Raw genomic sequence first — 47,126 nt, forward strand, 5'->3', positions numbered from 1 at the left:
CACCGAGTTCTACACCGTCTAATTCGTCGGCAGCGTCAGATGTGTATAAGAGATAGTACCTGCTGTTCCTCGCCCCCATGGTCCTGTCGAACTTCCTGCAATCCATGTCCGGCACGGTCAACAGCATCTACATCGGCCAGATGCTCGGCACCCAGGCCCTGGCGGCGGTGTCGGGGATGTTCCCCATCGTGTTTTTCTTCATCGCCCTGGTGATCGGCCTCGGTGCCGGCGCGGGGGTGTTGATCGGGCAGGCGTGGGGGGCGCGGGAGACGCATCTGGTGAAGGCGATTGCCGGGGCGACGTTGTTGTTGGGGGTGTTGATCGGGTTGGTGGCGGCGGTGGTGGGGAGTGTGTTTGCGCGGTCGGCGCTGGTGGGGTTGGGGACGCCCGCGGATGTGCTGGACGATGCGGTGGCGTATGCCCATGTGATGTTGTGGATCATGCCGTCGCTGTTGGTGTTTGTGTTGTTCACGCAGTTGTTGCGTGGGGTGAGCGATACGTTGTCGCCGCTGTTGGCGCTGGTGGTGTCGACCTGTGTGGGACTGGCGCTGACGCCGGCGTTGATTCGCGGGTGGCTGGGTTTTGCGCCGATGGGGATTCAGAGTGCGGCGATTGCCGGGTTGGTGGGTAACCTGGTGGCGATGGGGTTGCTGGCATGGCGCTTGATCGGCAAGGGCCATCCGTTGGCGCCGGATCGCGAGTTCTTTGCGGCGATGAAGCTGGACGTGGCGATCCTCGGCAAGGTGCTGCGCATCGGTTTGCCCACCGGGTTGCAGATGGTGGTGTTGTCGCTGTCGGAGTTGGTGATTCTGGCGCTGGTGAACCAGCACGGGTCCCAGGCGACGGCGGCGTATGGCGCGGTGACGCAGATCGTCAATTACGTGCAGTTCCCGGCGCTGTCGATTGCGATCACCGCGTCGATTCTTGGCGCCCAGGCGATCGGGGCGGGGCGCATCGAGCGCATCGGGCCGATCCTGAAGACCGGGCTGATGATCAACGTGTGTTTGACCGGTGGTCTGGTGGTGCTCGGGTACTTGTTGTCGAGCTGGTTGCTGGCGTCGTTCCTCACTGAGGAGGCGACACTTGGCATGGCCGAGCACCTGTTGCATATCATGCTCTGGAGCCTGTTGGTGTTTGGTTTCCAGGCGATTATCGGCGGCATCATGCGCGCCAGCGGTACGGTGATGGTGCCGGTGGCGATTTCCATTGTGTGCGTGGTGGGCGTGCAGTTGCCGGCGGCGTATCTGCTGGATGCGAAGTTTGGATTGCAAGGGGTGTGGATGGCGTTTCCGGTGGCGTATCTGGGGATGCTGGTGTTGCAGACGCTGTATTACAAACTGGTGTGGCAGCATCAGAAGATTGAGCGGTTGGTGTAGGCGGAACGCTGCGGGAGGGGCATGCTGTTCACAGGTCCCTTGCCACAAAGCCCCTCGCCACAAAAGGACGGTGTGACTGAAAAAGACAGGCGCTATCGCCTGGGGAGGTTTTCAAATGAGCCCCTTGTCCCATTCCATCCTGCAAGACCGACCAGCAGCCGGGCGGCGTTTGATTGAGCCGTTGCTGCCTTACGCCAATCGCCCCGACGCCATCGTTCTGGCCTTGCCCCGTGGCGGCGTGCCGGTGGCTTATGAGGTGGCCACGGCGCTGAAGGTTCGCCTGGATCTGATGCTGGTGCGCAAGCTCGGCGTGCCGTCCCACCCGGAGTACGCCATGGGCGCGATTGCCAGCGGTGGTATCCAGATTCGTAATGAAGAGGCACTGCGGGTGCACCCGATTGATCGCGCCGCTTTCGACGCCGTGGTCGAACGGGAAAGCCGCGAGTTGCTACGCCGCGAGCAGGTCTACCGTGGCACGCGACCGGCGGTGCAGCTCAAGGATCAGGTGGTGATCCTGATCGATGACGGCCTGGCCACCGGGGCTTCGATGAGGGCGGCGATCCAGGCGCTGCGGACGCAGGCGCCATCGCGCATCGTGGTGGCGGTGCCGGTGGCGCCGATCGAAACGGTGGAGGCGCTGCGCAGCGAGGTGGATGAGTTGATCTGTCCGCTGATGCCCGAGTGGTTCACGTCGATTGGTCATTGGTACATGGATTTTTCCCAAACCTCGGATGCCGAGGTGATCGACCTGTTGCGGCGGGCGTGGCAACGCGGGGAGTGCGGGTAGCGCTGGCGGCCAGCGGCAGGTGGTCGCAAATCAACGGGTGAGGTGGAATAAACGCCGGTTGTTTGCTTTAGTCCATCTGATACCACCCGACTTGTGCGGCACGCCAACTCAGGACGGGATCCCTCCCGGAGAGCGTCATGAACCTTCGATCCGCGCGTTGCGTCGCTCTGGCCGGCACGTTGGTGTTCGGCCTGGTGCCGTTTGCTGGAGCCGTGGAATACAAGGATGTGAACGCCAGGGCCAGCACTTTGAGTTTCACCTATGAGCAGATGGGGTCGAGAGCCTACGGCACCTTTGGCAAGTTCAAGGCCAAACTGGACTTCGACACCGATAACCCCGGCGCCGCCCATGCCGCGCTGACCATCGACCTGAACAGCATCGACGCCGGCAACAGCGACGCCAACACCGAGCTGCAAAAACCGGCGTGGTTCGACACGGCGACTTATCCGGTGGCGACCTTCGAATCCACGTCCATCAAGGCCCTGGGCAATAACCGCTACACCATCACCGGCAAGCTTTCCCTGCGGGGGCTTACTCGGGAAGTGAGTGTACCGGTGCTGCTCAAATCCGAGAGCGCCATCGGCATCTTTGAGGGCCAACTGGTGCTCAAGCGTGACGACTTCAAGATCGGCGAGGGCGAGTGGGCGGACAGTGTGGTGTCCAACGAGATCAATATCCGCTTCCGGATGGTGGCGCCGCAGCGGTGACTGGGGCCCCATCGATAGTTCGTCGGCCAATCATGTGACCATGCTGCTGGGGGGATGGAATGTGGTTTGTCTGATAGACCGAGGTGCCGCCATCGCGGGCAAGCCCGCTCCCACAAGGATCTTCAGCGAGCACATAAATTATGCTCGACGCAGACCCCCTGTGGGAGCGGGCTTGCCCGCGATGGCGGTGTAACAGTCAATACCAAGGCTGAGATCCATCAGGCACTTTGCGGATAGAGCGGACAGTCAACAAAACCCACTTCGGTCCCACCGCACGCTGCACAAAAGAAAAACGCCCGATCCACATTGCATGGGTCGGGCGTCGATCAATCCGCTCTAGTTCGCCTTTATCGGCACCGTCACGGTTTTGCCGAAGGCCGATTTGATGGTCGCCGTCGGGCTAGGCGAGGGCCCGCTGCCGGCGGTCGTCACCGCTATGTTCCAGCGAGCGCCTGTGGCCGTAGGCGTCAGGACGGCGGCGCCAAGGTTCACCGTACCGGTTGTGGTCGTGGCCGTTGCCGTGATGGTATTGCCCGTGCCACGGGAGGTGGTGCCGGACAGGACCCAATACCAGCGGCTGTTGCTGCGGGCGGTGACGGTGGCGCTGGTGACGATCAGGCTCTCGTTGACCGGTGCCGAGACCGCCACGGACACCGTCGCCGGTGCCGACTCGGCGCCCTTGGCATCGGCGGCCCTATAGGTAAAGGTCGCGGTGAACGGCGCGGGGACCGTGGCCGGTGGTGTGTAGGTTACGCGCAGGCCATCGGTGCTGACCACGCCCTTGCCGGAGTCCGGTTGCTCCAGGCCCACCACTTTGAGTGGCACGTTACCGTCAGGGTCGCTGTCGTTGGCCAGCACGTTGATGATCACCGGTTGGCCGGTGTTACTGATGGCGCTGTCGGCGTTGGCGACCGGTTTTTGGTTATCGGGGTCCTCGACACGTTTATCGCCAGTGCGGAAGGTCGGCAGCGCGGCGGAATTGACGTAGGTGACGCCGTCCCAGCCGGGCAGGGGGGTTGGCATCAACTGGAACTGGCCCGGATTCTCGACATCCCAGCGCAGGAGCATGGAGGTATCCTCGTGCTGGGTGTTGTGGCAGTGCTCCATGTAGGTCCCGGCGAATTCGCGGAAGCGGATCGCGATCTCCACGTCCACCGAACTGTCGACTTCTTGACCGATCCGATAGACGTCCTTGCGCGCCCATTTTTCCCATTCCGGCGGTGCCTTGCCGTCGCGCTTGAGGACGATGCCTTCTTCGAAGTGCACGTGCACCGGGTGGCTCCAGCCGTTGCCGCCGTTGATGATTTTCCACACTTCCAGGGTGCCGTCGCCGGAGAACCCGGCAGCGGTCGGGCCGGTAGCCAGTTGCGGAGCGGCGCTGATGATCCGAGGGTCCATCTGGTAGCCGAAACCGCCGTCGGTCTTGATGGTCCAGGGTTCTTCGTCGGTACCGTCGGAGCGGCCGAAAGTGAACTCGCGATGGCGCGCCGCCTTGAGCGTGGCTTGCACCGTCGGATCGTCACGGTTGAGGGTCAGCGGGATCATGCTTTTACCCACCGGCTGGCCTGGCTTGGCGGGTTCGTAGTCGGCGGGGTTCATGCTCACGTCCTGGCCGGCATAAGTCTGCACCACCATCTGCATGAACTTGCCCACCACCGGGTCGCCGGCGTCCCATTCCAGCCCTTTGCTGCCCAGCTTGAGCACCGCCTTGTACCTGCCGGACAAGACATCGGCCAGGCTCTGCGATGCAACCTCCGGCCCCTTGCCGTCGTGGTGCTCCATCAGGTTGACGAAGTACAGCTTGTCGCCGGTCTTGATCCCGTGTTTCGAGAAGTTGACGATGATGTCGTAACGCTCGGCGATGGCCAGGGTGGGCAGGATAGCGTTGTGGTCCTGCACATCGCCGTCGGCGTCCAGGTCCATGCTCCCGTCGAACGGCACCGCGTGTTCCATGAGATTGCCGTCGTTGGCGATCATATGGAACGGCACGCGGGTGTAAGACAGGCCGGAACCCGCCGGGCCGGGGAATTCGCCACCGGTACCGGCGATCTCACGCACCAGCGCGATCTTGAAGTAGCGCGACACCGAGCCATTGAGAATGCGGAAGCGATAGCTGCGCGCCCGCACGTTCAGGCGTGGCTGGTACTGCCAGTTGACGAGGATCTGGTCGCCGAGAAAACCATCGGTGTTGAACGGGTTGAACCACAGCTGGCCATTGGTATCCCAGGCCTTGTCGGCAATCATCAGGTTGACGTCATAGTCGCGGTTGCCCCAGGGCAATGCCGAACCGCTGGGCAGACGCAGGTTGACGCCGTCTTGCAGCGCTTCGTTGCCACGATCCATGGCGCTGTAGTAGTTCATCATCACCGCATTGCCCTTGTAGACGTTCTGCGCGGTGAAATCGAGCATGTGGTCGTGGAACCAGTGGGTGCTCATGGCTTCGCGCCAGTCGCCACGGATCTTGATGCTGCCGTTGTCGCAGGTCTTGAAGCCCGGCGTGGCATCGTTGACGAACAGGGTTTCACCCGGCGCGCAGGGGAACGCCGCGCGCGGATCCTGAGCGCTGGTGTTGATGGAGTCGTAACCGGCCAACTGGATCGGCCAGCGATAGTCGTAGTACTGCCCCGGAAAGAAAAACGCATTGGAATAGCCGTCGCTTTCGGCCGGGGAGTGGCCGTTGTGTTCGTGGGTGCTGAGGGTGTGCAGGCCGAACCCCATGTTGGCCGACGGATCGATCGGCAGGGCGTTGTAGTGGCGCATCAGCACCGGTTGGCCGTACCGCACCATCAGCAGTTTTGGCGGAAAGGTGCCGTCGAAAGTCCAGAGCGCCTTGTGGTTCTGAATCGGCATGTTGGGGTGAAAACGGGTGTCGATGCCTTTGGTGGTGCCCGTAATGACCGGGGTGTCCGAGGTCTGGTTGTAGAGCCCGCCCGGCCCGAACTCACCGACGGCGTAGTTGTGCAACTGGCGGCGGTCGCGCATGCCGCCGTTGAGCTTGGCGCCGGCTTGAGCGGTCTTGAAGGCGACCTGTGGGTAAAACTCGTTCCAGCGCTGGTGCGACCAGCCTTTTCCTGGCGGACGACCTTCGGCCGGCGAGCCGACCGGATGGCGGTTGAGGAAGGCTTCGATCTGCGCTTTCCACGGGTTGCGGTCCAGCACGTTGGAATACTGCGCCGGAAACGGGTACAGCCCCGGCTGGCGCATGAAGGCTTCCAGCGCGGCGGCCGAAGGGCCGCTGCGGGCGATGTTGTTCGGGTCCTGCGTGGGCGCCGGACCGACGATCGGAACCGGGAAAGTCAGGGTGGGCGGCGGCAGTGTCGGGTCGAGTTTCTCCGTGCCGAATTCTTCGAACAGCAGCAGTTGCTGAGTGTACGGCTGAGCCCCGAACAACGGGCTGGGCTTGCCGTTGGTGGGGATTTTGAAGGATGTCTGCAGGCTTGGCGGCAGCACGTTGTCGGTCGTTGGCGTGGTGCGGGTGCCATACACACCATTGGGCAGGGCGTAGGAGCCCTGGTTGGTGGGAGGCATGGTCTCTATGGCATCCAGCGCGGCCTGGGGGTCGGCCGGCGGGTTGGTATACGCCGAAGGATCTGTTGGCGGCGGCGGGCTGACATCGTCAAGCGGTGCTGCGTTGACGATGCCGAGGCTGACGTTGATCAGCATCACAGCGGCGATGCCCGGTTTGCTGAAAAAGCCGAGCGATTTGAGGTCAGTTTTGTTTTTCATCTTTTTTCCTCGGGACGCGTCGGTGTGGCTGACGTTCGCAAAACGCTGGACGCAATAGGTGTGCCAGTCGCGGGGAAATTTGGGGGAAACAAAAAACTGTTTGATATCAAAAGGCTGGCGGTTTGGGTTTTGGTCCTGATGGCGCAGTAGGTGGGAATCCTCAACGTTGGGGGCTTTCACCCACCCGTTCTCCCCCGTTCATACCCGAGGTCGGTGTGGTGGTAACCGCTTTCGCGAGCAGGCGAGCTCCCACAGCAGATTGAGGTGTGGGCAATACCGCTGTCCCCTGAAGGAGCAGGCCTGATCGCGAAGAGGCAAGTTCATCCAGCACAATGTGTGCCGGACTCACTGTTGTCGGCCTTGAAAATGATGCGCATGGCTCAAGGAGGGTGGATGTCTGTCCATCACCTTCGGACCGGACGTGCCGGGCGCGCTATGATAGGCGGCCCTTGCCTCCCGGAGCCTGTCACCGCAATGCCCCTGATCAGCCATTTCAAAACCCCGTGCCCCGAGCACATCAATAGCCAGATCCTGCAGATGGTGGTCGACAACCTGACCGACATCAGCATGGTCGCGATCCCGCCCAGCAACCTGCTGTACAACCTCTATCAATACGCGATCGGCTATGAGGTGCACCTGTATCTGGAAGCGCTGAACGGTGAAAAAGGCATTGCCGTGGAGTTGATCGTCGCCACGGACGAAGACGACCCGCAAAAGGTGACGGGCTTTGTGCTGTACCTGCCGGTGCAGGACGACCCCGAGGCCTGCGGCGTGGCGTACATGGCAGTGCAGGCCGAGTATCGGCGCCAGGGCGTGGCCCGGCGGATGCTGCGGGAAATGGTCGGTCGCTACCCCCATGCCGAGCTGACCTGCTCGGTGGCCAAGGTGCCGTATTTCGAGGCGATGGGCTTTGAGGTGGTGGGCGTGCGTGCGACCCAGGTGTTGATGAACACTCGCGACCACGCTACCGCTGGCTTGATGGCGCTGCTGGATGTGGCGTCGATCTACAGCTCGCTGGAAGTGCGGCAGATTCATACCTACCTGCTGCAAAAGCATGGCAAGCGGGCCATGACCGACGCGGAAAAACAGCGCGACCGGCATCTGGACCAGCTGACGCGCAAGGCCCAGGCGTTTGTGCGGGGGCGGTTGGGTGACGATGCGGTGCCGGCCGCTGGCCCTCGATTGCGCCTGGTCTGATCGCACTCTCCTGAACCCCCACAGATCCCCCTGTGGGAGCAAGCTCGCTCCCACAATGAACAGTGTTGGTTTGCAGAGGTAAAAAAAGAGCCTCAAAGCTCTTGATGGGGAGGAAGTGGAGCCGTGAGGCTCAAGATGCGCATGAAACAAGTGGTGAGCTTGGTAGGGGTTCAGTTCACTCACCACCTACGCAGCGGCTTGCGCAAGCAAGCGGCTGCGTAAGTTCATCCTAAAAAGACCGAGTGTTTCACTCAAGTACCGCTAGTCGCATCCCCCGGCCAGCCGGCGCGGCGCAACGCCTTGAGCAAGGTTTCGGCATCCAGCCCCTGCACCCCATGCCCGTTGCCTTCGGCGGTGTCGGCGGCGAGCAGGGCATTGATGATGGCTTCTTCCACGGCTTCGGTGGCGGCCAGGAACAGCTCGCTGATGTGGTCGTTGTTGACCATGCTCAGGTTGTGGGTGGTCGGAGCTTTCTTGCTCTCGTAGGCAGCCGGTGGCACGTGATCGTTACCGGTGGCGAAGGCGATGAAGATGTCGCCGCTGTGGTCTTCATTGCCGCCGCCGGTGCGGGCCAGGCCGAGGCTGGCGCGCTGGGCCAGGCGTGTGCACTGGTGCGGCAGCAACGGCGCATCGGTGGCCAGGCAGACCACGATCGAACCCATGCCCGGATGGGGCAACGAGGCCTTGAGGAACGGCGAATCGACCTGTTCCATGTAGCGCCCGACCGGGTAGCCATCGACGCGCAACTCATTGCGAATGCCGTGGTTGGCCTGGACAATCGCCCCCACCGTCCAGCCGCCCTGGGCACTGTTCAAGCGGCGCGACGCGGTGCCGATGCCGCCCTTGAATTCGTGGCAGATCATGCCGCTGCCACCGCCGACATTGCCTTCGGCCACCGGGCCGCCCACCGCCGAATGTACAGCCTGTGCCACGTGTTCAGGTTTCACGTGAAAACCGTTGATGTCGTTGAGCAGGCCGTCGAAGGTTTCCAGCACCACTGGCATATTCCAGTAGAGGCGCCCGTCATCCGGCTGCTGCTCGCGGTCGAGCACGATCAGCGCGTCGCGCACCACGCCCAGGCTGTGGGTGTTGGTGAAGGCGATGGGGCTGGTCAGCAAGCCTGCCTCGCGTATCCACTCCAGCCCCGTGGCATCGCCGTTGCCGTTGAGCACATGCACGCCGGCAAAGCAGGGTTGCTGACTGGTGGAACCGGCGCGCGGTTCGATGACGGTGACGCCAGTGAGGATGTCGCGGCCATTGGCCGTGCGGCCTCGTACGTCGCTGTGGCCGACCCGTACGCCGGGGACGTCGGTGATGGCATTGAGCGGACCGGGTTGCAGTTGGCCGATCGGGATATTCAGGTCGCGGGCGCGTGGTTTCATGGTTTTTCTCATCTTCGATTCGTGGCAGAAAAAGGGATGTTCCGGGCACCACAATCCCAATGTGGGAGCGGGCTTGCTCGCGAAGACGTAGTGTCAGTCGCTATCAATTTTTGCTGATCCACCGCTTTCGCGAGCAAGCCCGCTCCCACAGGGACATGCGGTGTGTTTATTGACCGTTTTTGACCTTGCTCCAGATCCGCGTGCGCACGCGCTCGGTAGCGGGTGGCAGTGGCTGGAGGGTGAACAAGGTGGCCATGGCTTCGGCGGGCGGATAGACGGCCGGGTTGCTGCGGGTCGCTTCGGCCACCAGCGTGGTGGCGCTGCGGTTGCCGTTGGGGTAGTTGAGGTGGTCACTGACCGGGGCGATGACTTCGGCGCGCATCAGGTAGTCGATGAAGGCCATGCCTTGTTCCGGGTGCGGAGCGTCCTTGAGCAGCACCAGCGTATCGAACCACACCGGCGCGCCTTCCTTCGGCAAGCTGTAGGCGATCTTCACGCCGTTGCCGGCCTGCTCGGCGGTGGATTTGGCTTCGAGCATCGCGCCGGACCAGCCCACCGCCACGCAGATGTTGCCGTTGGACAGGTCGCTGATGAACTTCGACGAGTTGAAGTAGGCGATGTGCGGACGCAGTTTCAGCAGCAGCGCTTCGGCCTTCTTGTAGTCCTCGGGGTTGGTGCTGTTGGGGGGCAGGCCGAGGTAGTGCAGGGCAACCGGCAGCATCTCCGACGGCGAGTCGAGCATGGCCACGCCGCATTCGCCGAGTTTCGCCAGGTTCTCTTCCCTGAACACCAGGTCCCAGGAATCCACCGGCGCCTTGTCACCCAGCAGCGCGCGCACTTTGTCGATGTTGTAGCCGATACCGTTGGTGCCCCACAGGTAGGGTACGGCGTACTGGTTGCCCGGATCGTTGTTGGCCAGTTTCGCCAGCAGTTCGGTGTCCATGTTCTTGTAGTCCGGCATCTGCGCACGGGGCAGGGGGGCGAGGGCGCCGGCCTTGATCAGCGTGGGCAAACTGAAGTTGCTGGCCACCACCACGTCGTAGCCGCTGCGGCTGGTGAGCAACTTGCCTTCGAGCACTTCGGCGCTGTCGAAGGTGTCGTAGACCGGTGCAATCCCGGTGTCACGCTTGAAGTCCTGCAGGGTGGTGGGGCCGATGTAGTCGTACCAGTTGTACACGTGCACCGTCGGGGCTTCGACCGCAAAAGCCGACAGCGAAACCGCCAGACAGGCGCCCAACCCCAGATTGAAATACAAGCGGTGACGACTCATGATGCGGCACTCCTGGCCTGTTGTGGCCGGTGGTATTCAGGAGTTTGCAGCGTATCGACCGGGGTGGCCTTCACCCATTCCCATCATGGGTTACTCAAAAGGGGTAGTGCGTGGACGCGTTGTTGAAAGAGTTGCCGGTGCATCAGGGGCTGGCGCGGGTCTTTACGGCGGTGGGGCAGGACAGTTTCTGGCGTGCGCTGGTCGATACCCTGCGCTTGCTGGTGCCGCTGGATAACGCGCTGGTGGCGCTGATGCGCCCGGGGCATGTGCCGCGCCTGCTGATTGACTTCGATGCCAAGGGCAACAGTGATGAGCAGGAAGAGCTGGCGGACTACCGCGCCGGCATGTACCTGCTTGATCCGTTCTATCAAGCCGCTTGCGCCGGCATCGCCGACGGCTTGCACAGCCTTGATTCGGTGGCCCCCGACCAGTTCCAGCACAGTGAGTACTACTTGAGTTACTTCAGCACCGTGGTCGGTGGGGACGAATTGCAGTTCATGGTCAACGTCGATGGCGCCGTGCTCGGCCTGTCCCTGGGGCGTTCGACACGCTTCAGCCTCGAGGAGCAGGGCCGTCTGCTGTGCGTGCGTGACTGGGTGCTGGCGGCGATGCGCCGACACCTGGATTTGCTGCCACTGGAAGGGCCGGTCGCCGAACCACCGGCCGGCGATCTGGCGACCTTGCTCGATCGCTTCGACGCACGCCTGACCCTGCGGGAAATCGAAACCGCGCGCCTGATTCTCCAGGGGTTCTCCAGCAAGGCCATCGCCCAGCAAATGGGCATCTCCCCGGAGACGGTGAAAGTGCATCGACGCAACCTCTATCACAAGCTCAACGTGAACGGGCATGGCGAGTTGTTTGCACTGGTGTTGCAGCCGCGTTAATCCGGATTGTCCGGTTGACCAAACCGTTGCCTTCGCGAGCAGGCTCGCTTCCACAGTGAACTGCATTCCATTGTGGGAGCGAGCCTGCTCGCGAAGGGCATGACTCGGTGTTACTGCCGAAACACCAACGCCTTCAACCCACACTCGAGATCGGTATCCGGAAACTCCGGCGGATTCTCCAGCCGTTGCTCGAACCGCAGGCTTGGCGCCTCGTGTGTCACGCCATCGATCAGGAAATCAGCTCCGAAGGCCGGGTCGTTCATGCATGCCAGCACGGTACCCTGGGGGCTGAGCAATTCCGGCAATCGGCGCAACACTCGCTGGTAGTCCTTGGTCAGCAGGAAGCTGCCTTTCTGGAACGATGGGGGGTCGATGATCACCAGGTCGTACGGGCCTTTGCCAATCACCTTGCCCCAGGACTTGAACAGGTCGTGGCCGAGGAAACCGACCTTGCTCATGTCGTGGCCGTTGAGCCGGTGGTTGTCACGGCCACGGTTCAAGGCCGGGCTCGACATGTCGAGGTTGACCACGTGGCTCGCGCCGCCTTCGATGGCCGCCACCGAAAAACCGCAGGTGTAGGCGAACAGGTTCAACACCCGCTTGCCCTCGGCATTGGCCCGCACCCAGTCGCGGCCGTAGCGCATGTCGAGGAACAGCCCGGTGTTCTGTTTGCGGCCCAGGTCCACCCGGTACTTCAGGCCACCCTCGGTGATGGTCATTTCCTCGATGACGTCCCCCAGCAGCCACTCGGTGGTGCTTTGCAGCAGGTAGCGATGTTGCAGCAACAGGGTGTGGGCGCCGGACTGGGCCCATTGCGCTGACTCGGTGATCGCCATCAGCAACTGCTTCAAGCCTTCCAGTTGCTCAGCTTCCGGTTCCTTGAACAGCGCCACCAGCACGACGCCCTGCAACCAGTCCACGGTCACTTGCTCCAGCCCGGGCCAGCAGCGGCCACGGCCGTGGAACAGGCGGCGGGTTTCGGCGGGGGGTGTTGCCAGTGCCGTCAGCAAGTGGTCGTGAAGGGTGGAGAGGGCGTCTGTGTTCATTGGTCTGGGTCGGCAATTTGCGGGGGCGGCATTTAACCATAATTGCACAACCGACGGACCACCACAGAACCCTGTAGGAGCGAGCTTGCTCGCGATAGAGGTGGGTCATTCAACAGTTGTATCGCCTGATACGACGCCATCGCGAGCAAGCTCGCTCCCACAGGTTTTCCGGTGCTCGTCAGGAGCGAGTTATCACGTTTAATTTAACTTTGCGTGAGGATTTGGCGATCTTCCGGCTTCCATACTCGGCTCCAACGAACAACAAACGGGAGCCGGACATGTCGCAGACAACTGCTTCACCCAAGGCCAGCCATCCACGCTGGCTGCGGCTGACCCATTGGCTCAACGCCCTGGCGGTGCTGGTGATGGTCACCAGCGGTTGGCGCATCTATAACGCCTCGCCGCTCTACGATTTCAGCTTTCCCAATTCGATCACCCTCGGCGGCTGGCTGGCAGGCGCGCTGCAATGGCACTTCGCGGCGATGTGGTTCCTGGCGATCAACGGTCTGATTTACCTGGCCTTCAACCTGTTCAGCGGGCGCCTGAAGCGGCGTTTCTTCCCGGTGTCGCCCAAAGGCGTGTTGCACGACCTGTGGGCCGCCTTGCGGGGAAAACTCGGGCACGCCGACCTCAATCATTACAACCAGGTGCAGCGTTTTGCATACCTGTTCGTGATGGTCGACATCCTCCTGCTGGTGCTCTCCGGGCTGGTGTTGTGGAAGTCGGTGCAGTTTCCGCTGTTGCGTGAATTGCTGTTCGGCTACGAGGGCGCACGCCGTGTGCACTTCTTCGCCATGGCATTGCTGGTGGCCTTCGTGGCGGTGCATCTGGTGATGGTCGCACTGGTTCCAAAAACGCTGTGGGCCATGATCGTCGGCCACAAGGAGCAGGTATGAAAAAGCGCATTCAGGTAGCCGGGCTGGACGAGGATTCGATCCTCACCGATGCCCGCAAGATCCTCGCGCCACAGATCGAGGACCGCTCGCGCCGCTCGTTCCTGTTGCGCGGCCTGACCCTTGGCGGCGTGGCGATGCTGTCCGGCTGCAACATCACTGACAACGACAGTGTTGAGACTGCGCTGTCGTCCATGTCGCGCTTCAACGACCGGGTACAGGGCTGGCTGTTCAACCCCAACGCGATGGCGCCGACCTATCCCGAATCGATGATCACCCGGCCGTTTCCCTTCAATGCCTTCTACGGCATCGACGAAGCGCCGACGGTGGAGGAGGAGGGCTATCGCCTGGAAGTCACCGGCTTGGTCGCCGACAAGCGCAGCTGGCTCCTCGAAGAGCTAAGGGCCATGGCCCAGACCGAGCAGATCACCCGGCACATTTGCGTCGAAGGCTGGAGCGCGATCGGGCGTTGGGGCGGCGTGCGTTTCAGCGATTTCCTCAAGCGCATCGGCGCCGACACCGATGCCAAATACGTCGGTTTCAAATGCGCCGACGACTACTACACCAGCATCGACATGGCCACCGCGCTGCATGCGCAAACCCTGTTGGCGCTGACCTGGGACGGCGCGGTGCTGCCGCGCGAATACGGCTTCCCGATGAAGCTGCGCATGCCCACCAAGCTTGGCTACAAGAACCCCAAACACATTCAGGCGATTTTCGTCAGCAACACCTACAGCGGCGGCTACTGGGAAGACCAGGGCTACAACTGGTTCGGTGGCAGCTGATGAACGTGCGAAACATTCACCGTCCGCAAACCCGTGCTCCAAGGAGATCCATCATGAAAAAGTTGACCACTGTTGTTCTGTCCATGTGCCTGGCCGTTGGTGCTGCCTCTGTGTTTGCCGCTACTGCTGTTGATAACGGCAGCATGAGCAAGGACAGCATGAGCAAGGACTCGATGTCCAAAGACGCCATGTCCAAGGATGCGATGAAGAAGACCGATTCGATGTCCAGGGACGCCATGTCCAAAGACGGCATGTCCAAGGATGCAATGTCCAAGGACGCGATGAAGAAAGATGCCATGTCCAAGGACAGCATGAGCAAAGACGCCATGTCGCAATAATCAAAGGCAACACAAAACCTGTGGGAGCGAGCTTGCTCGCGATGAGGGCCTGACAGTCGAATCCCTGTTGACTGGCACGCCGCCATCGCGAGCAAGCTCGCTCCCACAGGTTTTCCTATTGTCGATCTGCTGTATCAAAAATGAATTTCCACCGATTCCGCTGCTCATACCTTTTAGGTGGCGGATCAGAACCCGCGAAATCATCGAGGCAATCAGGGAGCGGCACGGTCATGAGTCGAGTACCGACGGCGGGTGGGGATCTTCCTGGCGGGTTGATTCTGGTGGTTGAGGACGACCCGCTGATCCTGGAGTTTCTCTGTGAAATTCTTCAGGAGGAAGGTTTTGTCGTCGAGCCGCAAATCAGCGCGGATGCGGCAGCGATCTACCTGGAACAGCATGCGCCACAGGTGCACATGCTGCTGACAGACATCACCATGCCCGGCACGCTCAACGGCGCGGACCTGGCCAACCAGTTCGGCGATCGCTGGCCGGACAAGCCGATCATGATCATGTCCGGTTTCGAAACCCCTGAAAGCGCAGGCGTGAGGCACGCGGTCTCGTTCATCAAGAAACCCTGGATGATTGGCGGGCTGCTCGATTGCGTGGACCAGACCTTCAAGTCCAAACGACTCAACTGACCAGCGCGCAGATGCTACATTGCCGGGCAAATCCGTCCGGCACCTGCGAGGTTCTTTTCCTTGTCCGATCACTCTGTATTCAACTCGACTTACCGAGCCTTTCTGTTCGATATGGACGGCACCGTCCTGACGTCCATTGCCGCCGCCGAGCGGGTCTGGACCACTTGGGCCGTGCGCCATGGTGTCGATGTCGACAGCTTCCTGCCGACCATTCACGGTGCCCGCGCCATCGACACCATCAGGCGCCTGGACTTGCCCGGGGTGGATGCCGAGGCCGAAGCCGCGTGGATTACCGAAGCGGAAGTCGTCGACGTCGACGGGGTACTGGAAGTGGCTGGCGCGGCGAAATTCTTGCGGTCCTTGCCAGCCGGCCAATGGGCCATCGTCACTTCCGCCCCGCGGGAACTGGCGTTGCGGCGGATGGCGGCGGCGGGGATACCGGAGCCTGACGTCATGATTACGGCCGAGGACGTCACGGTCGGCAAACCCGATCCGGCGGGGTACAAACTCGCGGCCCGGCGCTTGGGCGTCGAGCCTGAGCAGTGCCTGGTTTTTGAGGACGCCACGGTGGGGATTCTGGCGGCCGAAGCGGCGGGGGCGGACTTGATGATCGTCACGGCGACCCATGAGCAGCCCATTGAAACTGCGCATGCGACGTTGGCAAGTTATGAATCGGTGCGGGTTCTGGTGGATGCCGCAGGTCTGCGCCTGCACGCCGTCTAATGTGGGAGCGGCGGTGCGGCGATCCGACTTGCTCGCGAAAGCGGCGTATCAGTCAACATTGATAGCGACTGACACTATGCCTTCGCGAGCAAGCCCGCTCCCACAGGGGATCAGTGTTCCGGTCAGTAAAGCCCGGGGATCAACCGCCAGGAGCGGGCGCAATAGGCCTCGTATTCGCTGCCGAACTGCGCCCTCAGCAAGGCCTCTTCCGAGTGAATGCGCGCAATCAGCGGGATCAGCGTCAGCGCCACCAATATCAGCCCGACACCAGAACGAAAGGCCAGTGCCCAACCGATGCCGATGACCATCATCCCCAGATAACTGGGGTTGCGCAGGTTGCGGTAGATCCCCTCGGTGACCAGTCGATGGCCCGACTGAATGGCCACCAGCCCACTGAAGCGCTTGCCCAGCACAAACACCGGCCACAACCGCAGCGCACCGCCCACGATGAACAGCAGCGCCCCAAACCAGCGCACGCCTTCACTGCCAAAGGTCCAGAAATCGATGCGGTCGGTATAGGCCGGCAGAAAGCCGCTCAGCACGCCGATTACGCCGAAAGCCGGGAGGACCCAGCGGTTGGCCCGGTCTTCGCGTTCCCCCGAACTCAGGTTGACCTCACTGAACAGTGATACGACGGCCATGACCAGGGTGGCCAGGGCAATGACGAGCAGTGAACCGTGGCTGAAATAAGCCGCGAATCCACCGATTCCCCAGATCGCCAAGCCAAGGTAGGCGAGGGTGCTGACCACGGCGAAAAACGCCAGTCTGGCCGAGATTTTCATAAGTGCCTCACACGCGAAAGTGCCTCCCTTCATTGTAGGGGCTGGCTTGCCAGCGAAGGCGTTTGAAGATACGACACAGACTTCAGAGGCAATCGCCAGCAAGCCGGCGCCTACATAAACTCCTCCGCTCTCGCATTGCGCCGAATCACCTGTGGCGGTTGACCGAACACCCGCAGGAACGTTTCGCGCATGCGACGGCGGTCTGTGAACCCGGTTTCCTGGGCGATCTGGTCGAGGGTCAGGCGTCCGCGCTCAAGCATCTGTCGCGCCGCTTCCAGACGCAGGTTCTCGATGGCCTTGGCCGGGGATTGCCCGGTTTCGGCGCGAAATGCCCGGCTGAACTGCCGGGGGCTGAGGTTGGCCACTTGCGCCAGTTGCTCCACCGAAAGAGGCTGGGCGAGGTGTTCCCGGGCGTAGCCGAGCACGGTTTGAATACGATCGGATTTCGGCGCCAGCTCCAGCAGCGCCGAGTGCTGCGACTGGCCGCCGGCGCGGCGGTGGTACATCACCAGTTTCTGCGCCACGGCCCGGGCCAGCTCGGCGCCGTGGTCCTTTTCCACCATGGCCAGGGCGAGGTCGATGCCCGCCGTCATGCCGGCGGAGGTCCAGATCGAACCGTCGATCACATAGATGCGATCAGGCTCGACCTTGATCGCCGGAAACCGTGCCTGCAGTTCCCGGGCGTAGGCCCAGTGGGTGGTGGCCCGCCGTCCGTCGAGCAAGCCGGCCTGGGCCATGACGAACGCCCCGGAGCAGATCGACGCCGTGCGGCGTGCCGAATTGATACTGGCCCGCAGGTAATCCAGCACGGCTTCGGGCGCCTGTTCGATGATCGAGTCGCCGCCGACCACGATCACCGTGTCGAACACGCGCCCGTCGAATGCCTCGGTGCCGACGCTCAAACCGCCGGAGGCACGCAGGGTGTGACCGTTTTCGGACAGCACGCGCACGTCATACAGCGTCTCTGCGGCACTGAAATTGGCGTACTCGAACACCGGCATGGCGGCCAGCGCCATGGACTGGAAACCCTCGAAAACCACGAACGCCACGTTGATCATGGGGCTGCCCTCAAATGCTCATGTCCGAAAAACGTATTTTAAACGTCATTTGAGACAGTCGTAAGTCCCTTTATAACGGTCTGCACCCGGCGAATCTCTCGCCTCACCGTAGAGGAATTGCACCATGGCGCTCTCATCCAAAGGTACTGCACTGATCACCGGCGCTTCTTCGGGCATTGGCGCGGTGTATGCCGATCGTCTCGCCCGGCAGGGTTACGACCTGATCCTGGTGGCCCGCAGCCGGGCCAGGCTCAATGCCCTGGCCAATCATTTGAGCGACCAGACCGGACGCACCGTGGAAGTGGTTGTCGCGGACCTGAAGAACAAGGCGGATTCGCTGCGGGTCGAACAGATCCTGCGCAGCGATGCCAGCATCACCCTGTTGGTCAACAACGCCGGAGTCGGTGGCGTCATGTCGCTGCTAGGAAGTCCCGTGGACGACATGGAAGCGATGATCAACCTCAACGTGACAGCATTGATGCGCCTGGCGTATGCCGTGGTGCCGGGCTTCGTCGCCCGGGGCACTGGCACCGTGATCAATATCGCCTCCATCGTCGCCATCGCGCCGGAAATCCTCAACGGCGTGTACGGCGGTACCAAGGCGTTCGTCTTGAGCCTGAGCCAGTCGATGCAGCATGAACTGGCGGACAAAGGCGTGCGCATCCAGGCTGTGTTGCCGGGGGCAACCGCCACTGATTTCTGGAGCGAGGCCGGCAACCCGGTGGAAAACCTGCCGCAGGAAATCGTGATGTCGGCCGAAGACATGGTCGATGCCGCGCTCGTTGGCCTGGCGGCCGGCGAAGTGGTGACCATTCCCGGCCTGCACGATGCCAGCCAGTGGGACCGTTACGAAGCCCAGCGGCAGACGCTGTCCGGGTTGTTTGGCAACTCCGTGGCGGCGCCGCGCTATCGCTGAGGCGGTCGCCCCGAGGCCGGGTGAACTAAGCTTGGGAGAGAGGACCGTTCACCACCGACTCGTGCAAGCTCGACGAGCCGGTGGCGTGTAACAGGAGCCCATATGCTTCACATCCGCACGCCTTTGATCCTGCACCCTGGCCTGTCGACCCCGACCCGCCGCATCTGGCTGAAACTGGAAAACCTGCAACCTGGCGGCTCGTTCAAAATACGCGGCATTGGCTTGCTGTGCAGCCGGGCGGCGCAGCAGGGCAAGCGCAAGGTGGTCTGTCCCTCCGGCGGTAACGCGGGACTGGCCACGGCCATGGCCGCTGCATGCCTGGGGCTCAAGGCATGCATCGTGGTGCCGCATACCACCCCTCAGAGCACCCGGGCGCGGATCAGCAATACCGGCGCCGAGGTGATCGTGCACGGCAAGGTCTGGGACGAAGCCAATCAACGGGCGCGGGAACTCGCCCAGGACCCGCGCACTGAATTCGTGCCGGCCTTCGACCACCCGGTGTTGTGGGAAGGGCACAGCACCATGGTCGATGAAATCCTTGAAGACTGCCCGCCGGTGGATGTGCTGGTGACATCGGTGGGCGGCGGTGGCTTGCTGGCGGGGCTGCTCACCGGCCTGATTCGTCATCGGCGCACCGATTGCCGCATCGTTGCCTGCGAAACCGAAGGCGCGGCATCATTCGCCGCGGCGGTGGCGGCCGGGCATCCGGTCAGACTGCCGAAAATCGACACTGTCGCCACGTCCCTGGGCGCCGCACAAGTGGCCACCTGGCCGGTCAAGCACATCGGCGAATTCCCCCATGAGTGCGTGGTGCTCAGTGATGATGAGGCGATCATGGGCGTGGTGCGTTACGCCAATGATTTGCGTCAGCTGGTCGAACCTGCGTGCGGGGTTTCATTGGCGATTGCCTACCTGGATCACCCGGCGATTGCCGACGCCAATGACGTGGTGATCGTGGTGTGCGGCGGGGTGAGTATCAACGCCCAAATCGTGGCCGGGTGGGCACGTTTGTCCACTGGCACGCACGCCAGGTAGGGCTGGAAACGCTATCCCGGTGTCACAAGCCCCACCGCTGGCGATGACGATCTTCAGTGATCGGTGGCAACGCCGTCCTGGACGAGAATGGCGCGGGCCAGGTCTTCGTCGCTTGCATTGTTGAGGGCGGGATTGTCCTGACGGACCTTTTTCAACAGTGCCTCCAGGTAAGCACCACGAATCGCACCGCCGCTGGCGACGAAGCTGGAAGCGTCATCCCGGGCGGGAATCATGAGTTTGTCGTCTTTGAACGTCGAGTACAGCGAGGCGGAAACCCCGGCGGAAGTGGCGACGTCACCCGCATCCACATCGGCCAGAGCCGAGCCGAAGGGTAAACAAAGTACCAGGGAAGAAATGATAAATATGCGGCGCATGACGGTGTCCTCCGACAGCATGAAGCATAAGGTAAGTACCACATAGTTTAGGATGCGTGACGGTCGCCGAGAGTTCCCTGGCATTAGCGAGGAACGGGGTGAGAGGGAGGCAGGGTCGTTGAACGTCGATATTCAAAGCGTGGTGATCGGGGCCGGCGTGGTCGGCCTGGCGGTGGCCAGGGCCCTGGCCAGGAGCGGGCGGGAAGTGCTGGTGGTCGAGGCGAGTGAGGGGATCGGCACGGGCATCAGTTCGCGTAATTCAGAAGTGATTCACGCCGGCATCTATTACCCGGACGGCAGCCTCAAGGCGCGGCTGTGCGTGGAGGGTAAGCAGCGTCTCTACGCCTATTGCGATGAGCACGGCGTCGATTACCGGCGCGTGGGCAAGCTGATAGTGGCCACCGACGAGCAGCAGCACGCGGCTTTGCAGTGCCTGTTGCAGCAGGGGCGTGCCAATGGTGTCGATGACCTGCAATGGCTGGATGGCCCGCAGGCCCGGGAGCTTGAACCGGCGTTGTCCTGCGTCGCGGCGCTGTGGTCGCCGTCTACCGGCATTGTCGACTCCCACGGGCTGATGCTGGCGCTCCAGGGCGATGCCCAGAGGTTCGGCGCCACGCTGGCCTTGCACACGCCGCTGCTGTCTGCCCGTTGCATCGAACAGGGTTTCGAGCTGCACATGGGCGGCAGTCAACCCATGACACTGTGCTGCCGCGAACTGATCAACTGCGCGGGGCTGTCCGCTCCCGAGGTGGCGAGCAGCATCGTCGGACTGCCAGGGGCATTCATTCCCCGGGCGCATTTGTGCAAGGGCAGTTATTTCAGTTTCAGCGGCCGGGCGCCGTTTCGCCACCTGGTGTATCCGGCCCCGCAGAGCGCCGGACTGGGTGTGCACATGACCCTGGACCTGGGCGGGCAGGCGCGCTTCGGGCCGGATGTTGAATGGGTCGAGCACATTGATTACCGCGTCGAGCCCAATCGGGCCGAGGGGTTTTATCAGGCGATCCGCCGTTATTGGCCGGGGTTGCCGGACAACAGCCTGCAACCGGCCTACAGCGGCATTCGCCCGAAAATCAGCGGGCCGACAGAGCCGAGCGCCGACTTTCTCATCAGCGCTCGCGCCGAACATGGCGTGCCGGGGCTGGTGAATCTGTTCGGCATCGAGTCACCGGGGCTGACCAGTTGCCTGGCGCTCGCCGAGTTGGTGGTGAAACACCTGGACGACCGATGATCAGGGCTGGCGCTGCTTTGTGGCCATCGGGTCTATGCTAGAGGGTGCGCTTACTGCCATCGGAGAACTCTGATGATCACCGTACGCACTGCCTGCCTGCTGGCCGATTACAAGCGCTGGGCCAATCAGCGCCTCTTTGACAGCCTCGCGGCGCTCCCTCCGGGCGAAGTCAAAAAAGAACGGGTGTCGGTGTTCAAAAACATGATTGGCACCCTCAATCACGTGTACGTGGTCGATTGCATCTGGCAGGCGCACCTCGAAGGCCGGGGGCCTGGCTTCAAGACTTCACACGACCTGCTGCATGCCGATCTGTCCGAACTGCGCATGGCGCAAAAAAACATCGATCGCTGGTACTGCGACTGGAGTGCCCGGCAAACCGATGCCTCCCTGGACAAGCCCCTGGAATTCACCTTTGTCTCAGGCGAAAGCGGCACCATGAGCGCCGGCGCGATGCTGATGCACGTGGTCAACCACGCCAGCTATCACCGTGGCTGGGTGGTGCAGATGTACTTCGAGATTCCGGCCATGCCACCGGTGACCGACATGCCGGTGTACCTGCGCGAGTCCGAGCCGGTGCTCCTGCAGTCGATCAATGCCCCGATAGTGGCGCCGCCATGTGCTGTGCAATTTTCGAGCGCAACCAGCGTTCTGCCGGATCGTTATCGTTGACCCCGTTCCAGACCATCGACAGTTCGGACAGGTTGATATCAAACGGTGCATCGTCCGCCCGTAACTGACTGCTGCCTTCGATCAACGCATTGGCCGCGTAATCCGGCACGGTGGCGAGCATGTCGGTGCCCGCCAGCAAGGCCCGCAACCCCGCGAACTGTGACACCGCCAGCACCACCCGGCGCGAACGGCCGATCCGCGCCAGGTCATTGTCGATGGCGCCGCTCAGATCCCCGGAAAACGAAACCAGCGCGTGAGGGCGTTCGCAGAACTCGTCCAGGGTCAACGGGCCAGGACGATCATCGCCGCGCAGGATCTTCACGCTCAAGTCGCGCAATTTCTTGCGCTTGGCGTTGGCCGGCAATTCCGTGGTGTAGCTGATGCCGACGGAAATCTCGCCACTGGCCAGCATCGACGGCATCAGCAGGAAATTCACTCGGCGCACCACCACGACCACGTTCTGCGCCTCCTCGCGTATCTGCTTGAGCAGTGGCGGAAACAGTCCGAATTCGGCGTCGTCGGACAGTCCGATACGAAACACATCGCGGCTGGTGGAGGGCTCGAAATCCTTGGCCCGGCTGACCGCCCCGGAAATGGTGTCCATTGCCGGCTGCAATTCCTTGAGAATCTGCAATGCCCGCAGCGTCGGCTCCAGGGTGCGTCCATTGCGCACCAGCAACGGATCGTCGAACAGATCGCGCAATTTTGCCAGCGATGCGCTGACGGCAGGCTGGCCGAGGAACAACTTTTCCCCAGCCCGGGTCAGGTTCTTCTCGAACATCAGGGTTTCGAATATCACCAGCAGGTTCATGTCCACGCGGCGCAGGTCGTTGCGGTTCATGGTGATGGCTCGGTGGGGTTGGGTTTTTTCAGTAAAGCACCAAACCCTGTAGGAGCGAGCCTGCTCGCGATAGCGGTGTGTCAGTCACTTAAATGTTGGATGTGCTGCCGCCATCGCGAGCAAGCTCGCTCCCACACGTACGGAGCTTTACTCAGGCGGATCAAGTCGATCCAGCGCCCGGTTCACCACCAACTCACCCAGCATAATGACTTGGGCAATACCCAGCAGCGTGTTGCGGTGCGAGCCCTCAAGAAAACCCGCCAGATTGTTGGTCATCACATTGGCTGAGGCCAGCGACTCGCAGGCGTGGGCCAGCAGGGTTTCGGTGTCGATGTCGGGGTTGATGGTGAACATCGTGGACGGTTTGTGGGGCGTGGCCATGATGTTGGCGGCGGGGTTGAGGTAGTGATTGAGGGTGCGTTCGGCGGCTTCGTGGAATTGCTTTGAGTCGGGGCTTTCGTAAGGGGAGGCGGGATCTGTTACCGGGGGATTGGGTGTGGGCTTGATCATCGATAGAACTCCAGTACTGTAAAATTGGAGCCATCACTTTCGCTACCAAACGAAGGGCGGTGGCCATGCACAGGTTGGTAGACCGGAGTACTGGAACCGGCGCCCCCGAAGAGGCCCTGCGCATGACAACCATAAAAGCAGCAACTGCTTGAAGTGGCGCTACGCGCAGTACTCCGGGCTACCAAACCCGATCGCTGTTTTTCAGCGACCGGCTAACGATAATGCCCGGACTCAAGACGCGTAAGCCGGCGGATTCTGGCGTACCCGTAGGCAATGACGCAAGGCGTTGTAGCTTTCATCAAGTTACGCTGACAGCCGTTAAACATGTGCTTTAAACAGGTACCGCCATCGCGAGCAGGCTCGCTCCCACAGGAGATCTGTTTTGCTCTTCAGATGAACACTAGGCTTGAGGAATCAGACTCTCCCGACAATCAAGCACCAGCCGCGCGCCACCCAGTTCGCTGCTGCCCACCTCCAGGGTAAACCCGTGCAGACTGACAATCGCCGCGACGATGGATAGCCCCAGCCCGAAGCCGCTTTTGTGATTGCCCGCCTCGGCGCGATAGAAGCGCTGGAACACCGCTTCACGTTCCGCTTCGGGAATGCCCGGGCCAGAGTCGAGTACTTCGATTCGCGTGTGCCCGCCATCATTGATCCCTCGCAGGATCACTGCGCCGCCGGGCGGGGTGAATTTGATCGAGTTGCTGAGCAGGTTCGCCACCGCTTCGAACATCAGCGCGCGGTCGCCATTAAGGGGTGGCAATGACGCGGGCAGATGAAGTTGGAACACCAGGTCGTCGTCTTCCGCCAGGGGCAGGTAGAACTCATGCAGTTCTTGCAGCAACGCCACCGGGTCCACCTGGACGAAACCGGAGCGACGCTGGCGATCTTCCAGCTCGGAGATCCGCAGCAAGCCTCGGAAACGTGCCATCAGCGTATCGGCCTCGGCCAGCACCAGGTCCAGTTGCATGGCCTGCGGCGAGCCTTCGCCGGCTTGTTGCTGCATGCGGTAAAGCTGCGCGCGCAGACGGGTCAGGGGCGTGCGCAGGTCATGGGCGATGTTGTCGCACACGCCCTTGACCTCGTTCATCAGGCGCTCGATGCGTTCGAGCATGGCGTTGACGATGGCGGCGAGCATGTCCAGTTCGTCACGCCGATTGGACAGTGGCAAGCGCCGGCTCAGGTCGCCGGCGACGATGGCCTCGGCACTGGCCTGAATCCCGCGAATGCGCCGCAACGGGCGGCGGCGCAGCAAATACCAGCCGACGATGCCCGGCACGATGGTCAGGGTCACACCCCAGAACAAGGCGTGAAGGATGATCCGGGTCACGGCAAACAACGAACCGTTGTCGCGCACCAGTACCAGCCAGCGGCCGTCGAGGGTGCGGGTCGCCACGGCGTCACAACTGTCGGCGGGCAGCGTCTGCTCGTCGCTGTCGCCGGAGGCATCGCAATCGCGCAGCATGTGGATCTTGCCATCGAGGGGCAAGCCGTCCGGAATGTAACGCAGGGCGCCGCTGAGGTAATGGTGCCGGGCATCGAACAAGCCGTAGGCGTCGATGCCGCGGATGTCGAAGGTCATGCTGACGGCGAGGGCGTCCACCAGTTGCTCGCCGGAGAAGCGTGAAAACAGGTGCTGGCGTTGCATCAGCGAATGCTTGGCCAGGTTGTCCAGGTAAGCGGAAACCTCGTAGTACATGACCCCCATGAGAATCCCGCTCCAGATCACAAACAGCGAACTGTAGAGCGCCAGCAGACGGCTGCTGGAAGAGCGCCAGCCTTTAGACGGGTTCGGCAATGACATAACCCGAGCCTCGCACGGTCCGAATCAGTGGGGCATTGCCAGGCGGGTCGATCTTCTTGCGCAGACGGCCGATGTGTACGTCGATCAGGTTGGTGCCGGGATCGAAGTGGTAACCCCAGACCTCTTCGAAAATCATCATCCGCGAGAGGATTTGCCCGGTGTTGCGCATCAGGAATTCCAGCAGTTTGTACTCGGTGGGCAGCAGCGTCAGCAGCTGACCGTCGCGACTGGCTTCGTGGCTGATCAGGTTCAGTTCCAGATCCGCCACCCGCAAAGTGGTGGCCTGGGCGGTCACGGTGTTCTGCCGGCGCAGCAGGACTTCAACCCGGGCGGCCATTTCATCGGTGGCGAAGGGTTTGGTCAGGTAGTCGTCGCCGCCGGCGCGCAGGCCGCGCACGCGCTCATCGACGTCGGACAGCGCGCTGATCATCAGGATCGGCGTGGCCACACCCATGGTCCGCAGCGTGGTGACGATCGCCAGGCCATCGAGCTCGGGCAACATGCGGTCGAGGGTGATCAGGTCGTAGTTGCCGCTGACCGCACGCTCCAGCCCTTCGCGGCCATTGTCGACCCAGTCGACGTCCAGGCCGTGGCTACTCAGTTCGGCGACAATCTCCCGGGCGGTCACGGCGTCGTCTTCGATGGTCAAGATGCGGGTCATAGGGCTGGCCTGATAAGCAGTTCAATACGAAGTTGCGAGCATTTTGCCAAGAATTGCCCGCGACTTAATAAATTAACTTTCATCTAGCTCGCGATAGCGGGCTGACAGGCAATTCATGAGTCGACTGACACGACGCCATCACGAGCAAGCTCGCTCCCACAACGGATTGATGTCGAACACAAAGCCCGCGTACGACGAAAATTACTGTGGGAGCGAGCTTGCTCGCGATGACGGCAGATCAGGCAAAACGAATCTGTCAGTCAATCGGCGTACTGACAAACACCTCTAGTTCCTCGGCATACTTCGTGAACGCTGCGATCCGCGGAAACTGCGCCGCACTCACCTGGTCCGGCACCACCAGATTGGTGAAGCTCCAGGCCACCGCCAGCGTGATGCCGTCCTGCTCAATCGGACCGTCAGTCTTCAGCGGCTGCTTTTCCAGCTCCCGCTCCAGCGCTGAATAGGCCGCCGTCAGCTGTCCTTCGACCCGCTGCACCCAGGGTTCGAATTGAATCTCCGCTGGCCGCAGGTTGCGCTCGTAGTAAAGCTGCACGGATTTTTCGCAGGCGGCCAGGGCCAGGCCGATCAGGCGCAACGCGCGCAGGCGCCGGCCCGGTTCGACGGGCATCAGGCTTTTGTTGGCCAGGGTTTCCAGGTAGTCGATGATCAGCGTCGAATCCATCAACACTTCACCGTCATCCAGCACCAGGGTGGGCGCCTTGACCACCGGGTTGATCTGCTGGAATTGTTCGAAGTGGCGGAACACCGAGACCGACTGATGTTCCAGCGAGACTCCCAGGCATTTGGCAGAAATGGCGGCGCGCCGTACGTAGGGCGAATCCAGCATACCGATCAGCTTCATGGTCCTTTCCTTTATATGGCCATTTCGGGAGGGACAACCTTAGCTGAGGTTCGCAGCCCTGCAAATGACAGTGAAAAATGCCCGGTCCAGGCCGTTTGTCATCTATATACAGCCGCTCGATTGAATTTCTTGCTATAAACGCACTCCGATTACCGCCTCAAAGCCTGCCGTAGAGCATTTTCAGGGCTTTGTCGGACAAATTCGCTGTCTTTTCAGTTGCTGAGGCCTCAAGTCGGCCTTAGACTGCCGCCCCTCGTAAATTGAGTGCCGGGTGGCGCTTGGAACAAACGGCGCCTTTCCGATGGCCTGCCCAGGCCTGCCGGAACGCTCCCTTATTCGCCTTAATGCACGTTTTTTTATAGAGATATCAATGACAAAGGACAAGTTGCTGGCCATGCCGGCGGATGACTACATGAATGCCGAGCAACATGCTTTTTTCTCCGAGCTGTTGCAGAACATGAAAGTCGAAACCCATGAGCGCATCGAACAGAACCGCATCGCCATCGAAAGCCTGGACACCCCGGCCGATCCGGCAGACGCGGCTTCGGTCGAAGAAGAGCGCACCTGGCTGGTGAATGCGATCGATCGCGATCAGCGCATGCTGCCTCAGTTGGAACAAGCCCTTGAGCGTATCAAGGAAGATAGCTTCGGCTGGTGCGACGACAGCGGCGAGCCGATTGGCCTCAAGCGCCTGCTGATCAGCCCGACCACCAAGTACTGCATCGAAGCTCAGGAACGTCACGAGCAAATCGACAAGCACCAGCGTCAGGCCTGATTCTGTGGGGCAGCCCCGTTAATCCGGGCTGCCTTGAAAAGATCGCAGCCTGCGGCAGCTCCTGCGCAATTGAAGTAGGGCGCTGTTGCAGGCTGCGATCTTTGTTTTCTGCCGTCTTCGATTTCCCGGTTCTTCTATTGATCTGCTGCAACGTTCGCGACTAAAGGCTCATGGATAATGGCTTTATGGTGGCGTTTAATGCGAAGACAACAATTAGAAGCTTTACGGGGTGACGATGATGACGCAAGACGGGTCTCTGGTTGCGGCAGTGCCCGCACCCGTGCTGTTGCCGAAAAACCGCTGGCTGACGCCAACGCTGCAAAGCATCGCCCTGATGCTGTTGTTAAGTGGCATGACACTGGGCGACGGGTCGCTCTACCTTGGCCTGCCCCTGGCCGTATTGATTGTCTGGCTGCCTCGTCTGCGTTCGCGCGCGAACCCGCAGGCGGCTTGCCCCGACAACCCCGATGCCATCGGCGCGTTGACTCGCGATCTTTCCTGCACCACCAGCCATAACGCACTGTCGGCCGCCGGTGTGGCGTTTTCGGTTCGGCAACTGGCGGACAAACTGCAATCGCAGCTCACGTCGGCGGCACAGATCGTCAGCAATGCCGAGGTCATGATCACCACCGAACAGGCCACCTCGACGCTCAGTCGCCAGGCGCTTAGTGCCGCCAGCGAGGCTCATCAAAGCGGAGTGGTCGGGCGTACGGAATTGATCGAGTCCATTTCGCGCATGCATCAGCTCAGCCAGCGCGCCAGCAACAGCCGTGAACTGATCGAAGCCTTGAGCCTGCGCAGCGACGATATCCAGCGGGTGACCCTGGTGATTCAATCCATCGCCAGCCAGACCAATCTGCTGGCATTGAACGCTGCGATAGAAGCGGCGCGGGCAGGGGAGCACGGTCGCGGGTTTGCAGTGGTGGCCGACGAGGTTCGCGGACTCGCCGCACGCACGGCGACCGCCACGGGGGAGGTGGGCGAGATGGTGGCCGACATCCAGCATCGCACGGCGCAGGTGGTGGAGCAGATCCGCCAACTGTCCAGCGACCTTGACTCCGGTGTGGAGCAGGTAGAGCGAACGGGGCAACATCTGGAGAACATTGCCCGTCTGGCGGCCAGTGTCGAGTCCCAGGTCGGGGAGATCGCCCAAGGGGCAGACACCAACCGCGAACAACTCGACAGCCTGTTTCACGCCATCGAACAGATGCGCAGCGATCTGGTGGTCAGCGACCAGCAGACTCAGCGCCTGGCCCATGCGGCGGTGCAAATGGAAGGGCAAGCCGAAACCATCAGTGAGCGTCTTGCCGAAGTGGGGCTGGATGACTATCACCAGCGGATCTATGACCTGGCCCGAGACGCCGCGAGCCAGATTGCAGCGCGTTTCGAAGCGGATATCGATGCCGGTCGAATCAGTCTCGACGATCTGTTCGACCGTAATTACCAGGTCATCCCCAATACCAGCCCGGCCAAGTACCAGACGCGTTTCGACCGTTACACCGATCAGGTTTTGCCAGCGATTCAAGAACCGTTGTTACCGCGTCACGAAGGATTGGTGTTCGCCATCGCCTGCACCCAACAGGGTTATGTGCCGACCCATAACAAGGTGTTCAGCCAGCCGCTGACGGGGGACGCGCAGGTCGATGCCTTGCAGAACCGGACCAAACGCAAATTCGCTGACCGCACCGGGATCCGCTGCGGCAGCCATCAGAAGGCCGTGCTGCTGCAAACCTATACGCGTGATACCGGAGAGTTGATGCACGATCTTTCGGTGCCGATCATGCTCAAGGGCCGGCATTGGGGTGGTTTGCGCCTGGGTTACAAACCGGAAAAACCGCGCTAGAAACGCCGTGCTGCCGGGTGATTGTTGCAAGTTCTGCAATTAACCTGTGCAGGATTTTGCTGTTTCCTCGTTGGAAAACTAATTAACATACCTACTAATTAGGTTGCTAATGAAGTTCGGGGGCAGCATGCAAGGCAAAGTTGATGTCGCGGTCATGATCGGCAGCGGAGTACCTGCCAGTCTTCGTTCCATGGGACGCAAGGTTTGCTGGGTAGTGTTGCTCAATGGCGAGCGCCGGGGCACGGCGTTCTCCAGTCGCGACGAAGCGGAGGAGTGCAAGGCTGCCTGGCTGGCGCAATTGAGCGCCGAAAGTCCTGGCAGCCTGCATTGAAGTTGTCAGTGGGTCTGGTGCATGCGCAGGTTCAGGTCGTCGACCACCCGCGCCCAGTCAGCGTCTTCGCGCAGTTGTTCCTTGAGGAAGCCGGCCTGTTGCGGTGACCAGAACTCGGCGTCGATGAGTTTCTTGTCGTCAGGCAGGGAATGGCCGGCAATGAAGTCGTCGATCGCTTTCTGGCTGGAGTCCAGGCCGAGCTGGTCGAACAGGCCTTTCAAGTCATGGGTCGGTGATTCCATCTTCATCTCCTTGCAGGTCATCGGTCGGGTCGAGGGACGAGGCGCACCCTGGATTCGAGGGCGCCGCACCGGTGGAGTTCGATCGCAATGTTCAAGTGCAACAATGAGCATAGACCGCCAACCCGACCATCAGGCTTTCAATGCGCCCGCATCGACCGCGGCCTTGAGTTCCCTGGCCGATTCCTGGGCCGCGATGGCGGCGACATCCGGGGTTTTGAACCAGCGATCCTTTTCGACCTGGTGATACGTCACGGTCTTGAGCGGTGGTTTGGCCCGCATGACAATCACGGCCTGGAATTCACCTTCGACTTCTCTGGCTTCACCCCGGATAAAAAACTCGCCGATATCAAATTCCGTCACGTTGCAGACTTCCCTTGGAAATACATTGTTGTTGTCAACGCACCCGATTTTCTGCGGATCCGTTTTATTGGGCGGGCAGTATGGCAGTAGTTGCCCGTCGACGGCTGAGATAAGTCGACGGGCAGACGAAACGTCGATGGAAGCGAGTGCGGTGGGCAAGTCAACCGTGTGATTCAAGAAACCGGGCGAGGGCACAGGCTTCGTTATGATTGGCTCGGAAACCTCTTACGCAGCCTGTAGAAATATCCTTGATGTGAAAGAAGGCAATGCCCGCCATTACCACCTGAAATCGCGGGCGGGTCGGGGCATCGGGAGCCGGTTCATGGAGGCAGAACCGTGTCGGGTGCGGGGTTGGTGCTGTTTTCGAGCCAGGCACCAAGGGATAGGCAAAGTGTGTCAGCGTGCACATATGAAGTCCTTTTCATTGTTTACCGACGTATGTACGTCGTTTTGGCTAGTCTCCAAGAGCATCGCTGCTCTAGAATCACCCCCACTGGTGGGTGAATGACGTTTATCTAAAGCAATTTTTTGCGGACGATATGTAGGAAAAGTTTTTTTCTTGATGAGATTTTTCCCCGAAGTTGATAGTCCATAATTTTCTGGCAGCAGGAAGGGTGTTTTCCTTCAACCTGTGACGAACGCCAGTCAGGACGACGTGAGTGACGTTCCAGTAGTCTTCTCAAGCTTCGTGATGAATGAGTGCACTGCTCATTCAGGACTTCAACCCGGGTTCTTTGGCTACACCTTCGGCATTGCCGCTTTTTTGGCTGTGCGTTCATTTTTCGCGCACGGCACCATTATTCAGATGTGGGGATGTTTCCTTGGCAGTAAGTAATCTCGATATGCATGCTTTGTTCGTGCTGGGTGATTTGCGCGCAAAGCTGGTCAAGCAGTTTCAATCACGTTTCGTTTACATCACCGAACAGAACGCAGAAGGCATTTACATTGCCGAAATCGATACCGAGTCAGCCCTGGTGGTGGACGACAAGCCCGGACTCAAGCTCAAGGTCGGCGATCATTTCAGCGCGTCCGTGCTGCCCAGCCGCGAAGGTGGCAAGCTGGACATCAGGTTCCGCGACATCAAGCTGACGGTCTACGGAATAGGCGATTACGCCTTCGTGACCACGGCCGACGGTCAGGGGATCGTGTTCAAGGAAGGTCACAGCGTGGTGATGGTGTTCGCTGCCCATCAACAGTTGCAGGAAGGCCTGACCAAGACCCTCAAGGCCGTGACCGCCAAAGCGGCCAAGTGGCGCAAGGGTGAGCTGGTGACCTTCAAGGCCAGCGAGTGATGATCCTGACCCGCGCCGATTTCCACGAACAGAACCTGGCCAGTGCTCAAGACGAAGCGCGGCGGCTGTTCGGGCAGAAGACCATTCTGCAAGGAGCCTGGCTGAATTGGGTGGCGTCACAGCTTTACCAACTGCAACCGGCACCCTACGCCAACATGGTCAGACGAGAACTGATGCGTTTGCAGGAAACCTGCGAAAACTGACCCATGCACCTCGAAAGCAGGAACCTCTACTACAGTCAATGGACTGAGTATTCAGAGGCTTCGCGGTCTACTGCCAGGCCACCCTGCTATTGCTGTGAACAGCACGAGGTGCAAAAGCATGAACGGATTTCGACGGTTGCTGGCTGCGGTCCTGGCCACTTTCGGTTTGCTGGCGACACCCGCCCCGGTGTCTGCCGCCCAGGCGCCGATCCACTTTGCCGACCTGAACTGGGAAAGCGGCAGCCTGATAACCGATGTCCTGCGCATTATTGTCGAGAAGGGCTACGGGCTGCCGACCGATACGTTGCCGGGCACCACCATCACCCTGGAAACCGCGCTGGCCAACAATGACATCCAGGTCATTGGCGAAGAGTGGGCCGGTCGCAGCCCGGTGTGGGTCAAGGCGGAAGCCGAAGGCAAGGTCGTCAGCCTCGGCGATACGGTCAAGGGGGCTACCGAAGGCTGGTGGGTGCCGGAATATGTGATCAAGGGCGACCCGGCCAAGGGCATCAAGCCGCTGGCGCCGGACCTGCGCAGTGTCAGCGACCTGCCGCGTTACAAAGACGTGTTCAAGGATCCGGAAGCCCCGACCAAGGGACGCTTCCTCAACAGCCCTATCGGCTGGACCTCGGAAGTGGTCAACAAGCAGAAGCTCAAGGCGTATGGGCTGGACGACAGCTACGTGAACTTCCGCAGCGGTTCGGGGGCGGCACTGGATGCGGAGATCAGTTCGTCTATTCATCGTGGCAAGCCGGTGCTGTTTTACTACTGGTCGCCCACGCCGTTGCTCGGCCGCTTCAAGCTGATTCAACTCGAAGAGCCACCGTTCGACGCCGAAGCCTGGAAGACCCTGACCGACGCCGACAACCCCAATCCCAAGCCGACCCGTTCCCTGGCCTCCAAGCTGTCGATCGGTGTGTCCACCCCCTTCCAGAAGCAATATCCGCAGATTGCCGAGTTCTTTGCCAAGGTCGACTTTCCGATCGACCCGCTGAACAAGGCCCTGGCCGAGATGAGCGAGAAACATACACCGCCGCGCCAGGCGGCAGAGGCGTTCATGAAGGCCCATCCGGACGTCTGGCGGGCCTGGCTGCCCAAGGACGTGGCGGATAAAGTCTCCGCCACCCTGTAGGCGCTGCCGCAGGTCGGGATCTTTTGATCTTTGTCATGGAAATGCAAAATCAAAACATCGCAGCCTGCGGTAGCTCCTACAATGTTCAGTTCCTTTCCCTTTCAAGGATCTCTGAACCATGACCCTGGTGTTGGCTCAATCGCTGGTGACGATCTTCGCCGCGATCAGTCTGGTGCATGTGTATTGGGCGTTGGGTGGCGAATGGGCGGCGGTGGCGGCGGTCCCGCAAGTACCGCAGGTGGGCAGCGCGCAACTGCGACCGGCATTTAAACCGCGAGGCTGGATCACGCTGGTGGTGGCCGGGCTGTTGCTGTTGATTGCCGTGTTGGTGTGCTTGCGGGTGGGTTGGTGCCTGCCACCCTTGCATCACTGGTCGTTGCAGTGGGTGCTCAGTGCGATTGCGATCTTGCTGTTTGCCCGGGCCATTGGCGATTCGGATCTGGTGGGTTTTTTCAAAGAGGTCAAAGGCTCGAAATTTGCCCGGCTCGACACCTGGGTTTACTCGCCGTTGTGTGTGGTGCTGGGGGCGGGGTTGTTGGCGGTGGCCTGGGTCTGAGACAGGCCGGTCGTGATGTATTGACAGGTCTATCGCCTTCGCGAGCAAGCCCGCTCCCACAATTGATCTGCGTACACAGTTCAAAATGTGGGAGCGGGCTTGCTCGCGAAGGGGTCAGTCCAGTCAATACAAATCCTTGGTCTAACTACCGCTCTCCGTCCGCCGGCTGCTCACCTCAGCCGGCACATCATCCCCGGCCATGCGTTTGCGAAACAGCGCCGCCCGGGCCAACAGCAATGTGGTCACCGGCACGGTAATCGCCAGCAGGATCGGAATCAGCCAGGCGTGCAATACCGGCGCGGACTTGAGCGCCGAAAAATAGATGATCGAAGCCAGCGCCACGCACCAGGTCCCGAGCGTCGAGGCCAGGGCCGGTGGGTGCATGCGCTGGAAGTAGTCCTTCATGCGCAGCAGGCCCGTGGCGCCGATCAAGGCAAACAGACTGCCGAGCACCAGCAGGATCGCCACCGGGATTTCCACCCACAACGACAATGGCGTATTCATTCGATCACCTCGCCACGCAGCAGGAATTTCGCCAGGGCGAACGAGCCGACGAAACCGAACAGGGCGATCAGCAACGCCGCCTCGAAGTAGGTGTCACTGGCATAACGTATACCCAGCGCCAGCATCATCAGCATCGCGACGATGTACAGGTAGTCCAGCGCCAGAACCCGGTCCTGGGCCGACGGCCCCTTGAACAGGCGGATCAGGGTCAGGATCATCGCCAGGGAAAAGAAGAACAGGCTCAGCAGGATCGCGTTCGACAGCAAGGGGCTCATTCGAAGATCTCCATCAGCGGACGTTCGTAGGTCGCCTTGAAGTGCTGGATGAACAGCGCCTCATCGTCCAGGTCGAAGACGTGCAACAGCAGAATGCTGCGGTCCAGCGCCAGCTCCGACCAGACTGTACCGGGCACCACCGTGGTGATCATCGACAGCGCGGCCAGGCCGTTGGCGTCACGCAAATCCAGCGGCACCTTGATGAATTGCGAGCGAGGCGGGCGGCGACCGGCATTGAGCACGCTCCAGGCCACGGCGAGGTTGGACACCAGCACATCGCGCCCGACCACCAGGATCAGGCGCAGGATTACCCAGGGACGACGGATGCGCACCGGCAGCGGACGCAGCCTGCGCATCATCAATGGCGCACAGAATCCCAGCGCGGCACCCAGCAGCAGGTTGCCGGGGCTGATCGACAGGTTCAGCAACAGCCACAGCAGCCACAGGGCCAGCGATAGCAGCGGTGCCGGAAACAGGCGCTTCATGGCTGCACCTCCTGCGGGGCCGCTACGGCCGACGGGTTCGGTACGACGCGTGTGTCGAGCACCGCCATCACGTATTGCTGCGGGTTGTACAGGGCATCGGCGGCGGCCTGGGTGTAGCGCAGCAGCGGATCGGCCTTGAAGGTCAGCGCAATGCTCAGGCCCAGCAGGGCGAAGATCGGTACGCATTCAAGGCGTCGCAACAGGGGCGATGGTCGTTCCGCAGGCGTCCAGAAACGCTGGATGCCCAGGCGCGAGAACGCGATCAGCGATGCCAGCCCAGACACGATCAACAACACCAACAGGCCCCACGCGGCGTTGGAAACCGGTGTGTCGCCGCTGTTGCCCAGGCCTAGCGGATTGAGCAGGGCGCCGATCAACCCGAGTTTGCCGATAAAGCCAGAAAGCGGCGGCATGCCGATGATCAGCAAGGCGCAGGCGATGAAGCTCAGGCCGAGAAACGCCATGGTCCAGGGAATCACCTGGCCGACCACGGCTTTCTGGTCGTCGTCGAGGTTGGTACCTTTGGGCGGATGCAGGGATTCCAGTGGCCGCGGCAGCAGTTCGGCTTCATCTTCGAGCAGGACTTCGTTGGCCGAGCGCGAGCGCTCGATCAGCTCGGCCAGCAGGAACAGGGCGCTCAACGCCAGGGTCGAGCTGAACAGATAGAACAGCGCAGCGCCAACCAGGTTCGGCTGGGCGAAACCGATGGTCGACAACAGAATGCCCGCCGACACCAGGATGCTCAGGCTGGCCATGCGCTCCAGGCGTTGCGCGGCGAGGATCGCAATGGCAGCGCAGACGATGGTCGCCATCCCGCCGTAGATCAGCCAGTCGCCGCCAAAGAACGCCGATGCCCCGGCCTGGGCGGAGAACAGCAGCGTCCACAGGCGCAGCAAGGTGTACACGCCGACCTTGGTCATGATCGCGAACATCGCCGCCACCGGCGCGCTGGCCGAGGAGTAGGCCGGCACCAGCCAGAAGTTCAGCGGCCACATGCCGGCCTTGGCCAGGAACGCGATGGCCAGGATCCCCGCGCCAGCGTGTAGCAAGCCGCGATCAGCTTCGGACACCAGCGGGATTTTCACCGCCAGGTCGGCCATGTTCAGCGTGCCGGTGACCCCATAGATCAGCGCCGCGCCAATCAGGAACAGCGACGAGGCCAGCAGGTTGATCGAGATGTAATGCAGCCCCGACGACACCCGAGCCCGGCCAGAACCGTGGAGCATCAAGCCGTAGGACGCGGCCAGCAGCACCTCGAAGAACACGAACAGGTTGAACAGGTCCGCGGTGAGGAACGCGCCGTAAAGGCCCATCAACTGGATCTGGAACAGCGCATGAAAACTCGAACCGGCGCTGTCCCAGCGGGCCATGGCGAACAGCAGGGCACTGACGCCGATGATGCCGGTCAGCACCAGCATCAGCGCCGACAGGCGATCGACCACCAACACCAGGCCGAACGGCACTTGCCAGTTGCTCGGCAGGTACACACCGATGGAGCCGGGCACGCCGGTGGTCTGTGTCCATTGCAACAACGCCACGGCAATGCCCAGCCCGAGCAGGCTGGAGAACAGATTGATCCTGGCCTTGAGCGGCCGGTGCTTCTCGCCGAGCATCAGCATGATCGCGGCGGTCAGCAGCGGCAGCAGAATGGGTGCGACGATCAGGTGAGTCATCGCCATCATTCTTTGGGCTCCCGGCCATCCACATGGTCGGTGCCGGTCAGGCCCCGGGAAGCCAGCAGCACCACCAGGAACAGCGCGGTCATGGCAAAGCTGATGACGATCGCCGTCAACACCAGTGCCTGCGGCAGCGGGTCGGTGTAGTGCAACAGGTCCTGCGGCACGCCGTCCTTGATGATCGGTTCCTTGCCGATGAACAGGCTGCCCATGCTGAAGATGAACAGATTGACCCCGTAGGACAGCAGGCAAAGGCCCATGACCACCTGGAACGTCCGTGGGCGCAGGATCAGCCAGACGCCGGACGCGGCCAGTACGCCGATGGCGATTGCGATGACTTCTTCCATCAGACGGCTCCTTTGGCGGCAACGGATCTGGGCTGGGCGGCGGTTTTGTGGCCGCGCACCGATTGGTGGGCGAGGGCGGTGAGGATCAACAGTGTCGAGCCGACCACCACGCCGTACACACCGATGTCGAAGAACAGCGCGCTGGCCAGGTGAATGTCACCCAGCAGCGGCAACGAGAAATGCCAGGTGTGGGTGGTCAGGAACGGATAGCCGACAACCATCGCGCCCAGGCCCGTGGCCGTGGCAATCATCAATCCCGTGCCCATCCAGCGCAGTGGCCGCAGGCTCATTTGCGCCTCGACCCACTGCGTGCCGGCGACCATGTATTGCAGGATGAACGCCACCGACATCACCAGCCCGGCGACAAAACCGCCGCCCGGTTGATTGTGCCCGCGCATGAACAGGTAGAACGAGACCACCAGCGCCACCGGCAACAGCAGGCGCACCAGCACCGCCGGCACCATCATGAAACCGAGCGCGGTGTCGCTGGCGTGACGCGGGTTGACCAGGTCGGTCACCACATCCGGCGCGAGCAAGCGTTGCTGGGCCGGCAGTTGCAGGCTTTCTTTCGGCGGACGGAAGCGACGCAGCAGGGCGTACACGGTCAGCGCCACGGCCACCAGCACGGTGATTTCACCGAGGGTGTCGAAACCACGGAAGTCCACCAGCATCACGTTGACCACGTTGCTGCCGCCGCCTTCAGGCAAGGCGCGACTGAGATAGAACGAGGAAATATCGTTGGGGGTCTGGCGCGTCAGCATGGCGTAGGCCAGCAACGCCATGCCGACACCGACCGAGGTCGACAGCAGCAAGTCGCGGATACGCCGCACCCGCGCCCGGCGCAGGCTGCCCGGCAACGGCGAGACCTCCTCGATCCGTCGTGGCAGCCAGCGCAGGCCCAGCAGGATCAGCACCGTGGTCACCACTTCGACCGCCAGTTGGGTCAGGGCCAGGTCCGGCGCGGAAAACCAGACGAAGGTGACGCAGGTCATCAGGCCGCAGACGCTGACCATGGTCAGGGCCGCGAGACGGTGATACTTGGCCTGATAGGCCGCGCCAAGGGCGCAGGCGATGGCCAGCAACCACAAGGTGACGAAGACGATCGACCCCGGGATTTTCGGCCGGTCACCCCAGTGAAGGCTGCTGTGGAGCATGGGAATCAACCCGGCCAGTACGGCGGCGAGCACCACCAGGAACAACTGCATTTGCAGGCGCCTGGTGCCAATCCGGGGCTCCAGGCGACGGGCCAGGCGCATGATGGCGACCAGCGTGTATTCGAACAGGTGCTTGCCGTCCAGGCGACCGATGACGGGCGGACGATCGAAACGTCCACGCTTGAATTGATTGCGCAGCAGCAGATAGAGCAGGGTGCCGCAGGACAATGCGATCAGGCTCATGATCATCGGCGCGTTCAGGCCGTGCCAGATGGCCAGGCTGTACTCGGGCAGCGTGCCGCCGACTACCGGTTGCGCCGCCGCCGCGAGCAGCGGGCCGACTATCTGGGCCGGGAAAATACCCACCAGCAGGCAGGCGAACACCAGCAACTCGACCGGCGCGCGCATCCAGCGTGGTGGCTCGTGGGGTGTGTGTGGCAGGTCGGTCGCGGGCGGGCCGAAAAACACATCCACGGTGAAACGCAGGGAGTAAGCCACGCTGAAGGTACCGGCAATGGTTGCCACGATCGGCAAGCTCAGTTCGATCCAGCGCGTGGCATTGATGAAGACGGTTTCGGCGAAGAACATTTCCTTGGACAGGAAGCCATTGAGCAACGGCACGCCGGCCATCGAGGCGCTGGCGACCATGGCCAGGGTGGCGGTAAACGGCATCAGCTTGTACAGGCCGCTGAGTTTGCGGATATCGCGGGTGCCACTTTCGTGGTCGATGATCCCGGCGGCCATGAACAGCGAGGCCTTGAACGTCGCATGGTTGAGGATGTGGAACACCGCGGCGACGGCGGCCAGCGGGCTGTTCAAGCCAAGCAACAGGGTGATAAGGCCCAGGTGGCTGATAGTCGAGTAGGCCAGCAATCCCTTGAGGTCGTTCTGGAACATCGCGCAATACGCCCCGAGCAACAGGGTGCAGGCGCCGGCGCCACTGACGATGTAGAACCATTCTTCACTGCCCGAAAGCGAAGGCCATAGCCGTGCGAGCAGGAAAACCCCGGCCTTGACCATGGTCGCCGAGTGCAGGTACGCCGACACGGGCGTCGGCGCGGCCATGGCGTGGGGCAGCCAGAAATGGAAGGGGAACTGTGCGCTTTTGCTCAAGGCGCCGATCAGGATCAGGGGTAATAGAATCGGGTAGAGGGCATGGGCGCGAATCAGATCGCCGGCGGCCAGGACCTTGTCCAGGTCATAGCTGCCGACCACATGGCCGAGCAGCATGACCCCCGCCAGCAGGCACAAACCGCCCGCACCGGTCACCATCAGCGCCATGTAGGCACCGCGCCGGGCATCGGCGCGATGGTGCCAGTAGCCAATCAACAGGAACGAGAAGAGGCTGGTCAGCTCCCAGAAAAACACGATCTGGATCAGGTTGCCGGAGATCACCAGCCCGAGCATGGCGCCCATGAAGGCCAGGAAAAACGCGAAGAATCGCGGCACCGGATCGTTCGGCGACATGTAGTAGCGCGCGTACAGCGAAACCAGGGTGCCGATGCCCAGCACCAGCATGGAGAACAGCCAGGCGAAACCGTCCATGCGCAGGACGAAGTTCAGGCCCAGGCTGGGCAGCCATGAAAACTCTTCGCGAATGACGCCGCCATCGGCGATCTGCGGGTACAGGAAGGCGACCTGAACGGTGCCGATCAGGGCGATCAGGCCAGCCAGCAGGGATTCGGTGTTACGGGCATTGTGCGGCAACACGGCCGCCAAACAGCTGCCTATGAAAGGCAGAAGCAGTAGAACTATCAGGGACATAGGCTTCTAATCTGCGGAAGTTTGTGAAGCATCATACGTGCCAGCTCCCGGATCACCAAACGCCAAGCTGTCGCAGAATCCTACACGGTAGACGGAAACGCCCTGATTCACATTGTTTCAGAGAGAGGTCGGGGAGCCCGTTCCGGCCCCTGTGGGAGCGGGCTTGCTCGCGAAGGCGATTGATCTGGCGATGCGGAACCAGCGGTTTATCGCTGAGTTTCCTCTTCCAGCTCTTCCTCAGGCGCCGCAGCCTTACCCTTGGTCTTCAACTCACTGACAATCACCGCCGCCACAATCAACCCGGCCCCGACCAGGGCAATCGCCGGCAAGCGTTCCCCGGCAATGCGCCCGACAATCCCGGCCCATACCGGCTCACCGGCATAGATCAGCGTGGCGCGGGTCGGTGACACGCTTTTCTGTGCCCAGTTCATCGCCACCTGAATCGCCGCGCTCGCCGCCCCGAGCCCCAGCGCGCTGCACAACAGCAACCAGGAGAAGTCCGGAATCGCCTCGTTGGTCGGCACCACCATCAGGAACGACAGCACCGAAGTGACCGCCAGTTGCACCACCGTCACCCGGCGCACATCGACCTGGCCGGCATAGGTGCTGATCAGGATGATCTCGGCCGCAATGGCCACGGCGCTGATCAAGGTGGCGATTTCACCGGGGCTGAAATTGAACGACGCACCTGACGGCCCGGACAGCAGCATCAACCCGGTAAAGGCCAGCATGATGCCGATGCTCGGCATCAACCCCGGACGCCGCCCCAGCACCAGCCATTGCAGCAACGGCACAAACGGGACGTACAGCGCGGTAATGAATGCCGATTGGCTGCTGGGAATGCTCTGCAACCCGACCGTCTGCAAGCCATAGCCGAGCATGATCGCCACGCCGATAAACGACCCGGCCTTGAGTTCGAACAGGGTCAGGTCGCGCAGGTGACGCCAGGAAAACAGGGCGACGATGCTCGCGGCGGCGGCAAAGCGCAGGCCGACGAAAAACATCGGGCCGCTGACGGTCATCGCATGCTGTACCAGCAGGAAGGTACCGCCCCAGACCATCGTGATCAGTACCAGCACGCATTCGGCCTTGCTGAACCTTGTAAAACGGGAGGAAGCCTTTGGGGAATTCACCGACGTCATGACCTTGCACGCTACTGGAGGGGGACGCACAATGCGTCGAATGTTGCGCAGTATACTGCCCAACCCCACTCAGTGAGCAATATAGTGCACAAAGATTCTACCCAGCGGGCTTCGGTCCTCCAGCACGTCAGTCAAAACGTTCGTCGTTTACGTCATGCCGCCGACCTGAGCCAGACCGCGCTGGCCGAAAAGTCCGGTGTCAGCCGTCGAATGCTGGTGGCGATCGAGGCAGGGGAAAAGAACGTCAGCCTGACCACCCTCGACCGGGTGGCCGAAGCCCTGGACGTTGCCTTCAGTGATTTGATCCAGGCCCCCGACGCCCGCGATCCCAGCCGTATCAATGAGCTGGCCTGGACCGGCACGATCCCCGGCAGCAGGGCGGTGTTGCTTTCCAAGGCCCAGGCCAGCCGCGAAGTCGAGCAGTGGGAATGGTGCCTGCAACCGGGCGAGGTGTATCCGTCGGAGCCGGACGCCGATGGCTGGAGCGAGCAGATTTATGTCTTCGAAGGGTGCCTGACCGTTATGCTCGGCGACCAGCCACAGCATATCGCGGCGGGTGAATTCTTTATGTTTGCCAGCAACCAGCCACACTGTTATCGCAACGACGGGGTGGTAGCGGCGAAGTTTGTACGTAATGTGGTGATCTGAACAGGGAGTGCATGGATGGGCCAGACCTTGAACAATGACGCCGACATCCTGATTGTCGGTGGCGGCCTCAGTGGCGCGATGTTGGCGGCGCAGTTGATGCGTTTGCCGGGCCGGTGCCGGGTGCTGGTGATCGAGCCCCGGGCCGAACTGGGGCGGGGTGAAGCCTATAGCGCGGTGGAACTGGGCCATACGCTCAACGGCAATGCGGCGCGGATGAGTGTCGACCCGGACAACGCCGACGACCTGACCCAATGGCTGACCGAGTACATCAAGGCGGGCGGCTGGCCGGAATCGGATCAGCAGCATGTGCCGATCAGCGAGTTGTTTCCGCCTCGGGGCGTTTTCGGCCTGTACGCCCGGCAGCGCCTGGCAGAAGCGCAGGCGGTGGGCGCCTTGGTCGGTTCGACGGTCGAGCATGTGCGGGCCGAAGTGGTCGATTTGCAAACCGATGCAGACGCCGTGCGGTTGACCCTGAGCGACGGCCGATGCTTGCAGGGCGCTTTTGCGGTGCTGGCCACCGGGATGTTTCCCGCCGCGCGCACCCCGCAAACCCGGTCCAGCGGCTTGAATGCGGCCGCTCTCGATCCGTGGGACGTGACGGCCATGCGGCAACTCGATCCGCAAGCGACGGTCATGATCATCGGCTCGGGCCTGACCATGGTCGATGCCGTGGTGTCCCTGGAACAGGCCGGGCATCGTGGGCCGATCGAAGTGTTTTCCCGTCATGGGCTGCTGCCCCATGTGCGTCGCCAGCCACCGGCCTGGGTGGATTTTCTCGCGCAGGATCAGAGCATCCGCACACCTCGCCAGTTGATGCGCGAACTGCGTCGGCACTGCCGGGACGCCATCGCCCAAGGCATCGACTGGCAGGCGCCGCTGGACACGGTGCGGGCACACATCGGCCGCTTGTGGCATCAGGCGACCGACGTGCAGCGTCGGCAGTTCGTGCGGCATGTGCGGCCGTGGTGGGAAAGCCATCATCACCGCTCGCCACCCTTGAGTGCCGAACTGGTTGAGCGCTTGTATAAAGAAGGGCGGTTACGTATTCACGCAGCCTCTTACCAGGGCCTCGAGCCGTCGCTCAATGGCGAGGTGAGTATTCGCCTTCGACGGCGGGGCGAGGCGCAGACCTGTGTGGTCAGCGGTGTCGCCCTGATTAACTCTAGCGGTATCGAATACGACTGGCGCCGGGTCGCGCGACCGCTGCCCCGGCAACTGCTCGCCCGAGGCCTGGTCCGGCCCGGGCCGCTGGCCTTGGGCATCGCGGCAGAGGTCGATGGTGCGGTCCTGAACGCCGAGGGGCAGCCTGCCCGCCGTTTGTTTGCCATGGGCCCGCCGTTGCGTGGCATGTGGTGGGAAAGTACCGCCGTCACCGATGTGGCGAGCCAGGCAAAGGCGTTGGCCGAGCGGCTGTCGATCAGGTTGTGGGTCTGAGTACATATCCGTTGCTGCGGTAACGGCGGCTTATGGTTTCGCCCTTACGGCGAGTCCCTTTTGTCAAACGACACAAAAGGAACCAAAAAGTCTCGCCCCTTACGTACGGCCCCTCGCTGAGGCTCGGGGTTCCTTCGCTCCGGCATTCATCCGGGGGCATCGCCCTCCGGTTGGCTTCGCTGGCACCTACATGCGATGTGTTCGACTGCGTCGAACGGCGCTGCGCGCCAATCCCCGGATAAACACCTCCACTCTGCCTGCCGAGGGGGCGGGTGAATCAAGATCAAGAGCTGCAGGCGAGCTAACGCTCGGCCTGATGAGTGGTGAAGAGCGTGGTGTACGCCGCTCTGTCTTTGCTCTTCTGTGGGAGCGAGCTTGCTCGCGATGGCGGCCTGCCAGCTGACCAAATTCTCAAAGATGCACCCAATCCCCTGTGGGAGCGGGCTTGCCCGCGAAGACGGCCTGCCAGCCGATCGAGATCTTTCAGATGTACTGAATACCTGTGGGAGTGAGCTTGGTCCGGGCGGCGTTCCGACGATGGCAGCCAGACCACCGCTGGATTGCTTCCATCAATGCACCCGGCAAAAAACCGCGGCCCCCCCACCCGAGGCCGCGGTTTTCCATAGGGTTGAAGCCGGCCCCATCAACCTGCGTGGCTAATGGGGCGCGGGCTCAGTTGGCGATCACCGGCACCGTGCGTACGGAGCCTTGGGACGAGGTGATCGTGGCGGTCGGGTTCGCCGACGGAACGACCGTGGTGGTGTTGTTCACGGTCAACCGCCAGCGTCCATTCGCCGGTACGGCGGTGGTGCCCAGGGTGACCAGCCCGGTCGGAGTGGTGACCTTGATGGTGATGGTGTTGCCGGTGGTCACCGATGAGGTGCCGGCAAAGTCCCAGGTGAAGCGGTTGTTGGAGCGGGCTCTCACCGTTGCGGTGGTCACTGCGAAGGTTTCCGCAGCAGGCCGTGGCGAGACCTGCACCGTGACCGTGGCTGGCGACGTCGATTGGGCGCCGAAGCTGTCCCGGGCAAAGTAGGTGAAGGTCGTGGTGAAGGCCGTGGTGACGGTGGCCGGTGGGGTGTAGGTGAGCACCGTGCCGTTACTGCTGACGGTGCCGCCACCTGCCAGCGGTTGAGTGAAGTCGGCGACGGCTAGCGGCACATTGCTTTCAGGATCGGTGTCGTTGGTCAGCACGTTGATTGGAATCGCCACACCCAGTGTCGTGACGGCATCGGCGACGGCCACCGGAGGCCGGTTAGGCGCCACGGTCATGCTCACGGTTGCCGCTGTCGTCGAGGCCAGGCCTTTGACGTCCTGGGCCTTGTAGGTGAAGGTCGTGGTCAACGGCGCGTTGACGACAGCAGGAGGGGTGTAGACCACCGCCGTAGTGCCGCTCAATGCCACCGTGCCCTGGCTGGCGGCCGGTTGGGTCAGCGCGGTAATGCTCAGCGGCGTATTGCCGTCCGGGTCCCTGTCGTTGGCCAGCAGGTTGAGGGTGATCGGCACGCCGAAGCTGGTGCTGCCGGTATCGGCTACGGAGATCGGTGCCTGGTTCGCGCCGGTGTCCGGAGCAGTGCCGACGACTACGACCGGCTCGATGTCACTGCCGCCCGCAGCGGATTTGACCGTTACGGTTGCAGGGGGTTGGGTCAAGTCAGCCACCGTCAGGCGTTGCAGGATTCCGGTTTTCGACAGCCGCCCGTAACCCTGGGCGACCATGTCCGGTACCACCACTTCGTCTGTGGAAGTGGCCTCGATCAGCAGGCTGTGGTTGCTCCAGCTGTAACGGGCGGTCTGGATTTTCACCACGTCCGAGAGCTTGCTCGACACTGCAGTTGGGCGGGTGGTCCCGGCGGGGTTGGTGGCGGTGACCACCACGACCGGCGGCACCGTTGCGTTGGCCAGCAGATTCTGGGCGAAGAACACGCCGTTGTTATCGCTCACCATGTTGGTCTGGCAAGGTGACACAGGCGGGCCGGGGACCAGGGCGATGCTTTCGCGAAAGCACAGGGTCGAGCCGTTGGCGGCTTTGGCAAACACTTCGACCCGGGTGGTGTTGCCGCCCGTGCCGGCTATGCGGCGGTAAGTGGCACGGGTCATGTCCACCGCGGTCTGCGCGCGGTTGTCGAGCACCTTGCCGGACAGGGTGAAGAGGTTGGTCTGGATGGTCCCGGCCGGACCCTGGATGCGCACGAAGTTGGTGTTGTTGGGGCTGCCGGTCACGGCTTCGGTGAGGTTGGGGTCGCCGACGAAGGTTTCGATGGCGCCGGTGTCCGGGTTCACCTCGGTGTAGGGACCGTTGACGCTGCGCAGGAACGGCCCGATCGCACCGTTGACCGCACCGCTGAAAACCCCCGGCGCGCCGATGCCGACGTCCCTGGTGATGTTGATCGCCCGGCGCCCGGTGGTGGTGACGTTGACCGTTTCCACGCCATAGGGGTGGGTAATGGTGTAGGTCCCGGCAACGGGAATGTTCACCCGCAGACGAATCCGCGCGAAGCTGATCTGGTCGCCATCGAGCGGGTTGCCACCGGCAAATGCAGCCTCGATCCCGGCGACATAGACGTCCATGCCATAGCCGGCAGTGTTGTTGGGGATGCTGGTCTCGGCAAGGAACCAGAAGGCTTCGTCTGGCCAGTTATCCGGGAACACCATTGGCAGGGTGTCGTCGAAAATGCCCGGTGTCGGCAGCAGGGTACACATGTAGGCCGGTGGCACGCTGGCTGCCACCCGCGAGCTGGCGGCGCGAGACTGGCACAGCTCCATCGACAGTTGATTCTTGTCCTGATACCAGATCGGGAATTTCCCGGTGGCAAAGGTGTAAGGACCGGGATCGACGGCGGCGAGTTGCGCGAAAGCACTGCCGGTCAGCGATAGAGTCAGTCCCAGGGCGTTGAGCGCCAGGCGTGGCCATTTGTTCATGATGCCTCCTGATGAGGATCCGGGCATGTGGGCGTTCATTGCACGATGACCACTTCTTCGGTATCGCTGCCGCCATTGGAGGACGACACACGAACCTGGGCTGGCGGAATCGGCGAGATGCCGGTGGCCAGGCTTTTCACTACGCCATCACCACTCAGGGCGCCGATGGCGATACCGGTGCCGGAGGTGGCGGTGAGCACCGGTGGCGACGTTTCATCGCTGGTCGAAGCCACGATGGTGATTTGCCCGGTGCTCAGGCTGTACTCGGCGCGTGAGATCGTCACCAGGTCGGTCAACGACATGGGCAATATGGTCGGCGCGCTGCTGGCGATGGCCAGGTGGTTGTCGGCGGTCACCTGCAAGGTGCTCGGCAACGTCGGATTGTTCGGCGACTGTGCATACCAGTGGCCGGTGGTATTGGCTTCGGTGAAGTTCAGCAGCGGATTGTTGCTGTCCAGGGTCACGGTGGCGGGTGGCGGCGGGGCCATCACGAACACGTCCTGCTGGGCCACCGGGGCGCTGGTGCCGGCCTGTCGCGAGTAGGTGCTGCGCTCGGCGATCACCGGGGTCGGACGGACCACCGACGACAACTTGCCGGAAACAGCGAAGAGGTTGGTGCGCAAGTCCAGGCCGTTGGGGCCCTCGATGCGCACGTAGTTGGTGTTGAACGGGCTGCCGGTGACGGCTTCGGTGAGGTTCGGATCGCCGACGAATTGTTCGGCCTGGCCCGTGCTCGGGTTGGTCTCGGTGTAGGGGCCATTGACGCTGCGCAGGAACGGCCCGACGTCGCCCTTGAGCGCGCCGTTGTAGGTTTTTGGCGCGCCGATGCCAATGTCCCGGGTCATGTTGATCGCCCGACGGCCGGGGGTCTCGACGTTGAACACTTCGACGCCGTAAGGGTGGGTGATGACATAAGTGCCGGCGGTGGCCACGTCGATGCGAACACGGATACGGGCGAAGCTGATCTGGTCGCCCTCCAGTGGATCCCCGCCACTGAAGGCTGCTTCGAGCGCCGAGACATAGGTCAGGTCGATGCCTCGGGCGGCATCGACGATGGTTGTTTCGCCTGTTGCCCAGAACGCTTCGTCGGGGAAATTGGTCGGGAAGACCAACGGTTGCGTGTCATCGAAAATGCCGGGATTAGGGATCAGCGAGCACATGTAAGTCGGGGCGCCCGGCGCGCTGGCAACCCTGGAACTGACAGCCTTTGATAAACACAGGTCAAGGGTTCGGCCGTGGCTGTCTTGATACCAGGCGGCGAAATTGCCATTGGCTGGCAGGTAGGGGCCGGGGTCTACGGCAAACAGCGCGGCCTGGGCAATACCTTGGGCTAGAGCAGTCACAACCAGGGCGGACGCGGTTTTGCACAGTAACGGGTGCATGAGTGTTCCCTCTGTCGAAGTACCTGCCCCTTGGGGTGGGCCAGTTGGCAGGGCATTCGGCAACTTCCATACCAATCGGCGAAAACGCCCGTGAGACGCCCGCAGTAAAGGCGTTGGCGCGGTCGCAGGCGGCAGGCCGGGAAGTTATGACGCGGGCAGCTATCCCC

The 47,126-nt window shown here is 61.9% G+C and carries 47 protein-coding genes; 23 read left to right on the forward strand and 24 right to left on the reverse strand.

The window, feature by feature from the left end; all coding sequences use genetic code 11:
* Window positions 1-77 precede the first annotated feature (77 nt).
* The 3 genes from KGA98_RS24695 (at window position 78) to KGA98_RS24705 (ending at window position 2,870) form a co-directional block, all read left to right on the forward strand.
* Window positions 78-1,376, forward strand: a complete 1,299-nt coding sequence (locus KGA98_RS24695) for an MATE family efflux transporter (RefSeq protein ID WP_223504227.1) — start codon at window positions 78-80, stop codon at window positions 1,374-1,376.
* Between the two features lie 115 nt (window positions 1,377-1,491).
* Window positions 1,492-2,163 carry a phosphoribosyltransferase gene (locus KGA98_RS24700; RefSeq protein WP_223504229.1) on the forward strand — a complete coding sequence of 224 codons (672 nt, stop codon included), beginning with the start codon at window positions 1,492-1,494 and terminating at the stop codon, window positions 2,161-2,163.
* Window positions 2,164-2,300: 137 nt separating this feature from the next.
* Entirely contained in the window at window positions 2,301-2,870 is a 570-nt protein-coding gene (locus KGA98_RS24705; protein WP_150814803.1) for a YceI family protein, read from the forward strand.
* Between the two features lie 336 nt (window positions 2,871-3,206).
* Here KGA98_RS24705 and KGA98_RS24710 read toward each other — a convergent pair whose 3' ends face one another.
* Entirely contained in the window at window positions 3,207-6,596 is a 3,390-nt protein-coding gene (locus KGA98_RS24710) for an Ig-like domain-containing protein (protein ID WP_223504231.1), read from the reverse strand.
* A 474-nt stretch (window positions 6,597-7,070) separates the two neighbouring features.
* Here KGA98_RS24710 and KGA98_RS24715 point away from each other — a divergent pair, with 474 nt between their 5' ends.
* Window positions 7,071-7,793, forward strand: a complete 723-nt coding sequence (locus KGA98_RS24715) for a GNAT family N-acetyltransferase (protein ID WP_102671368.1) — start codon at window positions 7,071-7,073, stop codon at window positions 7,791-7,793.
* A 251-nt stretch (window positions 7,794-8,044) separates the two neighbouring features.
* On the opposite strand, the gene KGA98_RS24720 is transcribed toward KGA98_RS24715, so the two are convergent.
* Complete coding sequence (locus KGA98_RS24720) at window positions 8,045-9,175, reverse strand: P1 family peptidase (RefSeq protein WP_223504234.1); 1,131 nt, start codon at window positions 9,173-9,175, stop codon at window positions 8,045-8,047.
* A 166-nt stretch (window positions 9,176-9,341) separates the two neighbouring features.
* Entirely contained in the window at window positions 9,342-10,445 is a 1,104-nt protein-coding gene (locus KGA98_RS24725; RefSeq protein ID WP_223504236.1) for an extracellular solute-binding protein, read from the reverse strand.
* A 110-nt stretch (window positions 10,446-10,555) separates the two neighbouring features.
* Here KGA98_RS24725 and KGA98_RS24730 point away from each other — a divergent pair, with 110 nt between their 5' ends.
* A complete protein-coding gene (locus KGA98_RS24730) occupies window positions 10,556-11,329 on the forward strand; it encodes a helix-turn-helix transcriptional regulator (protein ID WP_102671371.1) in 774 nt (257 codons plus the stop codon).
* A gap of 110 nt (window positions 11,330-11,439) precedes the next feature.
* On the opposite strand, the gene KGA98_RS24735 is transcribed toward KGA98_RS24730, so the two are convergent.
* The gene (locus tag KGA98_RS24735) at window positions 11,440-12,375 is read right to left on the reverse strand and encodes a class I SAM-dependent methyltransferase (RefSeq protein WP_223504238.1); all 936 of its coding nucleotides are present in this window, start codon (window positions 12,373-12,375) and stop codon (window positions 11,440-11,442) included.
* Between the two features lie 278 nt (window positions 12,376-12,653).
* Here KGA98_RS24735 and KGA98_RS24740 point away from each other — a divergent pair, with 278 nt between their 5' ends.
* From KGA98_RS24740 to KGA98_RS24760, 5 genes are all read left to right on the forward strand, one after another.
* On the forward strand, window positions 12,654-13,271 hold the full coding sequence (locus KGA98_RS24740) for a cytochrome b/b6 domain-containing protein (protein ID WP_223504240.1): 618 nt from the start codon (window positions 12,654-12,656) through the stop codon (window positions 13,269-13,271).
* On the forward strand, window positions 13,268-14,053 hold the full coding sequence (locus KGA98_RS24745) for a molybdopterin-dependent oxidoreductase (RefSeq protein WP_223504241.1): 786 nt from the start codon (window positions 13,268-13,270) through the stop codon (window positions 14,051-14,053). The genes KGA98_RS24740 and KGA98_RS24745 overlap by 4 nt, the downstream gene beginning before the upstream one ends.
* A gap of 53 nt (window positions 14,054-14,106) precedes the next feature.
* Window positions 14,107-14,391, forward strand: coding sequence for a pentapeptide MXKDX repeat protein (locus KGA98_RS24750; protein WP_218496346.1), 285 nt, complete (start codon window positions 14,107-14,109; stop codon window positions 14,389-14,391).
* Window positions 14,392-14,621: 230 nt separating this feature from the next.
* Window positions 14,622-15,029: a response regulator gene (locus KGA98_RS24755; protein ID WP_090456470.1), complete on the forward strand. Its 408-nt coding sequence runs from the start codon at window positions 14,622-14,624 to the stop codon at window positions 15,027-15,029.
* Window positions 15,030-15,089: 60 nt separating this feature from the next.
* On the forward strand, window positions 15,090-15,752 hold the full coding sequence (locus KGA98_RS24760; RefSeq protein WP_223504243.1) for an HAD-IA family hydrolase: 663 nt from the start codon (window positions 15,090-15,092) through the stop codon (window positions 15,750-15,752).
* A 122-nt stretch (window positions 15,753-15,874) separates the two neighbouring features.
* Here KGA98_RS24760 and KGA98_RS24765 read toward each other — a convergent pair whose 3' ends face one another.
* Window positions 15,875-16,534: a methyltransferase family protein gene (locus KGA98_RS24765; RefSeq protein ID WP_223504245.1), complete on the reverse strand. Its 660-nt coding sequence runs from the start codon at window positions 16,532-16,534 to the stop codon at window positions 15,875-15,877.
* Between the two features lie 110 nt (window positions 16,535-16,644).
* Complete coding sequence (locus KGA98_RS24770; RefSeq protein ID WP_223504247.1) at window positions 16,645-17,592, reverse strand: GlxA family transcriptional regulator; 948 nt, start codon at window positions 17,590-17,592, stop codon at window positions 16,645-16,647.
* 124 nt (window positions 17,593-17,716) lie between these two features.
* Between KGA98_RS24770 and KGA98_RS24775 the strand changes: the two genes are divergently transcribed.
* Both KGA98_RS24775 and KGA98_RS24780 read left to right on the forward strand, forming a co-directional pair.
* Window positions 17,717-18,508: an SDR family NAD(P)-dependent oxidoreductase gene (locus KGA98_RS24775; protein WP_218496354.1), complete on the forward strand. Its 792-nt coding sequence runs from the start codon at window positions 17,717-17,719 to the stop codon at window positions 18,506-18,508.
* A gap of 102 nt (window positions 18,509-18,610) precedes the next feature.
* Entirely contained in the window at window positions 18,611-19,543 is a 933-nt protein-coding gene (locus KGA98_RS24780; RefSeq protein WP_090456460.1) for a pyridoxal-phosphate dependent enzyme, read from the forward strand.
* Between the two features lie 53 nt (window positions 19,544-19,596).
* On the opposite strand, the gene KGA98_RS24785 is transcribed toward KGA98_RS24780, so the two are convergent.
* Window positions 19,597-19,917, reverse strand: coding sequence for a DUF2388 domain-containing protein (locus KGA98_RS24785; protein WP_090456459.1), 321 nt, complete (start codon window positions 19,915-19,917; stop codon window positions 19,597-19,599).
* Window positions 19,918-20,035: 118 nt separating this feature from the next.
* Between KGA98_RS24785 and KGA98_RS24790 the strand changes: the two genes are divergently transcribed.
* Both KGA98_RS24790 and KGA98_RS24795 read left to right on the forward strand, forming a co-directional pair.
* Window positions 20,036-21,145 carry an NAD(P)/FAD-dependent oxidoreductase gene (locus KGA98_RS24790; protein WP_223504249.1) on the forward strand — a complete coding sequence of 370 codons (1,110 nt, stop codon included), beginning with the start codon at window positions 20,036-20,038 and terminating at the stop codon, window positions 21,143-21,145.
* A 72-nt stretch (window positions 21,146-21,217) separates the two neighbouring features.
* Window positions 21,218-21,814 carry a DinB family protein gene (locus KGA98_RS24795; RefSeq protein WP_223504251.1) on the forward strand — a complete coding sequence of 199 codons (597 nt, stop codon included), beginning with the start codon at window positions 21,218-21,220 and terminating at the stop codon, window positions 21,812-21,814.
* Here the strand turns inward: KGA98_RS24795 and KGA98_RS24800 are convergent.
* The 5 genes from KGA98_RS24800 to KGA98_RS24820 form a co-directional block, all read right to left on the reverse strand.
* Window positions 21,735-22,655, reverse strand: coding sequence for a LysR substrate-binding domain-containing protein (locus tag KGA98_RS24800; RefSeq protein ID WP_223504253.1), 921 nt, complete (start codon window positions 22,653-22,655; stop codon window positions 21,735-21,737). The genes KGA98_RS24795 and KGA98_RS24800 overlap by 80 nt on opposite strands.
* 147 nt (window positions 22,656-22,802) lie before the next feature.
* Window positions 22,803-23,165, reverse strand: a complete 363-nt coding sequence (locus KGA98_RS24805) for a DUF6124 family protein (protein WP_223504256.1) — start codon at window positions 23,163-23,165, stop codon at window positions 22,803-22,805.
* A gap of 400 nt (window positions 23,166-23,565) precedes the next feature.
* A complete protein-coding gene (locus tag KGA98_RS24810; protein WP_154862321.1) occupies window positions 23,566-24,969 on the reverse strand; it encodes a sensor histidine kinase in 1,404 nt (467 codons plus the stop codon).
* A complete protein-coding gene (locus tag KGA98_RS24815; RefSeq protein ID WP_090456447.1) occupies window positions 24,947-25,630 on the reverse strand; it encodes a response regulator transcription factor in 684 nt (227 codons plus the stop codon). The genes KGA98_RS24810 and KGA98_RS24815 overlap by 23 nt, the downstream gene beginning before the upstream one ends.
* Before the next feature lie 256 nt (window positions 25,631-25,886).
* Window positions 25,887-26,492, reverse strand: coding sequence for a glutathione S-transferase (locus tag KGA98_RS24820; protein ID WP_223504258.1), 606 nt, complete (start codon window positions 26,490-26,492; stop codon window positions 25,887-25,889).
* Between the two features lie 370 nt (window positions 26,493-26,862).
* On the opposite strand from KGA98_RS24820, the gene KGA98_RS24825 reads away from it, so the two are divergent.
* From KGA98_RS24825 to KGA98_RS24835, 3 genes are all read left to right on the forward strand, one after another.
* Complete coding sequence (locus tag KGA98_RS24825; RefSeq protein ID WP_007935965.1) at window positions 26,863-27,267, forward strand: TraR/DksA family transcriptional regulator; 405 nt, start codon at window positions 26,863-26,865, stop codon at window positions 27,265-27,267.
* 619 nt (window positions 27,268-27,886) lie between these two features.
* Complete coding sequence (locus tag KGA98_RS24830) at window positions 27,887-29,110, forward strand: methyl-accepting chemotaxis protein (RefSeq protein WP_371318474.1); 1,224 nt, start codon at window positions 27,887-27,889, stop codon at window positions 29,108-29,110.
* A 127-nt stretch (window positions 29,111-29,237) separates the two neighbouring features.
* A complete protein-coding gene (locus KGA98_RS24835; RefSeq protein ID WP_150815150.1) occupies window positions 29,238-29,441 on the forward strand; it encodes a hypothetical protein in 204 nt (67 codons plus the stop codon).
* 5 nt (window positions 29,442-29,446) lie between these two features.
* Here KGA98_RS24835 and KGA98_RS24840 read toward each other — a convergent pair whose 3' ends face one another.
* The 3 genes from KGA98_RS24840 to KGA98_RS24850 form a co-directional block, all read right to left on the reverse strand.
* A complete protein-coding gene (locus tag KGA98_RS24840; RefSeq protein ID WP_007973758.1) occupies window positions 29,447-29,683 on the reverse strand; it encodes a DUF2789 domain-containing protein in 237 nt (78 codons plus the stop codon).
* Window positions 29,684-29,812: 129 nt separating this feature from the next.
* Window positions 29,813-30,043 (reverse strand): hypothetical protein, encoded by a 231-nt coding sequence (locus KGA98_RS24845; protein ID WP_007973761.1) that lies wholly within the window; start codon window positions 30,041-30,043, stop codon window positions 29,813-29,815.
* A 160-nt stretch (window positions 30,044-30,203) separates the two neighbouring features.
* Window positions 30,204-30,452, reverse strand: a complete 249-nt coding sequence (locus tag KGA98_RS24850; RefSeq protein ID WP_223504260.1) for a hypothetical protein — start codon at window positions 30,450-30,452, stop codon at window positions 30,204-30,206.
* A 433-nt stretch (window positions 30,453-30,885) separates the two neighbouring features.
* Between KGA98_RS24850 and KGA98_RS24855 the strand changes: the two genes are divergently transcribed.
* The 4 genes from KGA98_RS24855 to KGA98_RS24870 all read left to right on the forward strand — a co-directional run bounded on the left by KGA98_RS24855 (window position 30,886) and on the right by KGA98_RS24870 (window position 33,226).
* Window positions 30,886-31,335 carry a hypothetical protein gene (locus tag KGA98_RS24855; RefSeq protein ID WP_172435400.1) on the forward strand — a complete coding sequence of 150 codons (450 nt, stop codon included), beginning with the start codon at window positions 30,886-30,888 and terminating at the stop codon, window positions 31,333-31,335.
* Complete coding sequence (locus KGA98_RS24860) at window positions 31,335-31,538, forward strand: hypothetical protein (protein ID WP_150815148.1); 204 nt, start codon at window positions 31,335-31,337, stop codon at window positions 31,536-31,538. Before KGA98_RS24855 ends, KGA98_RS24860 begins: the two co-directional genes overlap by 1 nt.
* Before the next feature lie 118 nt (window positions 31,539-31,656).
* Window positions 31,657-32,670 carry an ABC transporter substrate-binding protein gene (locus KGA98_RS24865; protein WP_223504262.1) on the forward strand — a complete coding sequence of 338 codons (1,014 nt, stop codon included), beginning with the start codon at window positions 31,657-31,659 and terminating at the stop codon, window positions 32,668-32,670.
* A 118-nt stretch (window positions 32,671-32,788) separates the two neighbouring features.
* Complete coding sequence (locus KGA98_RS24870; protein ID WP_102671389.1) at window positions 32,789-33,226, forward strand: DUF3995 domain-containing protein; 438 nt, start codon at window positions 32,789-32,791, stop codon at window positions 33,224-33,226.
* A gap of 141 nt (window positions 33,227-33,367) precedes the next feature.
* Here the strand turns inward: KGA98_RS24870 and KGA98_RS24875 are convergent, their stop codons facing one another.
* From KGA98_RS24875 to KGA98_RS24905, 7 genes are all read right to left on the reverse strand, one after another.
* Entirely contained in the window at window positions 33,368-33,730 is a 363-nt protein-coding gene (locus KGA98_RS24875) for a Na+/H+ antiporter subunit G (RefSeq protein ID WP_090456437.1), read from the reverse strand.
* Window positions 33,727-34,005 carry a K+/H+ antiporter subunit F gene (locus tag KGA98_RS24880; RefSeq protein WP_007986253.1) on the reverse strand — a complete coding sequence of 93 codons (279 nt, stop codon included), beginning with the start codon at window positions 34,003-34,005 and terminating at the stop codon, window positions 33,727-33,729. The genes KGA98_RS24875 and KGA98_RS24880 overlap by 4 nt, the downstream gene beginning before the upstream one ends.
* Window positions 34,002-34,490, reverse strand: coding sequence for a Na+/H+ antiporter subunit E (locus KGA98_RS24885; RefSeq protein WP_154910597.1), 489 nt, complete (start codon window positions 34,488-34,490; stop codon window positions 34,002-34,004). The genes KGA98_RS24880 and KGA98_RS24885 overlap by 4 nt, the downstream gene beginning before the upstream one ends.
* Entirely contained in the window at window positions 34,487-36,172 is a 1,686-nt protein-coding gene (locus tag KGA98_RS24890) for a monovalent cation/H+ antiporter subunit D (RefSeq protein ID WP_154862324.1), read from the reverse strand. Before KGA98_RS24890 ends, KGA98_RS24885 begins: the two co-directional genes overlap by 4 nt.
* Window positions 36,169-36,513 carry a Na+/H+ antiporter subunit C gene (locus tag KGA98_RS24895; protein ID WP_007986256.1) on the reverse strand — a complete coding sequence of 115 codons (345 nt, stop codon included), beginning with the start codon at window positions 36,511-36,513 and terminating at the stop codon, window positions 36,169-36,171. Before KGA98_RS24895 ends, KGA98_RS24890 begins: the two co-directional genes overlap by 4 nt.
* A complete protein-coding gene (locus KGA98_RS24900) occupies window positions 36,513-39,431 on the reverse strand; it encodes a monovalent cation/H+ antiporter subunit A (RefSeq protein ID WP_223504264.1) in 2,919 nt (972 codons plus the stop codon). The genes KGA98_RS24895 and KGA98_RS24900 overlap by 1 nt, the downstream gene beginning before the upstream one ends.
* A gap of 206 nt (window positions 39,432-39,637) precedes the next feature.
* Window positions 39,638-40,573: a DMT family transporter gene (locus tag KGA98_RS24905; RefSeq protein ID WP_223473759.1), complete on the reverse strand. Its 936-nt coding sequence runs from the start codon at window positions 40,571-40,573 to the stop codon at window positions 39,638-39,640.
* Window positions 40,574-40,657: 84 nt separating this feature from the next.
* On the opposite strand from KGA98_RS24905, the gene KGA98_RS24910 reads away from it, so the two are divergent.
* Both KGA98_RS24910 and KGA98_RS24915 read left to right on the forward strand, forming a co-directional pair.
* Entirely contained in the window at window positions 40,658-41,221 is a 564-nt protein-coding gene (locus tag KGA98_RS24910) for a helix-turn-helix domain-containing protein (RefSeq protein WP_090456428.1), read from the forward strand.
* Window positions 41,222-41,236: 15 nt separating this feature from the next.
* Complete coding sequence (locus tag KGA98_RS24915; protein ID WP_223504267.1) at window positions 41,237-42,655, forward strand: FAD/NAD(P)-binding protein; 1,419 nt, start codon at window positions 41,237-41,239, stop codon at window positions 42,653-42,655.
* 672 nt (window positions 42,656-43,327) lie between these two features.
* Here the strand turns inward: KGA98_RS24915 and KGA98_RS24920 are convergent.
* Together KGA98_RS24920 and KGA98_RS24925 are read right to left on the reverse strand one after the other, a co-directional pair.
* Complete coding sequence (locus KGA98_RS24920; RefSeq protein ID WP_223504270.1) at window positions 43,328-45,577, reverse strand: Ig-like domain-containing protein; 2,250 nt, start codon at window positions 45,575-45,577, stop codon at window positions 43,328-43,330.
* A gap of 35 nt (window positions 45,578-45,612) precedes the next feature.
* Window positions 45,613-46,959 (reverse strand): hypothetical protein, encoded by a 1,347-nt coding sequence (locus KGA98_RS24925; protein ID WP_223504272.1) that lies wholly within the window; start codon window positions 46,957-46,959, stop codon window positions 45,613-45,615.
* Window positions 46,960-47,126 lie beyond the last annotated feature (167 nt).

It is taken from the genome of Pseudomonas sp. BF-R-24 (assembly GCF_019947335.1).
Taxonomy (GTDB): Bacteria; Pseudomonadota; Gammaproteobacteria; order Pseudomonadales; family Pseudomonadaceae; genus Aquipseudomonas; species Aquipseudomonas jessenii.

Coding starts and splice junctions, on each gene's coding strand:
- KGA98_RS24735 (WP_223504238.1), bottom strand. CDS start 12,375: ATGAACACAGACGCCCTCTCCACCCTTCACGACCACTTGCTGACGGCA.
- KGA98_RS24800 (WP_223504253.1), bottom strand. CDS start 22,655: ATGAACCGCAACGACCTGCGCCGCGTGGACATGAACCTGCTGGTGATA.
- KGA98_RS24915 (WP_223504267.1), top strand. CDS start 41,237: ATGGGCCAGACCTTGAACAATGACGCCGACATCCTGATTGTCGGTGGC.
- KGA98_RS24715 (WP_102671368.1), top strand. CDS start 7,071: ATGCCCCTGATCAGCCATTTCAAAACCCCGTGCCCCGAGCACATCAAT.
- KGA98_RS24855 (WP_172435400.1), top strand. CDS start 30,886: ATGCATGCTTTGTTCGTGCTGGGTGATTTGCGCGCAAAGCTGGTCAAG.
- KGA98_RS24820 (WP_223504258.1), bottom strand. CDS start 26,492: ATGAAGCTGATCGGTATGCTGGATTCGCCCTACGTACGGCGCGCCGCC.
- KGA98_RS24865 (WP_223504262.1), top strand. CDS start 31,657: ATGAACGGATTTCGACGGTTGCTGGCTGCGGTCCTGGCCACTTTCGGT.
- KGA98_RS24880 (WP_007986253.1), bottom strand. CDS start 34,005: ATGAGCCCCTTGCTGTCGAACGCGATCCTGCTGAGCCTGTTCTTCTTT.
- KGA98_RS24815 (WP_090456447.1), bottom strand. CDS start 25,630: ATGACCCGCATCTTGACCATCGAAGACGACGCCGTGACCGCCCGGGAG.
- KGA98_RS24755 (WP_090456470.1), top strand. CDS start 14,622: ATGAGTCGAGTACCGACGGCGGGTGGGGATCTTCCTGGCGGGTTGATT.
- KGA98_RS24810 (WP_154862321.1), bottom strand. CDS start 24,969: ATGTCATTGCCGAACCCGTCTAAAGGCTGGCGCTCTTCCAGCAGCCGT.
- KGA98_RS24835 (WP_150815150.1), top strand. CDS start 29,238: ATGCAAGGCAAAGTTGATGTCGCGGTCATGATCGGCAGCGGAGTACCT.
- KGA98_RS24720 (WP_223504234.1), bottom strand. CDS start 9,175: ATGAAACCACGCGCCCGCGACCTGAATATCCCGATCGGCCAACTGCAA.
- KGA98_RS24890 (WP_154862324.1), bottom strand. CDS start 36,172: ATGATGGCGATGACTCACCTGATCGTCGCACCCATTCTGCTGCCGCTG.
- KGA98_RS24850 (WP_223504260.1), bottom strand. CDS start 30,452: ATGTGCACGCTGACACACTTTGCCTATCCCTTGGTGCCTGGCTCGAAA.
- KGA98_RS24795 (WP_223504251.1), top strand. CDS start 21,218: ATGATCACCGTACGCACTGCCTGCCTGCTGGCCGATTACAAGCGCTGG.
- KGA98_RS24875 (WP_090456437.1), bottom strand. CDS start 33,730: ATGAATACGCCATTGTCGTTGTGGGTGGAAATCCCGGTGGCGATCCTG.
- KGA98_RS24780 (WP_090456460.1), top strand. CDS start 18,611: ATGCTTCACATCCGCACGCCTTTGATCCTGCACCCTGGCCTGTCGACC.
- KGA98_RS24860 (WP_150815148.1), top strand. CDS start 31,335: ATGATCCTGACCCGCGCCGATTTCCACGAACAGAACCTGGCCAGTGCT.
- KGA98_RS24710 (WP_223504231.1), bottom strand. CDS start 6,596: ATGAAAAACAAAACTGACCTCAAATCGCTCGGCTTTTTCAGCAAACCG.
- KGA98_RS24895 (WP_007986256.1), bottom strand. CDS start 36,513: ATGGAAGAAGTCATCGCAATCGCCATCGGCGTACTGGCCGCGTCCGGC.
- KGA98_RS24750 (WP_218496346.1), top strand. CDS start 14,107: ATGAAAAAGTTGACCACTGTTGTTCTGTCCATGTGCCTGGCCGTTGGT.
- KGA98_RS24745 (WP_223504241.1), top strand. CDS start 13,268: ATGAAAAAGCGCATTCAGGTAGCCGGGCTGGACGAGGATTCGATCCTC.
- KGA98_RS24825 (WP_007935965.1), top strand. CDS start 26,863: ATGACAAAGGACAAGTTGCTGGCCATGCCGGCGGATGACTACATGAAT.
- KGA98_RS24770 (WP_223504247.1), bottom strand. CDS start 17,592: ATGATCAACGTGGCGTTCGTGGTTTTCGAGGGTTTCCAGTCCATGGCG.
- KGA98_RS24870 (WP_102671389.1), top strand. CDS start 32,789: ATGACCCTGGTGTTGGCTCAATCGCTGGTGACGATCTTCGCCGCGATC.
- KGA98_RS24805 (WP_223504256.1), bottom strand. CDS start 23,165: ATGATCAAGCCCACACCCAATCCCCCGGTAACAGATCCCGCCTCCCCT.
- KGA98_RS24900 (WP_223504264.1), bottom strand. CDS start 39,431: ATGTCCCTGATAGTTCTACTGCTTCTGCCTTTCATAGGCAGCTGTTTG.
- KGA98_RS24830 (WP_371318474.1), top strand. CDS start 27,887: ATGATCACCACCGAACAGGCCACCTCGACGCTCAGTCGCCAGGCGCTT.
- KGA98_RS24785 (WP_090456459.1), bottom strand. CDS start 19,917: ATGCGCCGCATATTTATCATTTCTTCCCTGGTACTTTGTTTACCCTTC.
- KGA98_RS24725 (WP_223504236.1), bottom strand. CDS start 10,445: ATGAGTCGTCACCGCTTGTATTTCAATCTGGGGTTGGGCGCCTGTCTG.
- KGA98_RS24775 (WP_218496354.1), top strand. CDS start 17,717: ATGGCGCTCTCATCCAAAGGTACTGCACTGATCACCGGCGCTTCTTCG.
- KGA98_RS24700 (WP_223504229.1), top strand. CDS start 1,492: ATGAGCCCCTTGTCCCATTCCATCCTGCAAGACCGACCAGCAGCCGGG.
- KGA98_RS24840 (WP_007973758.1), bottom strand. CDS start 29,683: ATGGAATCACCGACCCATGACTTGAAAGGCCTGTTCGACCAGCTCGGC.
- KGA98_RS24765 (WP_223504245.1), bottom strand. CDS start 16,534: ATGAAAATCTCGGCCAGACTGGCGTTTTTCGCCGTGGTCAGCACCCTC.
- KGA98_RS24925 (WP_223504272.1), bottom strand. CDS start 46,959: ATGCACCCGTTACTGTGCAAAACCGCGTCCGCCCTGGTTGTGACTGCT.
- KGA98_RS24885 (WP_154910597.1), bottom strand. CDS start 34,490: ATGAAGCGCCTGTTTCCGGCACCGCTGCTATCGCTGGCCCTGTGGCTG.
- KGA98_RS24740 (WP_223504240.1), top strand. CDS start 12,654: ATGTCGCAGACAACTGCTTCACCCAAGGCCAGCCATCCACGCTGGCTG.
- KGA98_RS24695 (WP_223504227.1), top strand. CDS start 78: ATGGTCCTGTCGAACTTCCTGCAATCCATGTCCGGCACGGTCAACAGC.
- KGA98_RS24705 (WP_150814803.1), top strand. CDS start 2,301: ATGAACCTTCGATCCGCGCGTTGCGTCGCTCTGGCCGGCACGTTGGTG.
- KGA98_RS24920 (WP_223504270.1), bottom strand. CDS start 45,577: ATGAACAAATGGCCACGCCTGGCGCTCAACGCCCTGGGACTGACTCTA.
- KGA98_RS24905 (WP_223473759.1), bottom strand. CDS start 40,573: ATGACGTCGGTGAATTCCCCAAAGGCTTCCTCCCGTTTTACAAGGTTC.